We start from the raw sequence: 57,671 nt of genomic DNA, 5'->3' as shown, positions 1-57,671 counted from the left end.
AGCCTTTGCGGTAATAATATACGCTCGACTTGCCGCTTACCGTCTCACGAAGCATCAGTCCGGTCGGTGCTTCCGAGGTCAGCTGGACCCGGGACGTATCAACGCCTTCACCGCGGATTTTCTTCAGAATGAGCTGGCCCAGCGGGTCCTTGCCCAGACGTCCGAACCAGCCTACACGCCGTCCCAGCCGTGCCAAGCCGATCGCTACGTTGCTCTCCGCACCGCCAAACGTGCTGTCAAACCGGCTCGTATATTCAATTCCTTTGGTCCCCGCCGGCATCATCAGCGCCATGGATTCCCCAAAGGTTACGATATCGAGGCCGGAAGGGTGATTTGAGGGTTGAAGCGATTGCATAACATCGTCTCCTTTGACCGAATGACGAATGCAGCACGGGTGGCGGCCGTAAGCCGGCACTTGCTTCATCCGATGACATCCGGAATGGTGTAGTTCTGCGGCAGACCGGAATTAACGGGCCAGCCAGCCGCCATCAACCGCCAGAACATGACCGTTGATATAATCTGCTCCAGAGGACGCCAAGAATACGGCGGCTCCGGCCAAATCCTCCGGAGTTCCCCAGCGGCCCTGCGGAATACGCTCCAGAATGGACTGGCTGCGTGAGGCATCCGCCCGAAGCTGCGCGGTGTTATCGGTGACCATGTAGCCCGGTGCGATTGCGTTGACATTGATCCCTTTGGAAGCCCACTCGTTTGCCAATGCTTTTGTAATTCCTGCGACAGCGTGCTTGCTCGCGGTATACCCCGGAACGTTAATGCCGCCTTGGAACGTCAGCATCGAAGCAATGTTGATGATTTTACCGGAGCCCTGCTTAATCATTTCGCGGCCAACAAGCTGGCACAGGAAGAAAACCGAGTTCAGGTTCAAATCAATCACATCATGCCAATCCTGTGCTGCATGATCAGCTGCAGGAGTGCGGCGGATAATGCCTGCATTGTTTACCAGAATATCAATTTTGCCAAATGTCTCAATCGCCTGAGACACAACGCCAGGCAAGGCAGCCTCATCGCCCAGGTTCGCTGTAATCGGCAGCACGCGGCGGCCCAGCGCCTCGATTTTGGCAATCGTTTCATCCAAAGGGCTGCGGTTTGTCACGACGATGACGTCTGCGCCCGCTTGTGCCAAACCGACGGCGACGCCTTGGCCGAGACCGACAGCCGCGCCTGTAACCAGCGCTACTTTTCCGCTCAAATCAAACATGTGTTTACCCCTGCTTTCTATTAGAAATGGTTCCTCCCCCATTATAGTTGAAGCCCGGACAAACTTCCACAGTAACACAGAATCGACAACACCGGGCGGCACTGTGAGCGCCAGGAGCTTGACCTCGAGCGCCCATGTCCATGCCGCCCGGCAAGCGCCGGTCCTGATTTCAAAAACGGGTGTTCCTGACCGGAATCCCGGCAAAATGGCCAAGCCGATTCAGGGTTCAACCGCCCGCCAAGCAGTGCGTAACGCGCGCTTGAATATGTGGTCGACCGACCGCCGTCATGCAGCCAAACACCGCGCTCTGGGAGCTGCGCGCGGTGCGGAAAGCTTAAAAAAAGACAGACCGGTATTCCCGGACTGTCTTCAAGGATTGTCTTCAAGTATCTAATGGGCATCCGGCCTGCTTCCCTTCAACATCTGCCGTGCTTTACCACTCCGCTACAGTGCCGTCTTCTTGACGCCAGACCGGGTTCTTCCAATCGTGTCCGATGGCAGCCATCGCCCGGACCTTCTCTTCGTCCACCTCAATGCCGAGTCCTGGGCCTGTCAGGTTGCTGACAAAGCCATCCTGATATTCAAATACCGATTTATCCTTCAAGTAATCCAGCAGGTCGCTGCCCTGATTGTAATGGATGCCGAGACTTTGCTCCTGGATAAAGGCGTTGGGCGAGCAGGTGTCGAGCTGCAGACAGGCCGCCAGTGCAATAGGGCCAAGCGGGCAGTGCGGCGCTACGGCGACGTCGTACGCCTCGGCCATCGCAGCGATTTTGCGGGTTTCCAGTATTCCTCCGGCATGGGACAAGTCCGGCTGAATGATATCCACGATGCCCTGCGCCAGCAGCTCCTTAAAGCCCCACCGGGTATACATCCGCTCGCCTGTCGCGATGGGGCAGGAAGTGTAGCGGGCGATTTCCCGCAAAGCTTCGTTGTTCTCCGGCAGCACCGGCTCCTCAATGAACATCGGGCGGTGCGGCTCCAGCTCCTTGGCCAGAACCTTGGCCATCGATTTGTGCACGCGGCCGTGAAAGTCGATGCCGATGCCGACATCGGGCCCGACAGCCTCCCGCACTGCCGCTATCCGCGCGATCGCCGCTTCGATTTTGGAGAAGGAATCGATATAATGCAGCTCCTCGGTGGCGTTCATTTTGACCGCTGTAAAGCCCGCCGCTATTTTCTCCTTCGCGGCCTGCCCTACCTCATTCGGACGGTCGCCCCCAATCCAGCAGTACACCCGCGTCCGATCGCGGCAAGCTCCGCCAAGCAAATCATAGACCGGCGCATGATAAAATTTGCCTTTGATGTCCCACAGCGCCTGCTCGATGCCCGAAATCGCGCTGGATAAAATCGGGCCGCCCCGGTAAAACCCCGCCCGGTACAGCACCTGAAAAATATCCTCAATCCGCATCGGGTCCTTGCCGATAAGATAACCCGCCATCTCGTTCACCGCTGCGCGGACCGTATCGGCTTTCCCTTCGACCACAGGTTCTCCCCAGCCGCAAATCCCCTCATCGGTTTCCACTTTCAGAAACAGCCATCTTGGCGGTACTTTGAACAGCTCCAGCTTTGTAATTTTCATGGTGTGCAGCTCCTTTTGTTATGAGGTGTATGGGTAAGGGCGGCTCTCAATACGTTACGAAAGAATCCGTCTACGAATACCGTTCCCTGTATTCCTGCGGCGTGATGCCAAACTGCTTCTTGAAGGCATGATTAAACGAATGCGGGCGCTGATAGCCGAGCCGGGCCGCGATTTCATAAATTTTGTCCTGGCCGTGCTTCAGCAGATGCTCCGCCCGCTCCATCCGCACCGCGTGCATATAATCGCTGATGTTCTCACCGGTTTCCAGCTTATAAATTTTGGACACATAGACAGGATGGAGATACACATGGTCGGCTATGCTCTGGAGGGAAACATCGTCTGCCAAATGGCTGTCGATAAAGGCGCGAATTTGCTGAATCAGCCAAACGCGCGAATCTTTCGTTTCCTTCTCCATGTCCGTCCGGAGCCGATCCAGCACGCGGTACGACCAGTCACTGAGCTGGTGCACGGAACGGAACAAGCCCCCTTCATTCATCCGGTCATACTCGCTGCTCCCTATCAGCTGGAACAGCTGGCGGCCGTTCTTGTGGGCGATATAGGTAAAAGCCGAAGCCAAGGAAAAAAACACCTCCTGCAGATGCTCCCGGGATTCCGGGTAATCCCGTTCCAGCTCCCCAAAAATCCGCCCCAGCCTCTCCTTAATTCGCGTCCACTCCCCCGCCTCCAGCAGCTGCTGCAGAGACGGCGGCTCGTACAGCGATTTCAGGGCCTGCCATTCGCCCGGCCCCTCGTCCTCGCCCAGCCGCATAAACAGCTCATGCTCGCTGCCAATTCGCCTCCGGAACGCACTGAGCGAGCGGCTGTACAGCGGCGTAATGTCGGCCGGAAATGTCCCCCTTCCGCTGACAAGCACCGAGATTTGCCCTTTTAAATAGTTATGGACGGAAGCCTGCAGCAGTGAGGCCGTACGTTCAATCCAGGCTACATCCTCCTGCGGCGGGCCCGCCTGCTTTTCCTTCAGCACAAATACCAAATAATCATGGGCATCCTTGGTGTACCACGTATCGTATTTATCATCGAACAGCTCGGCGACCATATTGCTGATCGCATACTCCATCAGGGAGAGACGGCGCAAGTCGTATTCGGCAAAATGCCCCTCCAGCCGGACCAGCAGCATCGCGAACGGCTGTCCGTAGAAATCGGGCAGCTCCAGAAGCTGCATTTTATCCCGCAGGAACGCTTCCGAGAAGCCCCGTCCCTGCAGCAGATCCAGCAGCAGATTGCCCCGCAGCAGCGGAAGATTCTCTTTGAGCGCGTAGGTTACCCGGTTGTTGGAAACGACGTCCTCCCATTCCCGGGTCAGCTTCGCCCGCACCTTGCTGACTGCTTCCAGTACTTCCTCATCCGTGGCGGGCTTCAGCAAATAATCCTCCGTCTTCTGCTTTATCGCTTCCTGCGCGTACTCGAAGTCGGAGTGGCCGGACAGCAGAATACATTTGGTCTTGGGCCATTTGCGGTTAATCTCGGCAATCAGCTCCAGCCCCGACATGCCCGGCATTTGAATATCCGTAAGCACAATGTCGATAGAAAATTGCTCCAGAAGCTGGAGCGCCTCCGCCCCGGAGCATGCCTGATACACCTGCTCAATGCCAGCCGACCTCCAATCGATGGTTGTCGAGAAGCGCTCCACCACATGAATTTCATCGTCTACAATCAACAGCTGCAGCATCACGATTTCCCCTATCCGTCCCATGGTTTTCAGGCCGGCCCGTCATCCCGTTGGTGTTCTCCTTCACCAGCCTCTTTGCTGGAGCGCCCCTGAAGCTGAGCAGCTGACCTTCGGCCGATGTCCGTCCGGCTTCCGAAGGATCGACCTGCCGTTCATCGCCGATGTCGCCCGGGCATTCCCGTACTTTTCCTAATTTAATAAAGGCTTTACGACGTCCCTCCGGTTCCAGGTCACAATGGCGCGAAGCCCGCCCTCAGCCCTTCGTTCAAGCTGCAGGCCCGATCCCTCCCCGAACTGATAAAACAGGCGGTGATGCACGTTCCAGGTGCCGCAGCCCATCTCCTCCGTCATCGACTGCTGAAGCTGCAGATGAAGGGAGGTCAGCTGCTCCACGGACAGTCCCGCCCCATTGTCTTCAATAAGGATGCGGTTGTAAACAGCTGTCTGCTCGCCCGTAATATGGATATGGCCGCCTCCTACCCTTCCTTCAATCCCATGGACAATTGCATTCTCCACCAGCGGCTGCAAAATAAGCCGCGGCACCAGCTCGCCCAGCATCGCCTCATCAACCGCGATCGAGAAGGACAAGCGGTGCATGCGCAGGATTTGGATGTTCAAATAATTACGTACAAGATCCAGCTCCTCCTCCAGCCGGACCGTCTGATTCTCCACCCGGGTTGTATACCGGTAAAACTTGGCTAAATTCTCAGCCATGGCCACGACAGCATCATGGTCCTCCAGCTTGGCCGAGTTGACAATAAAAAATAACGAGTTATACAAGAAATGCGGATTAATCTGCGCTTGCAGCTGCTTAAGCGTAGCTTCGCGGGCCCGGATCTTCTCTGCATACACATCCTCCACCAGCACCTGGATTTGTTCCGCCATCTCATTAAAGCGGCGAATCAAATAGTCGAACTCATTTTTGGAGCGGTATTGAATCCGTGCCGATAAATCGCCCCGGCTCATCCGCTGCAGGCTCCGCAGCATTTGAACAATGGGGATCTGGACGTTGCGGTACAAAAGAAACACAGCCAGCACACTCAGCGCAAGCAGCAGCCCGATGGAGATATAGAACAAGTTCCGCGTTTTGGTAATCGGCGACAATATGCTTTGAACCGGAACGTAATCGACCAGAACCCAATCCAGCTGCTCCGATTTCACATAGCTGACCAAATACCGCTCCTCCCGGATAGTCAGCTCCACCTGCCCCGAACGGTCCAATGGGCGCTCACGCAGCATTGCGGCGATCGGCCCGGTTATTTCTCGCGACGAGGTGCTGTTCCAGATCGGATCATACACCTGATGCAGCAGGAACGGGTCGCTGTGCTTGTCCTCTTTGTATTCGTCCAGCCGGTTCATAAGATTGCTCGCGGAGAACCGGACCTGGTACAGCGCAGACGCTTGCGCTGCCGTGCGGGCATTGGCCGGCTCGCTGATTTCCCGGATAAACCCGCCTGTCGTATTCCCGTTCAGCTTTTGCTGCTCATAGGTCCAAACCGAATGCACCGGCTCTTGCCATGCCCAGTCACTGCTGCCATTGAGAAAAATATTGGACGACAGCACCTGCTTTTCTTTGGCGATGACCATGGTAAGGTCGTTAGACCAGGCGTTCGAAACGCTTTGCAGGTTCAGCTTGTGCATGAGGCGGGAATTGGCCCGGAGCGGATCATAGAGCGGGCCGCCTGTCCGGTCAATATATTCCCGGATATGCGGGTCATTGCCCAGAATAATCGGGAACATGGACAGCTGCTCCATATTGGAATCGAGCTGACGCATGAAGAATACAAGCTGGTTCAGGCTTGAGGCGTTGATCTGCTCCTGAACGACCTGATTCGTAATCCGGTTGGAGAAACTATACAGCAGCAAGATCGGAATCAGCAGCAGCACAAGTAAAATCATGATTTTTCCAAAAATCGTAAGTTTGAGCGGCAACGGGTTCCCCCACCTTCCATAAGTTCCCGCTGCCGTCCGTTTCCGTGCATCAGCCCTTGACCGCGCCTCCGGTTAAACCGCTGACAACATACCGCTGCGCAAGCAATGCAATGATCAGCACCGGGAGGGTAATGATGCAGGCCGCAGCCATCAGCGCGCCCCAGTTAATCTCGGAATACGACATGAAGTTAAACACGGCAATCGGCAGCGTCTTTGTTTTGTCGCCCGCCAAAATAATCGAGAACATAAAGTTGTTCCAGGAGAAAATAAACGACAGCAGCGAGGAGGTAATAATCCCCGGCCCGGAAATCGGCAGGATGATCCGCATAAACACCTGGTGCTTCGTACAGCCGTCGATAAGCCCGGATTCCTCGATTTCTGTCGGCAGCGCCTCAAAGAACGAAATCATGATCCAGATAATAAACGGCAGACCGACCAGCATGTGGCTCAAAATAAGCGACGTGTACGTATCGACCAAATTAATTTTGGAGAACAAAATAAACCACGGGATAAGAAACGTAATCCCCGGCACAATCCGCGCGACCAAAATGATAAGCCCCAGCTTCTGAAGGTGATAGCGGGCGACGGCATAAGCAGCCGGCAAGCCAAGCAGAAGGGAGAAGAACGTGGACCCGACGGCCACAATGAAGCTGTTCCAAATAAAACGCAGGAAATCGTATTCCTGAAACACACTGCTGTAATTGCGGGCCTCCGGCGAAAAGGAGAAAAACTGCCCCGTCGACATAATTTGGGCCTGCGTCTTAAAGGAGGCCATGACCATCCAGAGAAACGGGAAAGCGAAAATAAACACCACGAGAAAGGTTAACACCGACTGAAGAACACGGAGTCCTTTTTTGCGCTTCATGCTGCCGCCTCCAATCGCTTACGCATCCAAATCAGGAATAACGTCAGAGCCATAACGAGCAGGAAGAACAGCACCAGCAGCGCTGAAGCCATGCCCAGCTTGAAGTACTGGAACCCGAGCACATAGCCGTACAGGTTGAGCGTCTCGGAAGCAAAGTTTGGCCCGCCTTGGGTTGTTGCATAAATAATATCAAACGTCTTGATAACGTCAATAAGACGCAGCATCGCCGCAACCAGGATCGTCGGACGCAGCAGGGGAAGCGTAATCGACACGAACTTGCGCCATGCCGAAGCCCCGTCCACATCGGCCGCCTCATAAGGATCGGAAGGCAATGTTGCAATACCCGCCATAATAATGAGCGAGATCATCGGCGTCCACTCCCAGACGTCAATAATAATGAGCGACGGCAGCACCTGGCTTTCCGAAGCCAGCCACAGGAGCGGCTTAAAGCCGAACGCTTTCAGCATTTGGTTTGCCACCCCGATCGTCGGCTGGTAAATCAACATCCATACCAAGCCCATCGCCACAGGTGTTGCGACCATCGGCAGCAGGAAAATCGTTTTGACGATATTTTTCCCTTTGAACTCCCGGGCCAGCAGCACGGCAATCAGAACGCCCAAAACCATTTCGGCGGCCAATGCCACAATCGTAAAATAAAAGGTCGATCCGACCGCGTGCCAGAACCGGGTATCGGCAAACAGCGCTTTGTAATTATCAAGACCGACCCAGGCCGGCGGCGTGGTCGCCGACATGCTCCATTCATAGAAGCTGAGACGGAAGGTGTATATAATCGGGAACAGCATCATCAGCAGCACGAAAATAACTGCCGGAAGTGTATAAATCCACTTCAAATTACGGTCAATCCAGCCGGTTGGCATCCTTCTCACCCTTTCTCGAAACCATGGTCCGCCCCGAAGTCAGAATTTACAAAAGGGCCACAATGACATGGCCCTTTCGTTTGGCAGAGCTATTATTTCGTTTTGTCCTTGTCCATAATGGCCTGCAGCGCGTCATTGGCTTTGTTGGCCACATCCTGAATGTTCGGGTCGCCCGACATGACCTTCTGTACAATTTCCCCGACAGCGTCGCGGGCTTCACTCACGCTGATCACGACCGGACGGTCATGATCGATGCCGACAGCAGAGCTTTCCTTAATAATCGGCACCAGCTCAGCCGGGAAGCCTGTGGCGCCTTCCGGTTTATCCCATACCGAGGCACGAGCGCCCGGGTTGCCTTTTTGCTGTGTTTTCAGCACGATGTCCTTGCTGGTCGCCCACTTAATGAACTCCCATGCCGCATCCTTATTGGCAGCCTTCGAGTTCATCGCCAGACCCCAGGAAGTGATGCTGTACGGCTTGGAGCCGGCTTTGCCGCCCGGGAACACCGCGAAGCCGACTTTGTCCGACACCTGCGATTTGGACGGGTCCGTGACGTTGCTGTACAGCGAGTTGGCATCTGTCATGAAGGCAACCTTGCCTTGCGCGAATACGCCGAACGCTTGCGGCCAGGACATGTTCAGCACTCCCGGAGGCCCGAAATCCTTCAGCAGCGTGCCGTAGGTCGTAAACGCCTTCACCGCTTCCGGCGTATTGATTGCCGCCTTGTCTCCATTGGTGAAATCTGCGCCCTCCGAGAACAGGAACGACGATACCTGCGTAACAAGAGGCGAGCGCTGGCCGCGAGCAACGAAGCCGTACTGCTCCTTGGCCGGGTCATGCAGCTTCTTCACCGCGGCGGTCAGCTCATCCAGTGTTTTGGGCACGGCAATACCGGCCTGCTGCAGCAAATCCTTGCGGTAGTACAAAATCTCTTGCTCTGTAATAATCGGAATCCCCGCAAGCTTGCCGTCTACCGTGGTAGAACCAATCGAGGACTTGGAGAAATCGGCGAAATCGTAATTGGCATCCTTGCCGGAGTAATCATCCAGCGCCTGCACCCAGCCGTTTTTGTAGAACAGCTTGCCTTCCTGCAGCGGGCGGTACATGAATACATCCGGTGTGGCCGAACCGGAGGTGAACTGGACCGTCAGCTTCTGTGTCAGCTGGTCCTCGAAGTAGCTCTCTACCTTCACCTTCATCCCGGTGGCCGCTTCAAAATCTGGGATTAGCGGCTTAATCGCTTCCCCCCACGGGTGGTTGGCAGTAACGAGCGTCAAGGTTCTGCCTTCAAACGGCTTGCCTCCGCCCGCTGCCCCCTGTTTCGTTGTATCCGGGGACGGCGTTGCGGTTTTGCCCGCGCAGCCCGCAATCAATCCTACAGCCAGAACAGCGGCAAGCCCTGTTCCAACCATGCGGCTCCATGTTTTTCTCATCTGGTGTGACCTCCCTGAACGAATGAAATGTGGAATGTTATCGGTTACATATTCAGCTTACTAGAAGGTAGTATGTGCTTGATATAACGAAGAATAAACATCGCTAACTACAAATCAAGCATTTCAAAAGCTGGATTGGACAGAAGCACCGTGTGGTCGACCGACCGCCGTCATGCAGCGAAGCGCCGCGCGCTGGGAGCTGCGCGCGGTGCGGATTCTCCCCCTCCGCTACGACAAATAAAGCTCATCCCCTGCCAGCAGCAGGGGATGAGCTTTATTTGCGCATGAGCCTGGAGCAGGCTAAACGCGGACAAGTCCGTAAAACACCTCATAAGTAACTCGAATTCCTTGATCTCCGCCGGAAAAATTGTCCCGGTACGCCTGCTCCATCGCTGTAAGCAGCTTCCTGCTAAGCGGCGGCGAGCCAGCCGCGGCCGGATGATTTGCAGGCTCACCGGCATCCCCCTCCGGCCCCCCGGGCAGGGCAAGCGCATTGCCTGCTCCGGCCCTCTGCACATGCCGCAGAAAGGTGCGGACTGTAGGATAAAACAGGGAGTGCAGCTCCTCCCTCCACTGCAAGCGGCCGGACCAGGAGCCGCTCATAACGGCCCGCTTCCAATCCGCTGCGGACAAATACGCCTGGCCGTGCGGCCTGTACGGCAGGCCCAGCTCCTTCTCCGCAGCGGCAAAAGCATAATGAAGCTCATGAAATGTAGCCGGACCAAACGTTGCAAAGGCCAGGACGCCCGATGGCGCCAGGCGCTTCAGACAGGCCTGCATTGTGGCGAAAGGGTCATTCAGCCACTGGAAGGTTGCACTGGAAGCAATCAGATCGTAGGAAGCGTCCAGCGCTGCGGATACGGAGTCTACTGCTGCTCCCCCCGCTTCACGCTGAGTACCCTCCCGCTCGATGCCAATCTGCCCGTCCGGGCGCTCGTGGTCCCCCTCCTGCTTGCTCCCGGTGCAGCCAGCCCCATGACCCCGCTCCCCTTCCTGCTGCATATCAGTCTTGTCCGGGCGCCCCCGGAGACCCTCCCGCCCCGCGCCGGTCCGACCGTCCGGACAGTCCTCGTGCAACTGACCGTGAGCATGCGCCCCTGATCGGCGCAATGGATGCCCGGTACAGAGGAGCCGCTCCGCATCTCCCGTGACAAACCGGACTCTGTCGGCATGGGGGCCAGCCCTGCGCCGCGTCTCCTCCAGCATCCGTTCCGACAAGTCCAGCACGGTGATACGCGCGTGGGGAAAAGCCTCCAGCAGCTCCGCCGTAAGCCGGCCTGTGCCGCAGCCGATTTCCAGAATGGACATCGGCACAGCGAAGTTGGCCTGATGGCGAACAACCGATTCCGGTGCGCCGCTCCCCCGTCCTTCGTTCGGATACTGCTCCTTCAGCAGCGTCATCAGCCGCCTCACCATCTGCTTCTGCACCACAGTGTAATGGTCATATTCATGGGCATGGCGGTCAAAATGCTTCCGTATCAGCGTCTTATCCATCTTCATTCAAGAAAACTCCTTATTCCTGCATAAAAGCGTTCCGGACTCGTCAAGAAGGGGGCATGTCCCGCATCCGGAAGCAGAAGGGCCTCAGCCGCCGTCTCCGCAGGAATAGCTCCCTGCGGACAAATACTATCGCTCCCGCCGTGAATCCAGTGCACCTGAATCCGGGCGGATAAGGGCCAAATCGGGGTAAGGTCGGTTGCCTCCAAATAGCCCAGTCCATCCAGGAGCAGCTCCGGGTTCATATCGGAGCACCATAACTGAAGCAGGGCCGAAACCACCGGCTGCTGCAGCTCCGCTGCCGTAAACATGGAGCGAGCGAACTGCTCCAGCGTCTCCTGCGGGGAGACCGCCAGCTGCTCGCGCATGCGCGCCAGTACACGGGGCGGCCAGCCACGGCTGCGATCACGGTCTGCGAAGCGCAGCGTACTGTCGACAAGAATCAGCCGGTGTGGACTGCCAGCATGTATCGACTCGCGATCCGCCGTGCGCTGCGCACCGTCCAACGCTACGGGCCGGGCAGCCGGGAATGACTCCGCCGATTCCGTCAGCCGCTCCGCCCTGCACCGGTCCTGATGCAGGGCATCCAATGCCAGCAGGCCGCCCAGCGACCAGCCGACAACCACCCACGGCTGTCCCGGGGCGGCCTGATCTTCGATGGAAGCTTCCCCCTGTCCCCGATTCAGCACCTCAAGAAGCCGGTGTCTGGCCTCGGCTATCGTCCGGCAGCCCTTATAGCTAAAAAACACGTGGCAGTGCTGCGGCAGCTCCCGCTCTACGTCCTGCCGCCATAACTCTGGCGAAGCCCCCCAGCCATGCACCCATAGCATATTCAGCATCGTTCCAGCTCCCTGCTGACCTGAATAATCGTCTCCGCCGCCCGGTCCAAATCCTGCTGCCGCTGAGTCGCCATCAGCGTAAAGCGGATACGCGCCGTGCCCTCCGGAACGGTCGGGGGCCGGATCGCTACTGCGGCCAGCCCGGCCTCCCGCAGCCGGGCACTAAGCTTGACGGCAGCGGAATTATCCCCGGCCAGGACCGGGATAATATGGCTGCTGCTGCCGCAGGTATCCAGCCCGGCCTCCTGCAGCCGGGACCGAAAGCGCGCCGACTTGTCCAGCAGCGCCTGCCGCCGCCAGCCTTCCCGGCGGGCCATACGCCATTGCCGGCTGATACATAGCACCATCAGCGGCGGCAGCGCCGTCGTATAAATAAGCGGACGGGCTTTATTAACCAAATACTCTATCAGCAGCCGATCCCCGGCAGCATAGGCCCCATAGCAGCCGTACGCCTTGCCGAACGTGCCCATTTGAACATCGACGGCAGCGGTCAGGCCCAGCGCATGTACAAGCCCCTGCCCCTCGGCTCCGTAAATCCCTCCGCTATGGGCTTCATCCACCATCAGCATCGCCCCGTAGCGCTGCTTCAACCAGACCAGCTCGGCAAGCGGTGCTATCGTGCCGTCCATACTGAATACAGCATCGGTTACAATGAGCAGCCGCCGGCTTGTTTGCTCCAGCCTCGTTTTGCGGAGCATCGCCTCCAGCTGGTCCAAATCCCGGTGCCGGTAGCGCCTGTGATCGGCGCGGCTGAGCACAATACCGTCGGTAATGCTGGCATGGTTCAGCCGATCACTGAACACCGTGTCCCCGCGCCCTGCAAGGGCCTGAATAATACCGACATTCGCCTGATAGCCGCTGCCGAACAGCAGGCTGCCTTCCGTGCCTTTGAATGCCGCCAATTCCGCTTCAAAGCCGGCAAGCACCGGGTTGCCGCCAGTGATAAGCCTTGAAGCGGTCGAGCCGGTGCCCGTACTGCCGCCCCATGCCGCAGCTTGAACCTGCAGCTCCTCCAGCGCTTCCGCGTCCAAATTGTGCGCTAGCCCCAAATAATGGTTACTCGATAAGTTCAGAAGTCTTCGACCATCCTGTACCAGCCACCCGTCATTTTGTATCAGGGTGGAACGGAGACTGCGAAGCTGTGCCTCCTCCCTAAGCTGCGCCAGCTCCTCTTGCATCCAGTCATGCGTGCTGCCTTGATGCGTGTCTGGCCCGGAGGCTTCCCTGGTCTCCCGCTCCTGTCCGGGCAAGCCCTGAGCTGCTGGAGCGGCCTTGTCCACGGCCCCAGCTCCGATCCGGCAGCTGCCCCCGGAGGCGGACAAGGCTTCCGCCCTGCCCGCAGGCTGTATCAAAGAAGGCTCCTCCCGCAGCTCCCCCCGGAGTGCTTCGGGATGGCCCGTGTTCAAGCGCTGCCTGTCCCCGCTGTCAGCCACTCTTATTTGCCCCTTCCCTGCTCCGCCGGAGGTCTATAACGCGCATCGCTCGATTTCAAAGCCCAGATCCTCGATCATTTGATGATCCGCCGTTGCCGCCTGGCCCTCCGTCGTCAAATAATCTCCGACAAAAATGGAGTTGGCCGCATACAGCCCCAGCGCCTGCAGGGAACGCAGGTTGACCTCGCGACCGCCCGAGACCCGGATTTCCTTGGTCGGACACAGGAAACGAAATAAAGCCAGCACCTTCAGGCATTTGCGGGGGTTCAGCTCGCGGTTGTCAGCCAGCGGGGTGCCGGGGATCGGATTGAGAAAATTGACCGGAATAGAATCCGCGCCCAGTTCCCTCAGCGCATAGCCGATATCTACAATCTCCCGGTTCGTCTCGCCCATCCCGACGATACAGCCTGAGCACGGGGACATGCCGGATGCCTGCGCCTGCTCAACAGTATGCACCCGATCCTCATACGTGTGGGTAGTGGTAATAGCAGCGAAATTGCTTTTACTCGTGTTTAGATTATGGTTGTACCGATCAACCCCGGCCTCCTTCAGCCGTCCAGCCTGTTCGCGGGACAGGATACCCAGACAGGCGCAAATCTTCATCGGCATCGTCGCTTTAATTTCCTTCACGGCTTCAATGACCTGATCCAGCTCCTTGGCGGACGGCCCCCGGCCGCTGGCAACGATACAGTAAGTACCCGCCTGCATGTCCATCGCCTTGCGCGCTCCGTCGACAAGCACGTTCTTGTCGAGCAGCGGATATTTGGATACGGGTGCGGTAGAAATGATCGACTGTGAACAGTAGCCGCAGTCCTCGGGACACAGACCGCTTTTAGCGTTAATAATGAGGTTCAGCTTCACCTTTTTGCCGTAGTAGTGCCTGCGTACCCGGAACGCCGCCTGCAGCAAGGCCAGCAACTCATCATCCTCCGCTTCCAGCACCGACAGTCCTTCCTCAGGCGTCAGCAGCTCGCCCTGCAGCGCTTTCTCCGCATATCCATCCCATTTCGTACGAAATTCAATCATCCATACCCTTCCTTTCTTGAATCAATAACCTTCCAGCAGGCGACCCGGCTTTCTGTGCAATCCGGCCTATCCTTGCCCGTCCGTCTGCGCACAAGCTCACAGCCTATCCAGCAAGCGATCCAGCCTGATACACTTGGCGACCTCGAAGGCCCACTGTTCCCGCCACGCTCGCAGCGCGTCGTCCTCCGAACGGAGAAAATCGGACGATGAAACCGAATCCCGGCCGGATTGCGAAGGAAGCCTTCCGCCAGCGGCCGACTCATACGCTGCAGGTGCAGACGGCTCAGGCAGCCACGGCAGCACGCCAAGCACCGGAATCCCCGGGCAAAAGCGTTCTATCATCCGCACGTTCTCCTGTACGGCCAGCGGATCGTGCTCACCGTCGCGGAAGCCGTTCAGAATAATCCCGGCCACGGACAAGCCCCGCTTGCGGGCATACTCCACAGACAGCACCGTATGATTGACCGTCCCGAGCGCAGGCCGGGCCACGATAACAAGCGCCAGGCCAAGCTGCTGCGCCAAATCGGCAATGAGCCGCTCCCCGGTCAGCGGAACAGCCAAGCCTCCCGCGCCCTCCACTAGCAGACAAGAGCTGATGGCCAGACGGCGCTGTCCCTCACGGACAAGCGCATCGTAATCAATTCGGATGCCGGCCCGCTCTGCGGCCATCCAGGGGGCCAATGGCTCGGGCAGCGACAGTGTGGCGATATCGGCAGCAGATTGGTGCCGCAAGCCGCTTAGCCGCAGCAGCCGGGCACTGTCCGTCTCTCCGGCTGCATAAGCCAAGGCATCCGCCTGGGCTTGCCGCCTGTCGACTCCTCCAGCCGCAGCCTCCAATGCACCGGCCTGAACTTGCAGCCGCTGCCTTCCTTGCGTCCCGGCTGAAGATCCGCTCCGGCGAACCTCATCGGCACGCCTGGACAGAGCAGATGTCACCTGACCGGCCACATTCGCAGGCCCAGGCAGGGCGAACGCCCCCTGCACGGTCCGCTGCAAGGTCCCGGTTTGCACGGGCTTCCACAAGCGCACCGCGCCCGGCTCCCCGGCGAAACGTCCCCGCTGCAGGGCTGCGGCGATTCCGGCCGTAACGACCGTTTTGCCCACGTCTGTATCGGTTCCGGTAATGAATAGTCCCCGGCCAGCCAAGGAACCCTCCATCGCAATCCACCTGCTTTCCTATTGGCGTGTACTTCGTGCCATTTACATTTGAAATAATGATATCGGATGAACTACAATTCATTTCCACTCTTAATTGTAAACATAATTTATTAAATTTTTGGTTTACAATAAAGGTATTGTCATTGTACCCGGAACCTTGCCGCGATGCAATATCCAAAAGACGAAGGAGCTCGCCCACATCGTTCAACTTTAGCTGAAATCCGAACTGAACCAAGAAAAAAATAAAAAAGGAAATAACCCGTTACATGTGCGAGGCAATCACCGCACCGCCGCAATCCATGAAGATCACAATGGAAATGCAAAAAGATGACTCCCGTACACTACACAGTACAGGAATCATCTTTGTTAGCGTCAAGCTGTGACCTCCTTCAAGTGGTCGACCGACCGCCGTCATGCAGTGAAACACCGCGCGCTGGGAGCTGCGCGCGTGCGGAGAAGGGCTTCGGCGTGAAATACTAAGGCTATTGTTATTGTCAGCAGCTTTGTCGCGGGAGCATTGCTTGATGCTTCTTGGGGCTATCGCTCTCCGTATCGGTCGATACAATAAAATCGAAGGCACCCCCTTGGGTGCCTTCTCAGGCTGCCAAGAAAGGCAGCCTTGCATGGTTTAGTTAACGGTCTTGGAAGGCCAGCATTCTCAACAGAACCGCTACCGCTTCTGCTCTTGTGAGGTGGTCGTCAGGAGCGAACGCGTCCGCCTCTTTTCCTTTAAGAACGCCTAGCTCTTTCATGGCCGCCACTGCGCCCTTGGCCCAGCCCGGAATTTGGCTATCGTCCGAGAAGCCCGTCGCGACGCTCGCTTGGGTCGACTGACCCAAAGCTCTGGCGATCATCACCGCCATCTCCGTACGCGTGATTTGCCCGTCCGGGTGGAGCATGTTGTCTTCAAAGCCGTTTATAATGCCCGCTTCTACCGCCTGCTCGAGCGCCTTCCGCGCCCATGCGCCGATTTCCCCGTTATCGCTGAACGTCAGCTGCACGCCGTCTCCTTCCGGCTTGAGCGCATTCATCAACATGACCGCAAATTCCTCGCGCGTCACCACAGCATCCGGTTTAAAGGTGCCGTCTGGAAACCCGTTCACGATGCCGGCAATTGCCGCTTGATCAATGCTGGACTCCGCCCAATGCCCAGCGATGTCCGTGAGACGGACAGTCTGTTGTGTACCTTCGGCAGTTGTCCCGTTTTCGTCTACGGCAAATACTGCATATGGGGTAAAATGGTTCACATTGACGCTGATCGTATCGTCCTTCACGACAGCGCCAGCGACCTCCACCCAAGCCTGAGTGGACGCGTCATAGTAAAATACCCCCGGGCGTTGGCCATCCTGCACAGCGTCCGGATTGAAAGTAAGAATCAGGCTGATATCCTTGCTGAGATTCTCAGGCAAGTTTTTCGAGATTTCGAATACCGCGCTGAGGAGCCTATCCTTGCTCGTTAGCAAATCTTGCGTATCTGCCCATTTTTGAATCGTCATTTCCAATTCCTTCGTCGATGCTCCGGCAGGAATCTGGACCGTAATCTCGCCGTCCAAGCTGACATCTCCGGCTTTACCCACAGGCAGCGTCAATTTCCCATTTGTCGCCGAGGTTGTATCCGATTGCGTAGATGAAGATTTGCCCGATCTGTCCGATTTGCGCGTGGACTGCGTCGTCCACTTGGCGTACAGCGTCGTGTTCACCGTGAGCGGCGTGCTGAAATCAAACGCGCTAGTTAAACCGGTATCGCTGTACCATCCGCTAAAGGTGTATCCGGTTTTGGTCGGATCGGTTGGCCTGGTGACCAGACCGTTCAGACTCAGCGACTGGCTGCTCACCGTGGAGCCGCCGTTGCTGTCAAAGCTCACCGTCACATTCACGGTGACCTTCGCTGCAATGCTCGTGGCTGTAGCTGTCGTTTCCCCGCTGACGCTGTTGTTCGTGTTCGTCACGACAGCGTAGTAATAGGTTGTGCCTGCATTTGTCGTCGGTGCCGCATACGCTGCGCTCGTCGCGCCGTCAATCAGCGTGCCGCCGCCGTTGCTGTTCGCCGCGCTGCTGTACCACTGGTAGCTCAGCTCACCTCCGTCGCTTACTGTCGCGACCACGGATAGCGTCGGGCTGGTATCGCCAACATTCACCGTTTGATCCGCTGGCTGCACGCTAATGCCCGGCGCTTCGGCATTCACCAGCTCGTTTACAATCACCTTCGCTGCACTACTCGTGGCTGTAGCTGTCTTTACCCCGCTGACGCTGTTGTTCGTGTTCGTCACGACAGCGTAGTAATAGGTTGTGCCTGCGCTTGTCGTCGGTGCCGCATACGTCGCGCTCGTCACGTTGTCAAGCAGCGTGCCGCCGCTGTTGCTGTTCGCGGCGCTGCTGTACCACTGGTAGCTCAGCTCCCCTCCGTCGCTTACTGTCGCGACCACGGATAGCACCGGGCCTGTAGCGCCAATGTTCGCCGTTTGATTCGCTGGCTGCACGTTAATGCTCGGCGCTTCAGCATTCACCAGAGCATTCACGCTCACCTTCGCTGCTCTGCTCGTGATTGTGGCTGTCTTTACCCCACTGACGCTGTTGTTCGTATTCGTTACGACAACGTAGTAATAGGCTGTGCCTGCGCTTGTCGTCGGTGCCGCATACGTCGCGCTCGTCACGTTGTCAAGCAGCGTGCCGCCGCTGTTGCTGTTCGCGGCGCTGCTGTACCACTGGTAGCTCAGCTCCCCTCCGTCGCTTACTGTCGCGACCACGGATAGCACCGGGCCTGTAGCGCCAATGTTCGCCGTTTGATTCGCTGGCTGCACGTTAATGCTCGGCGCTTCAGCATTCACCAGAGCATTCACGCTCACCTTCGCTGCTCTGCTCGTGATTGTGGCTGTCTTTACCCCACTGACGCTGTTGTTCGTATTCGTTACGACAACGTAGTAATAGGCTGTGCCTGCGCTTGTCGTCGGCACCGCATACGTCGCGCTCGTCGCCTCATCAAGCAGCGTGCCGCCGCTGTTGCTGTCCGCCGTGCTGCTGTACCACTGGTAGCTACGCTCGCCTCCGTCGCTTACTGTCGCGACCACGGATAGCGCCGGGCTGGTATCGCCAACATTCACCGTTTGATCCGCCGGCTCCGTACCGATGCTCGGCGCTTCGGCATTCACCAGAGCATTCACGGTGACCTTCGCTGCACTACTCGTGGTTGCGGCTGTCTTTACCCCGCTGACGCTGTTGTTCGTATTCGTTACGACAACGTAGTAATAGGTTGTGCCTGCGCTTGCCGTCGGTGCCGCATACGTTGCGCTCGTCGCGTCGTCAATCAGCGTGCCGCCGCTGTTGCTGTCCGCCGTGCTGCTGTACCACTGGTAGCTACGCTCACCTCCGTCGCTTACTGTCGCGACCACGGATAGCGCCGGGCTGGTATCGCCAACATTCACCGTTTGATCCGCCGGCTCCGTACCGATGCTCGGCGCTTCGGCATTCACCAGAGCATTCACGGTGACCTTCGCTGCACTACTCGTGGTTGCGGCTGTCTTTACCCCGCTGACGCTGTTGTTCGTATTCGTTACGACAACGTAGTAATAGGTTGTGCCTGCGCTTGCCGTCGGTGCCGCATACGTTGCGCTCGTCGCGTCGTCAATCAGCGTGCCGCCGCTGTTGCTGTCCGCCGTGCTGCTGTACCACTGGTAGCTACGCTCACCTCCGTCGCTTACTGTCGCGACCACGGATAGCGCCGGGCTGGTATCGCCGACATTCACCGTTTGATCCGCTGGCTCCGTACTAATGCTCGGCGCTTCGGCATTTGTTAATGCCTCCGCTTGCAGAATCTTCCCCTGCCCCGCCGTCAAGAAGTAATAGCCTTGACCATAGCCTATCCCCCAAAACGTGTCCCAAAGACCGGTATTTGCACTCGTCCAATTTATGCCATCGGTAGAGGACGCCAGCTTGCCGGACTGTCCTGACACAATAAATAGGCCGTTGCCAAAAAATGCCCGATAATACATACCTGCCGTCGGAAAAAACGGATTATCAGATGGAATTCTTTGACGCTCCGTCCAGGTTGTGCCGTCCGTCGAAGTCAGAATAAGCTCTTCATACCCCGCAACAACGAATATTCCCTTGCCGTACGTGGCTCCATAAAGCTGATTGGTCGTGCCGGAGGTACTGCTGGACCAGTTCATTCCGTCCGTCGAAGTGACAATCGCGCCATAACTTCCCACCGCCACATACCTTCCATTGCCGTACGTGATACGATTAAGTGCATAGGAGGTGTTCGAATTGCGGCTTGTCCAGGTCTCGCCATCCGGAGACGTCAGAATGTATCCCCCATCCCCAACAACTACGTACAAATTATCCCCGAACACGGCATCTCTAAGCACACTCGCCGTACCGGAAGTCCGTGCCGTCCACGTGGTGCCGTCTGGAGAAGTGAACAAATTGCCTGACCAACCGACCCCGATAAACAAGCCGCCACCGTAGCTGACGCTCGCCAAAAAAGAAAAACCCGGGGGAGAGGCCACGGTGCTCCACGTTTCGCCGTCGGTAGAGGTGACGATTCTGTCTCCTCCTGCCACGAACACGCCATTACCGTAAGCGACTCCATATATGATGTCCGAAGATCCACTTGCTCTCTGCGTCCAGTTGTCCAGCGCAGTGGAGGCATAAGCCGATTCATGCGCAGGCACGAGACCCGCCATCAATAGCACGGCCAACAACAAAGATAAATAACGTTTCATTACAATTTCTCCCTTTCTCCATTCAACGGTTTCAAGCTCCCTTTAAATAATAGCAACGGTTCACTTCACAAAGACTCAACAAATTCTCAACAAAAGTCGAGTACCTTCGACAAAAAAAAGAGCGCACATCCAAATCCCTTGTCGATAAAGGAATCGGATGTGCGTTTGCTGCTTTCGAACGACGATTTGAAACCTACTGGATTTGCAGCAATTGTTTTGCAGCTCTCCCGATCTCTACTCCAAACTCGGTGCGAAGCATGCCATGCAGCCAATCATAATGCTTTTTCGCTGAGACGCGATCGTCAGCAAGCACATAGACGCGAATCAGCATCGTATGCAGGCTTTCGTTAAAAGGATCACATGCAAGCGCCCGTTTCAAGACATCAGCGGCGGCCAGGAATGCCCGCTCCTGTACGTAATGCTCATGGATCTGAAGCAGTAGGCCTACATATTCGCTTTCCAGACGAACCCGCGCCTGTTCAGCCCATGAAAAGGCGACGTCTTCCATGTAGCCCGTCCGATAGACACTCGCCAGCGCTTGTTCATAGGCTCTGACTTCCTCGGTCGCGATCGGAATCCCGCTGGAGACCAGCCGACGAAACGAATCATAATCATTGTCCAGCCGGTTCATGTCCAGCCTATAGTAGCCTTTGGCGTATTGGACGATTCCCTTGATCCCGGCCGTTTCCAGATGCTTCCGAAGATAGTATGCCGTCGTGTTTAACTGCGCGACGGCCCGTTTTGCATCGTAATCGCTCCATAAAGCATCTATGATTCGATACTTGTCGATCGGTTCTCCCCGGTGGTGGATCAGGTAAGCCATAAGCTCCTTGGTTTTGGAGGTGCGCCACTGGATTTCATCCGTATCTGCTTGTCCCGTAAGGACATGGAATCGGCCAAAGCAGCGTATCTGGACACTCGTCGTTTTCGGCAACGGCTCTTTCGTAAATTCCAGAACCTGAAGCAAGCGATTGGCATAATCCTGTAAAACAGAGGGGGCACGCCCGGAACCGCGGTCCGGGTACGTTCCCAGATAGGCGGACAACATCTCCGCCATGACCTGGCCTTCATCCGCGAAGCTGCGCAGGAATCCTTCCGGCTGGGCCAAGCGCAAAGCGGTTTCCAGCCTACGGAGCGCTTCCTGCGTTTGGCTGGCGCGATACAACGTCACGCTTTGCAGGATCACCATTTTGATGCGATCCCGAAGACGATCCTCCTTCCAGAACAACCTTTGCAAGCATTCCGATAACGATAGTGCTTCCTCAGTACGCCCACATGCGGCAAGTACCCTTGCCAATGCCATATACTCTGTCACGCCATTCAGCGATACTTCATCCTCCGATGCTATCTCACACCGTGCCAACCATTGCAGCGCATAGGACATGGAACCTTGCCGTACAGCCAAGCAAGCCTGCTCCGCTTCAATCTTCCGCAAAAACCGTTCATAATCCGGCGATTCGATCCGCAATTTCAGCTCCTCCAGCAGCTCCAGCGCCCGGACCGGATTGCCCAACGCTTGCTGAATTCGCGAAGCGCTGACGTACAGCTGCAGCAGGCTCCGCGGATTGTATTTCTTGCCACTCGGCTTCAACACCCGATCGATAAGAGCTTCGGCTTCCTCCAAACAGTTCCATTCGTACAGCACCATGCTGTAAGAAGCATGAAAAATCACGGCAGACGGATGAGCTGTATGATGTCCCCAATGCTGAATCCACCTGATCATAAATGCGGCGGCCGCATGATAATCGTTAATATAGGACATATGGTCATCGAATTCATCGTAACCGTAATATTTGTTGTCCCCCATGGATTCAAAGAGACGGCCTTCCGGGGCAACGCGCTCCGACAGCTCGAAATATTTCGAGATGCGATCCAAATCCTTTTGAAAATAACTCGCACTCGCACACAAAAAGTACAGGTTGCCCATCATCTGCTTCCATTCCGCGTCGTCCATGCTCCCGCGCATGGCTTCATAGCGGGCTTCAGCCTGCTCTATTTTTTGAATGGCGGCTTCCCATTGCCGAATGCCAATGAGCAGAGAGAAATAGAACATTTCGACCATCGGCCGCTTCGAGAGGAAGCTTTCCGGCACCTGCAAAACCCATTGACTTACTTTTTCAACCTTTTTATGCAAGAAATCCCGAAGATTCTTTTCGATTACTCGCACGACGTCATCGTACTGACGCCCTTTCAAGTAGTGCTCGGCAGCCTCCTCCTCGAAGCCCTGAGACTCCTGCCACCGCGCTGCATGAACATGGGCTTGCACCCATAGCTCCGGAGCCGATCTGGCAAACTGCTCCTGCAAAAAATCGGACAGCAAATGATGATACCGGTACCACTGCCTTTGAGCGTCCAGCGGAATCGTAAACAAATTCAACTGCTCCAGCTTTTCCAAGTACGTCTGACAATACGAATACCCCGTAACGGCTTGACAGAGGGAATCATTCATGCGGCTTAAAATAGAGGTTCGGAGCAAAAAAGCTTTCATTTCTTCCGGTAAATCACGGAATACCTCCTCAAGCAAATAATCGGCAATATGATGCTGATGGCCGTTGAACTGCCTTATGGATTCCGCAATGTTGCCGCTGTCCTTCAGCGTGAGTGCTGCAAGCTGCAATCCGCTAATCCAGCCCTCCGTCTGCTCGAACAGCTCCGCGATTTGCTCCCTGGATAGCGGCAAATCCGTCGTATCGCGGAAGAAGATGACCCCTTCTTCCGGATGAAACCGCAAATCCTGTGCCGTAATTCGCCGCATTTCACCTTTGGCCATCAGCCTGGCGGTAGGAATGGCTAGCTCGTTACGGCTCGCGATATAGAGATGGATGTGAGCAGGCAGATGCTCCAACAAGTAGGCCAACGACTTCTGAATATCGGGATGCTCGATAAGGTGATAGTCGTCTAGAACGATCGCCAGTTCGCCGGCTTGCTCATTCAGGGCATTCAGCATGGCCGAGATTGCAGGCTCCAAGGACACGGAATTCGCCAAGGGCCCTTGTTCCAGAAGCGGCCGAACCGTTTGGGCGAAACCGGGAAGCTCCTCCTGAATCGAAGCGGCTACACAGCTCCAAAACGGAAACCATGCATCGTCCTGCTTATCCAGCGATACCCATGCCACCTGGGCGTCGCTTTGTCTCGCCCATTCGCTTAATGCTGTCGTCTTCCCGTACCCAGCCGAGGCAGTAATCAGCGTCAGCTTGGCTCCCAGCCCCTCGTTGAGTTTGCGTATCAACCTTGGCCGGGGCACTAGAGGGTTACGTACATGGGGAATGTATAGCTTCGTTTGAACAATCAACAGGCAACCCTCCACGATTCATTCTATGTCCACTCGACCGTTTCGAAGACAGCCTTCATTTCCGTGCTGTATCACCCGCTTACACCGGCAGTCGATTTCGATTCATTACTATTTCGACAATATTAGCCATAATCCTACACGCTTGGTGCTGATGCTGCTGTTAAATTCGCAAGCCAACCATTTCGCCCTTCTTGTTACAGCCCGCCTGGCCGCGGCTTTCTGCCCGGCGCACGGAGAATTTAACCAAGCCGTCCCTAAAACAAAAGCAACCGCAACCCGGGAGCAAATCTGTCCGGGAGCGGCTGTTTTTTCCACAAGGGGTAATGATTGACCTCCAGCACGCAGCACTGCGCCGCTCGCTTAGAGCTGCGCATGTGCGATGGATAGGAAGGCGTAGCCGTCAGCTGCTGGGCCGCCCCCCGTCCGGCTGAACCGCTGCGGGAGCAGCATGACGGGGGGCGGTCAAATATGCGCCGAGCCGTATCGACGGCTTTTCAACGAGATGATAGCCAAGAACGGCCGCCAGCACAGACAACAGCAGGGTAAGCAGCAGCAGCGCCGCACCATTCCAGTGCCCCATCCGATTGACCAGAGCTAAGATAATAATCAGATGATACAAATACAAGCTGTACGACAGCTGGCCCGCGAATTGAAGCGGCCGGCAGCGGAGCACGGAGGTGAGAGTCGGACTGGAGAAAATAAACAGCATGAACAGAATGCCGCAGCACGCCACAGCCAAATCCCCGATCCGGGAGCCAAAAATGCCATACGCCGCTGCATATTCGGCACCGTACAAATACATCCCGAACGCCAGTACCAGCAGCACATGCTTCATCCGGCTGCGTTCAAGCAGCTGCAGCAGCACCGGCTTGTATTTGGCTGTCAGCGCCCCCAGGATGAAGATGCCTGCATAATGGAGGGTGTCGAAGTGGTTGGTGAAATAGTCCACCGAGGAATGGTATCGAAGCAGCACCATCCCTGTGAATGAGAGCAGCAGAGTAGCCGGAAGACTGACCTTCCAGCCGAAGCGATTCATTACATACACCAGAACCGGAAACACCAGGGAAATCCGCATTTCATGAACAAGAGACCAGATGACCGGGTCAAAATAGTTCTGATTAAACTCCCCGACCAGCAGCACATGCTGGAGAATGACCTTGCCGTCCACAGGATTGTTCCACAGTCCCGGAACCGCGCCGGCATTAAACAGCGTCCTCGCTGCGAACCCGACGGCCACCGCGACCAGATACGGAATGTATATCCGGCATACACGCTTGAGGACATAAACGCTGTAGCCCGGCTTCTTCTCCCGGTTAAACGGCAGAGACAGCACAAAGCCGCTAAGAAGAAAAAAAAGGATGACGGACTGGTGGCCGGAGATGAGCAGGCGCAGCGGGGTTGCCGCGATAACATTCTTGATGCCCTCTGGAAGACCCAGCAATTGATAGCAATGAAAGAGCAGAACAATGATGGCTGCAATGCCCCGAATCGAATCCAGCTCGTAATATCTGGCTCCTGTAGTTGGGGTCGACATGCTTTACACCTCATTTTAGATACATTTTGTATCAATGGTATCATAAAAAGAACAGGAATAGAAGACTCTTCCTGCTCGAATGAATTGCCGATAACACTCGCACTACGCGCAGCTCCCAGCGTGCGGTGTGGCGTCGCATGAGGTTGGTCAACCACATGCCCCCTGCTTACTACTGGCACGATATGGCTTCTATCGAAGCCAGCACTGATTAAGGCAGGACGGTCAGCCGCTCCGTTATCATTTGATGTGTGCGTCCGGTCGTTACATGAACCAGCACCTCATACGTCCCCGGCACGGTAAATCTATGGGCTGCCGCATAGACGCCCGTCTGCCGCTCCGCAGCCGGTATTGTTTCGTGCTTCCCGCCTTCCGGCCACAGCTCCAGCTCTACCTTGGCGTTTGCAACCCCGCCGCTTCCTTCCTGCACAGACGCGCTTAGCTCTACCGGCTGCCCGCTTCGAATGGTTTGCGGCTCTGTCTGAAGCCCGATCGTCAGTACCTGAAGGGACATCTCCGGAGCCCCGCTTCGCTGGTTTACGGCTGCGCTCGGTGCCAGGAAGGCACCGAACCCGATAATCATCGCGGCCAGCAGAAGCTCCAGCCGGATACTTAGAAACAAGCCGTGCACCACCTGACGGTCAGCCGTACCGCCCCCGGCCTGCAGCCGGAGCAAGCGCGGCATAAGGCTGTAGCGGTGAAACGCACCCAGACCGGCTGCCGCCCCGACCAGCAGCACCTTCCAGAGCAGGAGCTGCCCGTATGTAGACGCTAACAGCTCCCCGTCCGATGCGCGAATACGGACGACCGACAGCAGCAGGCCGCTCAATCCAGCAAGCAGCAGCACAGGCAGGGCCACAGCTGCAAAGCGGCTTAACAGCCGCTGCATCGTCAGCAGTGCAGCCGTACTCTGCACCAATGAATACGACAGCATCGAGATGCCGGTCAGGCCGCCGATCCAGACGGCGGCCGCTCCCAGATGCAGTGTATGGGCCAGCGCTGGCACAAGAGCAGCGCTGGCGCTGGCTGCTGAGGCCGCAGGACCGCTCCAGGCAAAGGTCAACAGCAGGCCGCCGAGCAGCAGCATCCGCGCTGCGGTGAGTATCCGGCCTGCAGCGGCTGCTGCTCCGGCCTGCTGCGCCGCCGGCTCAGGAGCATAGGCAAGCACCAGCAGAAGCGCCGTTATGAACGGCCGGAGCCAGGCAACCGCGCCAGCAAGCGTTCCGCTCAGCAGCTTGAGGGTGTAGTGGCCCGGTCCGGGACTCCCGGCTGAGCCGGCGCTTAATTGACTGCCCAGCAGCCACAGGCTCCCCGCGCCGGTCGCGGCAAACACAAGGATGCCACTCAGCAGCAGACCGCGCTCAGCCTGCCTGGTACTCCAGGAGGGAATCGCCTCCGCTTCCCCGCCCCACATCACATGACGGAACGTAAGCAAGCCCCCTAGTACGATCACCATGACCAGAGCGACCAGGCGAAGCAGCGACTCCGCGCTTGTGCCAGGGGCAGGATCTTCGTGCTGATGTTCCGTTCCTGTTGTTCCTGTTGTTCCTGTTGTTCCTGCAGTTCCTGATATTCCAGACCCTTCAATACCCATGCCGCCCGAAGGGTCTGGATCGCCCACTCCCCCATGATGCTTATGATTCGGTACACTGCTGCCGCTTTGCCCTGCCGCCAGGGGCGTTCCCGCTCCGGCTGCGGGCTCTGTCAGCGCCATCGCCTCCGCCACTCGGACGCCAATATCCCCATCCATCCTTCCGGCCTGTGCCGGGCTGAACGCCTGGACCGGCGGCGCCAGCAGACCGCTGCCGATGCAGACAGCCGCCAGCAGGAAAAAGGCCTGCCGCATGAAGCGTCGTTTATTCAAAGCCCCACATCCTTATCCGCGCCTTCCGGCTGTACTTGTCTATCGTTTACTTATTCGGGGTGTAAATATAGACTGCTGCATTCATATCGCCAACCGGGGCCAAATATTCCACCCTTCCGCCACTGCCCTCCACCGCAGCTCGCAGCCCGACCAGTCCTTTTTCCTTAAACCCGCTATTGACAGCCTCCCGAATAAATGCGCTGTCCACAAGCAGCGTACCGTCCGCAGACCGCTGAAGCCCGCTTGCCCCTACGTCTTTACCGTCCACGCAGGTCACAGGCAGCGCCTCCGGATGCTTGGCCGGGAGCCATTGAATCCCACGCTGCACAGTAAACGTCATCGCCGCATCATAACGGGTTGCCTCATAGCGTCCGTCTTCCTTTTCCCCGGTTTCATATTGGGCATAGAGCAAATAATAATCCGCAGGCCCGGTCATAAATCGGACCACGCCCTGTCCGTCCGTGGTCAGCAGCTGCTCATCCGAGGTGCTGCGCCGGATCAGCTTCACACCGGTATCGGCCAGCGGCTTGTCCTTGACCAGCAGCTGCACCTCGACCGCTTCATTCGGCGTCACTGCGGCCGGATTAAAGAAGGGGATTAGCTCCGCCCGGTCCGCGCTGACGGGACGATTGAATCCGTTCAGGCTCTTCACCCGCTGCCAGGTAGGAATATCCCCTACCGCCGTGAACGACTTGGCGCTGCGAAGCGTACGGACAGCCTGTCCGCCACGCTCCGTGATGCGCTCCTCCTCTGCGCTGATCACATATGCCCCTACCGCAGAGGCATTAAAAGAAGCGATGTATCCGCCGGCGGCAGACGAGCCCCCGAGACTGCCGGAGGAAAACAGCGTATCTGAAATATCCGTTGCTGCCCCTGTCGGATGAAGCACCATCACCTTGCTGCTCCGGGGTTCCCACTCGCCTCCCATTCGATAGCCGGCTGAGGAATCATCGCCAAGCTGCAAATCGACATACGTCACTTCACCAGGAGCCGTAATGGGCGCATTGGTTTGCGACCAGCCAATTTCCGCACGTGCGGGTACAGTCAAGCCGGCTGCCAGGAGACCGATAACGGTCAAACTTACGAGCTTTTTCATCCCATCCGCCTTCCTTTCGCGTCTTGCTTGGTTCTCTGCTGTCCTTGCTGTTATCGCAGCCGCTCCACACCCTCCGCAGCCTTCGCTCCACGCCAACTCCCAATCCAGAAGCCGCTGTTATACCCAGCCCTGCTCATACGCATAACGTGTCAATTGAACACGGTTTTCCAAATGGAGCTTCTGCATAATGTTCTTCAGATGGTTCTTGACCGTATTCTCCGAAATACTCAGCTGCTCCGCCAGCTCCCTGTTGGATTTGCCGCGAGCCACCCACTCCAGAATCTCCTGCTCCCGCGCTGTAAGCGGGCTGGGGCGTGATGGACTCCGCTGCTCGCCATGCTTGAATTCGGTCAAGATGCGGTGTGCCAGCTCGCGCGACATCGGCGCTTCATCCATTGCAATGGCCCGCAGGTATTCATGCCATGCCGACGGGTCCAGGTTTTTCAACAAATAGCCCTGCGCCCCCCGCTTGAGCGCCTCGAACAAATGCATAATGTCATCCGATACGGTGAGCATAACAATCTTGACATACGGATACCGCTCTTTGACACGCCGGGTCGTCTCCAAGCCATCCATCTGAGGCATATTAATATCCATCAAAATCATGTCCGGCATCCACTCCGCCGTCAGCTCAAGTGCCTGTTCGCCGCTTGACGCTTCGCCAATCACCTCAAACATCGCATCACGGCGCAACAGCTGCCGCACGCCTTGTCTGGCATGAGCATGATCATCCACAATTAGCACCCGAATCGGCCGTTCCACTGTCTCGCTCATCTTGGCACCTCCGCATTCTGCCCGGAATCGTCTTGTCCCCATTGTACCATAGGACCGGACCACAGCGAATGGCCCGAATCAGCCATGCAAAAATCGGGTAGCCCTAGCTGTGCCCGTGGTTGGCTGCTGTCACGTATGGCCTCTCTGACTGCGAGTTGAAAATCAATGGACCGTGAGCCGTGCATGGTGTCTCCGGGCCGGAACGTCCCGGCAATCGGAACAACCCGCGTGATACTCTTTCTATTCACACAAAAAAACGTCCGGCCTCCGGGCTTCCCCGTGGCCGGCCGCCTCGTCTGACAACCGTGTTCTAACATAACTTTACAAGTCCGAATACCTCGTATTGCTTGCACTTCAAGGCTTCCTTCATGTGACAGCCTGTTATCGTAATCTCGCCCGTTTCCCGTACATACGCCTCATATGCTTCATCGCTTGCGCTGCCGGGCCTGCGGAAATGAATTTGTACGTGCGTGGTGCCGTCCTCCTGCTGCCTGGACGTGCCAAAGCGTTCATAACTCATCCATTCCCAGCCTTCCCGCTGCCAAATTTCCCGATCCACACGCTGCTCATGCGGCTGCAGCCCGCCCCAGCCGCGGTATTGCCGGTACAGCGCAGCAGCGTCTCCCCGCTGGTTCACAAGCTCATCCAGCGAGTCCAGCTGCAGCGGCCCCCAATAGCGGCCGCTCGGAAAATCAACCAGCGTCGGCGCCAGCCGATGCCCGCCGATATGATTGACCCGCCACACGCGCAGACGCCCTTCGCTGCCGGCTTCGTGCGAAGACCGCAAGGCTTGGTACACCGGGTAGCCAAGCTTGCCGCAGCAGATGTCGTAGGTGCCGTGCGTACAAACGAACAGGTCGCGGATGCCGTCGCTGCTGCAGGCGTAAGCGGCGAAAGGCGCCAGCGACGGCGAAGCTCCCGCAGCCGCCCCGGCTGTACCGGCTTCGCCGTTCTGCTCGCCGCTGCAGCCGGATGCAGCTCCGCCCGCCGGAGCAGCAGCTTCACGGCCGCTTGCGGCTTCTGCGGCTACCGCTTGCGGCTGCAGCCCGAACGCCGCAGCAATCAGCGCGCCCAGCTTCTCCTCCGGCATCACGAACTCTTCCCGGAGATATTCGGCAAACGGCGCCGCAGGCCTAGTGTACAACTGGATCCGCCGCAGGCCCGGCGGACTAGACTGCTCCTTCTCCGGCGCAAAGCCCAGCAGCCGAAACGTAATACCGCGTTCCTTGGCCTGCTGGAGCGCGTCCTTCAGCACAGCCGGGAAGTAACGCGATGCCGTTAAATCGTTTTCCCACGGCAGCGGCACTTCGATCAATACATACCTTTCATGAGCCACTGCCGTTCCACAAGGGTCTTCCTGCGCCGCAAGAGAAACCACGGAGCACAGCTCATCCGGCAATAGGGGTTCCTTCATCAAAGCGGCCTCCTTCATCTTTTTCCAATTCTCCATACATGATAATAATTCTCAAAAAAACTGTCAATTTTTAAATCCGGAATGATACCGCTGCGCGATGGGCCAGTACCTGACAAAGCGCTCAGCCGTCAACGACTGCTCGGCCCCTTGCGGAGCAACCATGCCCTCGACCATCCCCCTTCGTTAGCCGGTTTTTTTGACAATAACAACGCTTGACCAGCCCTCCCGCCGCTCCAGCTGCAGGCTCCAGCCCATCTCGGCGGCCCGCTCCCGCATAATACGCAGCCCATAACGATCCGGGCGCAGTTCCTGCGGATCATACACGGTCCCTGCCGCTTCAGCCCGATTGCCCGGCGGGAATCCAATGCCGTCATCCTCGACCCTGCACTGCCATCCGCCGCCGGAAGCAGCCTCCCCGCTCAGACGAACGTGCCGGGCCTTGGCATGCTTGCGCACATTGACCAGCGCTTCTCTCAGGCAGGCGTACAGCTCTACCTTTTCTTTCGATGACAGCTTATCCTCCGGTAGCTCCCACCGGCACTCCGCCTCGAGTCCCGTCTCGGCGGCAAGATCCTCCACCAGCTGCCGCACCGACTCCGTCCAAGGCAGCCCCTCCGGAACAACCGGCAAACGAAGGCTGGCAATCGCATGGCGCACATAATCATTCACCTCTGTCACGGTCTTGCGCAGCTGCCGCACTTCTCCGGCATCCACATGACCGGCGGCGGCGTCATGCTCCAGCCCATCGGCCTGAACGGATAACAGAAACAACGACTGGGCAATACCGTCGTGCAGCTCCCTGGCCATCCGTTCCCGTTCCATCAGCGCGGCTTTATCGGAGCGCTCCCCGTGCAGCTCCTCCTGAATTTGCTCCAAAATAATGAACAAGGCCCGCAAAAATGTCATCGTAACGACAAACACAATGACAGGCGCCAGCAAATTCCCTGCCTCCATAGACAGCACCGGCAGCAAAAACTGATGCCGCACATATTCCCATAAACCGATTGTCAACGTCGGAATAATTAAAATCAGCCATTTAATTTGCCTGTACGTCACGTTCATGTCTCCTTCGCTGTCCGAATCGCTGACACGGAAGCCCTGATTGCATTTGCATAAAAATATTGTACTGCTTCCGTACCCGGAAAGGAAACAAAAGGACGCACTCCGTTTCTTGAGCACCGAACAAGGCTCCCGGCGTGTTTGGCATCATATAACGGTGGTCAGACTCTCCCATCCTCCGGCCACACTGACGGCTATCGGTACGGCGATTGCGTACACCCTGTTAGAGTGTGCTTGCCGATTGCAGAAATAACAGCTCCGCCGATTTGCTCATCCTTACCAACGGCAGCACGTTGACCGTCGGCACCCAGCCGAGCGACCATGGCAGCAGGAGCAGCAGGTGCCCGACATCAAATGCACATTTGAGGCTTCAAGACATAGTAAACAGAGCCCGCGGCAAAATAAACAAACAAACCGCCCCCGAAGCTCGTCTCGGGCTGAACCGCAGACAGAGGACCCTTTTTTCCAAAAGAGTCCGTCTATGGCAAGCGGTCCACCGATCCTTGGATTCGGGGGCGGTATCATTGAGTGTCGAAGCAGGATGTCTGCTTATTCATTCGGGCAGCCGGCCAGATGGCCGGAGCGATTGATTTTGGTTTGCAAATACCGTTCATTATATTGGGAAACATCCCCCCACAGAGCAATACGCCCGCTCACGTTCATTCCCGCCTGCTGCAGCGCGTCCAGCTTTTTCGGATTATTCGTAATCAGCTTCACCGGATTGGTGCGGAGCGATTGAAGCACCCGAATGGCATCTCCGTAGTTTCGGGCGTCATCCTGGAACCCCAGATTCAGGTTCGCTTCCACCGTATCGTAGCCCTCTTCCTGAAGCAAATAAGCCATCGCTTTGCTGAACAAGCCGATCCCGCGGCCTTCATGGTTCGCCAAATAAAACAGCGCGCCGGAGCCGTGTGAAGCGATCATTTTCATCGATTGGTGGAGCTGGTAGCCGCAATCGCAGCGTTTGCTGCCAAAAATATCGCCTGTGTGGCAGATGCTGTGCATCCGAATCCAGGCTTCGGGACTATCTGCGAAATCCCCGTAGACGAGTACGCTGGATTGCTGCATCTCGGCCAAATTAATGCTTGACAGCTTATCGATCATGCGCTCCAGGCTATCCGTCACTTCCTTGCACCGCAGCCAGCAATACCAGTTAAAGACGATGGTTTCACCGTCCAGCGCGACCGGCAGCTGAATCGGGCCCACCAAATAAAGCGCGCCTTCTTCGGTCTCGATCATCTTTATTTTATCCTGTAAAATAGTTACAATGTTATTCTGCACTAGAGCCATTCTGCTTCCCCCAATTCCGGTACAATGATCGCCATTGATGATTAATGTGCGCAGCAGCCGCAGCACCCATGCAGCGGAAGCGATCCTCCCATTATTTCGTCATAAGCTGACAGCAGGCAGGCCCAATGAACCGGTCAAGCTGCTATCAGCGCGATAAGAGCATTCTATACCGGCCGGAGCCAGGAAAACCTCTACTATCTGACCTAACTAATGGTTGGTGCACGGACTTTAGCTAGCCCTTCCAATACTTACTTTACATAAGTAAATATAATTTCATAATTAAATTACGTCAAGTAATTTTATCTGCACTATGCTATAATACAGTTAATTGGTACGGCTCGCTGCCTGCAGTAACGAATCTGAGGTGAACGTGAATGAACCCCCCATCCCTGTGTCCCAAATTGGAAAAAGCCATGACCCTTCTCAGCAAGCGCTGGGCCGGGCTCATCATCTATCAGCTGCTTCCTGGCCCCCAACGCTTCTGCGCGATCGAGTCCGCCCTCCCGATTAGCGGCAGGCTGCTGTCAGAGAGGCTGAAGGACCTGGAGCACGAAGGCATCGTCAAGCGGGAGGTATTCCCCGAAACCCCGGTCCGAATCGAATATTCCTTAACGGAAAAAGGTCTGGCGCTGGCTCCGGTTGTCCGCGAGATTCAAGCCTGGTCCTCCGTATGGATCCACATAAAAGAACAACCCGAGCCCCATGCATAGCATGTTGTCCGGGTTGTTTTTTTGCAGCTTTGCTTCTACCCCATGAAAAAAATAAAGCGGACTCCTTGCGCCCGCTTTACTCGTGTGGCTCGAACGACCGCCGCGCCGTGCCGCCACGCGCCTTAGGTTCTCGCGCGTTGTTTATACTGCATCCGCCCCTGTGATTAACAGCGTCAGCCCCAAATTTGTCCAGCGTCTGCCCTCCCGCTGGCTACCACGTAATCCATGGCTTCGATCCCGGCACATCCGTCCGAAGCATCTCAATGGTCGGAATCGTGTAGGCAAACAGGATAAGCACAATGACCAGGCCAACCCACAGCTTCCATCTCTCGAAGATAGCCGGTGTCGGTTCCGCTTCCTCCGCCACTTCACCCATCGGGAATTCTTCCTCCCCGCGCTCGGCAAAGAACGTCAGCTCCAGCACGATGTAGACAAGAATCAGAATGCCGATAAACAGGATGAATCCGCCGAACGCCATCATTTTCTCATACGTAATCCAGCCCAGCGCTGTCGCATGATCGTCATAAGTCGTGTAGGCCGTACGACGCGGCGCTCCCGATAACCCAATCCAGTGCATCGCCCCCGACATAAGGAACATCCCGAACGTCCATACCCAGGTCTGAATAATGCCCAGCTTGTTCATGACCTTGGTCAAGGTGCGTCCGGTCAGAACAGGCAGCAGCCAGTAGGCGATCCCGAAGAAGGTCAGCGCCACGCTGGTCGCTACCGTCAGATGGAAGTGGCCTGTAACCCACAGCGTATTATGAATCACCTGGTTCATCTGGTTACTGGCGTTAATAATTCCGCCTGCACCGGCCGGAATGAAAATCAGCATCCCCATAAACGGCGCGAAAAACCGGACATCGCCCCAAGGCAGCTTCTTCAGCCAGCCGAACAGGCTGCGGGCGCCTTGCGCCCTGCCGCTAATCTCAAAGGTAGCGAACAAAGAGAACGCGGTCATCAAGGATGGAATCACGACCATAAAGGTCAGAACGACCTGTACGAATTTCCACACCGGCGAGATGCCCGGCTCCGTCAGCTGATGATGGAAGCCGACCGGAATCGAGAACAGCAGGAACAAAATGAACGATAACCGGGCCAGCGCGTCACTGAATATTTTGCCGCCGATGACCTTCGGGATTATGACATACCAGCACATGTACGCCGGCAGCAGCCAGAAATATACGAGCGGATGCCCAAAGTACCAGAACAGCGTCCGCGACAGCATGACGTTGACCGTCGGCACCCAGCCGAGCGACCATGGCAGCAGGAGCAGCAGAACCTCCGCGGCGACGCCGATTGTCGCAATCAGCCACATCGCCATCGTCACGACCGCCATGAACAGGAAGAGCGGCGACAGCTTACCGCCATGCTCTTTTTTCCAATAGCGATACTGCCCGAACAAGCCGAACCCGCTAATCCAGCTGCCGACCACAACCAGAGTGAGTCCGATGTAAAACAGTGGATGAGCCTTCATCGGGGCATAAAAGGTGTACAGCACCGTCGCTTTGTTCAGCAAAATCATAATGACCGTCAAAATCGTTCCGGCCGCCATCAGAATAAATCCGGCCCACCCGGCCTTCCTGACGCCGCGCAGCAGGGAACCCCCCACGACATAGCTGGAGCCGGCATACATGAAGCCGATAATAAAGAAGGTCGTAAATACAAGTGCCATCAGCACCCCGTGCGCTGTGAGCAGCTGGTAATAGCCGATTCCACCCGGCAGCTGCATCCCCGGTCCCCGTACAAAGCCCTGCAGCATGCCCGCCACAGCCCCGAGCACAAGCGCCCCGAACGCGAACAGAATGTGTACCAGACTGAGCTTGGCATCGCCCGGATGGAGCTTTATGTTTTCCGCAAAGGCGCGGATTGGTTTGGTATTCATCGGGTTAATCCCCTTTCCGGTTCTCTACTTCACGACAATCGTCGTTTTCATAAATTCGTGGCCGATCCCGCAGTATTCATTACAGATGACCAAATACGTGCCGGGCTCATTGAACGTATGCGACAGATGGTTCACTTCCCCCGGAACGACCATCAGATTCACATTCGTTCCCGGAATCGCAAAGCCGTGCACCACATCCGGGCTCGTTACAATGAAGTTGACCTTGGCGCCGACGGGAACCTCCATATTTTCCGGCAAATACCCGAACGCCTGCCCAATCATAACCGCCTCATACTCGTTGTCCCCGAGATGCCGCAAGCCCGGCTTGTCGAAGGGTGCCGTTTCTTTGATTCGTTCCGGGTCAATCGCATGCGTATGGCTGCCTGGAGGCGCCATTCCCATCGTAAAAGCCCCTATGCCGAGCACGACCAGGAAGATGACAATCATCGATCCCCCGAAGGCCAGCCAGCCTTTTTCGTATTTATGCATATGCATCGCCATTCACTCCCTTTTCATTCCCTTTTCATTCCCTCTGTCGGTGGTCCTTTCTCCCGCGGCTTCTCTCTGCCGCTTCGCCAGCCTGCCTGCCCATCTGCGTGGCCTTGTCTCTGTTTGGCCTCTGTTGTCAATGACACGCCCCTATGGCTTGTTAACTGCCCCGGCTGACGAACAACACAAAGACCGCAATCCACGAGCAAGCAATAAACAACCCCAGCAGCATGACCGCAGCAAGCGTGCCCTTCAGGGACGGTTCCGGTGGTTTCTTGTCGGACATGATGAATTCCTCCGTTCTTATTGACCTTAGCGGCATCCCGTGTGAAACCGAAGCTTCTTGCTTCACCGCACTTTCAGGTGTGACTTTCAATACTCTTATAGTAGACAGAAAAAGCGGCCCGGACTGTGACCTAAGTCACTCCGAACCGCTCTGCCCCGCCGGGAAGCCGTTATTGTTCATGGATTTGTAATAAACGCGGAAAACCTGCTTCCCCCCCAAAAAGCCCGTTCAAATAACATACGTCGTGCCCGGCAATTGCCCTTGCAGCGAGCCCGAATCCAGGGCAATGACCGTTTCTTTGCCGCTGCTGCTAAAGGAACGCAAGTGCGGGACGCACTGGCTGTCAATGCTGATTTGGAACTGCCAGGCTTTGTGGGCTCCGTCCAAATGGGATTTGGTCAACACCCGTTTCATCGTACGGTGCGGGACAATAATGAAGGCGTCGGCCTGTTCACCGCCTAGCTTCAAATGAAAATCCAGCTGGTCCTCCAGCGCCTGCTCGCCGGAGCCCTTGCTTAGAGCGAAGCGGTAAACATACGGGTATTTGCGGATAGGCGGGTAGCGCCTGGAAAACATCATGAAGCAGCCTGGCTCCGTTCGTCCTGTTGCAGCACGCTTCGTAATCGCTTTCATTTCTGTATGAAGCTGCTCCTTCCGCTGACGGATGTGATCGAGCGCTTGCTTATGGGCATCCTCCATCGCCTTCACCTTCTGTACGATTCCATCTGTTACGGCAAAGGGCACGGAGGGCTCCACATAATGCTGTTTGAGGTACATCCGGTCAGCGCCGGTCAGCTTGATTCTCACCATAGCCTCTACATTCCCGCTCCCGTCCAGGCACCAGCCGCTTGAGGTGAAATTAGCCGAGCCGGTATAGGCGGCCTTGTCATCCAGCACGTACAGCTTCGTATGCAGCCGATCCAGCGTGCGTATGCTGAAGCCGGCCCGGCGAAGCATAGCCAGAGCCGCAATATCCACCGCGCCTGAGATGTAATCAAAGCCCATAGGAATCGTAATCATGGTGAGGCTTTTGCACGAGTCAGGCAGATTGTCGAGCAGCTGCTGAACCGCCGGATACGTAATATAAGGTGAAACGATCGTTACCGATTGTGTACATTTGGCCAAATCAGCCAGAAAAACAGCGGAAAACGTATCTCCCAGTAATTGTGGCATAACAAAATCCCCCCGTTCTCAGCGTAGCAAAACGAGAGGATTGTTGAAAGGACTATTTTTTTGTCGATTTCGGAATGACGACATGCAGATGAGTGCCTTGTCCGGGCGCAGAATCCAAATGGAAGGTGCCGCCCACGCTTCGTGCCCGCTCCTCCATGCTAAACAGCCCTACGCCTTTCCAGCGCAGCCCGGAATCGAAGCCCGCGCCTTCATCATCAATGAGCACGTGGACCCGGCTGCCGTTCTCGCTAATCGTCACGCTGGCTTCGCCAACCCCCGCATAACGGTGAATGTTCGTCATGGCCTCCTGAATGATCCGGTATATGGTCGTTTCCACTTGAATATCAAGCCGCTCCCGGAGCGTGGAATCCAGCTGAACCCGGATGCCGGTATGCTCCGTGAACGCCTGCAGATAGGAACGAATCGCGGGCACAATGCCCAGATCGTCCAGCACCGATGGCCGCAGCTCCCGGGAAATGGTCCGCACCTCTTCAATGACATGCGACAGCTCCCCGCGAAGAGCCGCGACTCCTTCATGCTGCTCTCGGGTCAGGATACGGTCCATATGAATTAAAAGGCTGAACAGGCTTTGGCCGATTCCATCATGCAGCTCGCGGGAAATCCGCTTCCTCTCTTCCTCCTGAATACGCATCATACGGAGCATCGTCTGCTGAAGCTCTTCCTCCACACGCTTCAGCTCCGTCACCTCATTGCGGATGGCCAAATACTGATACGGCTTGCCCTGCTCGTCCAGAAACGGAACAATGGTCGTGTTAACCCAGTAATACGTCCCGTCCTTGGCTTTATTTTTCAAATCGCCCCGCCATACATAGCCCTCCGAGATGGTCCGCCATAGGCGCCGCATCGTGTCTTTGCTGTGGTAGCCTGAATTGACGATCCGGTGATCGCTGCCGAGCAGCTCTTCACGGGAATAGCCGGAGATGGAGCAAAACTTGTCATTGACATACCGGATCATGCCCCGCTGATCCGTCATCGCCACGATAGACGATTCGTCCAGCGCAAATTTCAAATCCAGCAGCTGCTTGAGCGAGGTTTGCAGCTTCCCGCGCATGGCCTCGTCCAAAGCCCCTTCCTGCCGCAGCACAGCCATAAGCTCAGGCGCATGCTCGCCGATAACCCCCCGCCGGCGGTGGTGGCCTTCCGGCTCCCGATCCGCCGCGGCCTCATCCTGCCCCGCGGGCCGGAGCCATTCCGCACGCTCCGGCTTCAACGGGAATACTGGGCGTTCATCCCATTCTTGTTCCTTCTCCAAATCGCTACTCAAATTGCAGCAGCCCCTTTTTTAACGCATATTTAATCAATTCCGGACGGGATTTCAGGTTTAATTTTTCCATGACATTGCTTTTGTGAGTTTCTACCGTCTTCACGCTAATACAAAGCTGCTCGGCGATTTCCTTGTTGGAATATCCTTTAGCTGTCCAGGCGAGCGTCTCCTTCTCCCGTTCCGACAGCGTCTCATATAAGTCCGTGTTCTCGCCATGGCGGACTCGCTCCGTATATTCACTCATCAGCCGTTTGGTAGCGCTCGGATTCAAATACGCCTGCCCGGACGATACGGTACGGATCGCTGTCAGCAGCTCATCGTGCGGGGCGCTTTTCAGAATATAACCGGACGCTCCCGCCCGGATAGACTGCAGCAAATATTCTTCATCATCGTGCATCGTCAAAACCAGCACCGCTACCTCCGGCATCTGCTTCTTCAGCTCCGCCGTTGTCGTCATACCGTCCTTGCCCTGCGGCATGCTCAGGTCCATCAGCACCACCGACGGCCTCAAATCGGCCGCCTTCAGCAGCGCTTCCCCGCCTTCAGCCGCCTCTCCGATGACCCGCATATCCGGGCGGGCGTCCAGCAGCATCGACAGACCGGAGCGCAGCATCGCATGGTCGTCAACGATCAGAATCGTTATCATCCCATTCCTCCATATGAGGGTCTCATCCTGCTCCTCAGGGTTATCGTTTCATGTCATATCCCTAATGATACATGATGCAGCCCCCTGCTGGCTATGATCGCGATGCTGCGGCCTGTACCTTTATTCGTTCGATGCTTCCCCCTTCTCATGTTCCCCCCGCAAGGAGGCCTCATTCCGGTGTTCATGCTCATGCTCCTGACGGGAGCGGCAGCCGCCACAGCAAGCTTTTCCCGGCCGTTCCGCGTTTTGACTGCTGCAATGCTCGTGCTCATGGGGATGCGCCATCTTCCTCGTCCTCCTGCAGAAACGTTTTCCTTCAGTATGCTCCCCCTTCACAGTCCCGCGCTGTAACAAAAGTCACAGCTTGTGATAAAAAAATATTCCCGGCACCTGCTCGGCCCGGGAATTTGATTTAGACAGGATTATGCTTTCCGCCTGTATGGAACCTAGGATGAAGCCGGGACGATAAAATACGGATCGGTCTCCTGCAAAATGACGCTCAAATCGTCCGCGTTAAACACTTCGTCTCCGTTCCAATCCTGCCTGCTGGAAGGGCTATTCAAAAACTGCATCAGCGCGTCCAGCCGTATTTTGGCACCGGGCTCGCTGCCCGTCGCAGCGCGGATAGCCTGACGTACAGGCGATTCTTGCGCCGTGTCCTCGCGGGTAATGCTCAGCAGGTACACCTTATAATTGGCGGCATTATTCGGATCCTTGACCGTTATCGCGAACAGGTTCAAGCCCGTTTCCAGCTCCAGGGCTTGAGGCGATATGAACGGCTGCTGGTTCATCTCCACCTCAGCCCGCAGATCGTACACTGCGGCAGTTACGGACACGGCACTGATCCCGGCAGGCACACTCAGCGAATAGTACAGCGTATTTTTATCAAAATGAATCGTACCGGGGGTCACCGACAGGCCTGCCAAATCCGTAGACACCGGATCATCTACGCTGAATGCGCGGTATACATAGATTCGATACGTATCGCTACCCGATTCCCCTTCATTAGGACTGGACACGGTTACGGTAATGACGTTCATCCCTTCCGTCAGGTGTACCGTTTTGTGCCCGGTCTGTGTTCCGTTAATGTTCAATACCGCCCGATTATCGCTAGGCGCCGCAGTAACCGTAATGTCGTAAACACTGCCTGTCACCGCTACACTGTATTCCTTTTGGGCCGGATCAAAAGCGACCGAAGCCGCGCTTAGCGACAAGCTGCCCAGCTCCAACGATACTGGAGCCGGCGTGCCTTTCACCACCGTAATGCTGTACTCCGTGTTCTGTCCGGAGGCGGAGTACACATCGACCGGAATTACGGTTACCTGCGATGTCGGATTCAGCAGCACCGTTTTTGATACACCGCTTGAAGCAATAATGCCGTTAATAGATAACGCCGTTGCAGCTTGATTGCCCGCAGCCTGAACCTCCACAGCATCCGCGTAGCTTGGCACAGTTACCGTGTAAGACAGCGTACCTGTGGAGAAGGCCGGGGACATCGTGCCGGGAGTCACGATAAGTGAAGCCAGCCCGCCCCGTTCCTGAATGCCGACCGTTCCCGGCACAGTGCTGGTATACTCGGCCACACGGGTATAAATGCCAATTGTGACAGCCCCGTCCGGCACAGGCGTATGATCCGGTATGCGATACGACACCGTCGGACGCTGCGCGTCGGGAAACACCCACCTGTCATAAAAAATTCGCGCAAGGGAGCCGACCACTTGATTGCTGCTGTCCATAAAATAAATATCAAAGGCCGTCGGCGTGTTATAAATCTCTTCATTGGTCCAGGTCAGAAGCCCTCCGATTTGTCCGTCAACCGGGTCCGTATCCAAAAACGTGACGTTCTGCGGTGCCGCATAGCTGAAGCCCGCTTCCGAATACGGGTTGGGCAGCGGCTCCGGCAAAGCTCCGTCTATAGCCAAACGATCCGCAAGGAGCAGCGGCACTTGCACCGGCCCGAGGGTGCCGTCTTCCAGCTCAACCCCAAGGTAATAGCCCTGGTAAGCTTCCGTGAGGCCGGCCGCTGTAATCTGCGGCAGCCCATAGCTGTATTGATCGGCATTCGCTGCCGGAATACGCGCCACAATTTCAGATTCGGAGCCGTATTGCCCTGCCCTGGAAATCACATAAGCGGCAAACAAGGATTCGGCGCGGGCTTTCGGCCATACCGCCAGCGGGCTAATCACATGGGATGCCGGGCTGTCGTCCTCCAGATGTGCGTCTGGAATAACCGGCACATCCCACAGCTTGACGACCGCAGGCGTTCTCTGCTCGTTCACCCCGTCCCAAATGTAAAGCTGCAGCCATGCCGCGCCTTCGGGCACAATCGCACGCAGCACCTCAATCCAGTAATAGCCGTATTGGTCCAAATTGACCGGCTCGGCCACCAGAGGGACGCTGTCGAGCTTCGCACCGGCGGCATTCTCGAAGTACACACGGTACTCCTGAATGGTATCCTCGTCGATTTGAGGCGCCTCCCAGGATATTTCGCCAGAAATATACCCCGCCTCCAAATCCGTATCCTCAAATTCGAGCTGGGTCGGCAGGTTTTCCGGGGACAGCTCGAAAGAGCTAATGATCAGGTCGTCCGCTTCTTCCGAAATCCGCAATTTTTGTGATTCTTCCCCATATTGAATGCCATCCGCAGCAAAGGCGGGAATGACAATTCTGTAATAACCGGGCGGCAAGCCGCTATACTGCGCTCCGCCTTCAGCAGCCGAGCTCAAGAAACTGGCATAAGAGTAAAAGCCTTCATTGCCGCCCATGACTTCAATTTCAATCGGAATCCCCGCTTGAAGACCGGATTTGCTCCACAACGTAACCGGCACCTGCAGGGTCCTATCCCCCGGGGAAATGATATATCCGCTGCCGTGGTTATCATAGACGGTGACCGCAATATCACCAGGGCTCGCCGGGTTATCAGGGTCTGGAGTAACGAGATTATTGTACGTCGTCACCCTAAGCTTGTAGGCTCCGGGAGAAAGTGGAGTGTACAATCTGCGGGATTGATGGGAGCCGGGCGAGTAGCTGGTGTACGTCTCTGTAAACTGAAGCTCGTCGCCGGTCAGCGAATAAACCTGAACGCGGATTTTATTGGCTGTCGAATCTGCGGGAACCTCATAATCCAACGTGAACAAAAAATAACTGTCAACACCGACCTCAAGCTGGTTCAAATTCGGCGTGCTCGCTCCGGCGGCCGACGGCCGAAGGAACAGGACGGCCATTAGCATTAGAAGCCCGGCAGCAAGCAGCAAGCTGCACCGGCCGCTTCTGTCCGGATATCCCCTCATGGGTTGATTCATGATGTTATTCCCCTCTCTCTGCAGCCCGACGGGCGCATAATCTGGCAGCATTCGGTTTCAAGTTATGTTGATGCCGGAATACGGCGGCATGATGACGGTTCGTGACAAGCTTTGCAGAATGCCTATCTATAACTATAGTGAAAATAAAGAACGGCATGAAGCGAACATTCGTTCTATTTTTGGTAATGTAACCCCTTTCACGCAAGAAAACAACGCCTAATCACATCAACTGTTCAAAAACAACGTCCAATGCCCGCAAAACCTGACGAAATGCGGCAGATTCCGCTGCTGCATACATCGCATTTAAGCGCGCAGCTGTGTTTAACGCGTCCGCTAATGCAGGGGGACCGGCAGACGAACCGGGCTTTCGAAGAACAGCCTCATAATCGGAAAGTGCTGTTAAATTAGCCTTGCCGGTAATTCGAAGACAAGTGGGAAATACTAGAAGCATCTGCGGCAGGCCCGGACTGCTGCTTACCGAGGAGGACGAAATGGATAAGCCCCTTATTGTTCAAAGCGACATGTCGGTTCTGATCGAAACAGGCCATCCCCGGTTCGCCGAAATTCGCAGCCGTCTAAGCGCCTTTGCAGAGCTGGAAAAAAGCCCTCAGCACCTGCATACGTACCGCATGACACCGCTGTCGCTCTGGAACGCCGCTGCCGGAGGCCTGACGGCCGCCCAGACAACGGATGTGCTGCGGCAGTACAGCAAATATCCTGTGCCGGGCACAGTGCTGCGGGAAGTGGATACGCTCCTGGGACGCTTCGGCCTATTGCGGCTGGAGCGCTGCGGCACAGAGCTGCGCCTGTACAGCAGCGATCCCGCCGCGCTGGCCGAGCTGCGGCGTTACCGCAGTCTGCAGCCGTATTTGGCGGGCCGCGACGAAGCTGACGGTGACAAGGGCACCTCCTGCGGCCCGGACTCGCCGGGAGCAGAGCGCTCGCCCGCCGCATACGCCGGCGCAGATTCATACGTCACCGTACACAGCCCGTACCGCGGCCTAATCAAGCAGGAGCTGCTGAAGCTCGGCTTCCCGGTCAGCGATATCGCCGGTTATACCGAGGGCTCGCCCCTGGACATTGCCTGGCGGGAGGAGACTCGGACCGGCGTAGCGTTTCGGCTGCGGGAATACCAGCGCCAGGCTGCGGACAGCTTCTACGCCGGAGGCTCGGACTTCGGCGGCAGCGGCGTGCTGGTCCTGCCCTGCGGCGCCGGCAAAACCGTCATCGGCATTGCCGCAGCCATCGATGTGCAGGCCGAGGTGCTTGTGCTGACATCAAGCGTTACCGCTGCCAGACAGTGGATTCAGGAATTTCTGGACAAAACAACGCTCGAAGAGCGCCAAATCGGGGAATATTCGGGTGAACACAAAGAGATTCGCCCGGTGACAGTAGCGACTTATCATATTGTGAGCCACCGGCCGGCTCGGCACAGCAGCTTTCCCCATCTCGATTTGTTCTCGCTGCGCAACTGGGGGCTCATCATTTATGACGAGGTGCATCTGCTGCCTGCGCCGGTCTTTCGCATCACTGCGGATATTCAAGCCAAACGAAGACTCGGGCTTACAGCAACACTGGTCCGGGAGGACGGCATGGAGCAGGACGTTTTCTCCCTCATCGGCCCCAAAAAATATGATTTGCCGTGGAAGGAGCTCGAACAGCAGGGCTGGATCGCCACAGCGGCTTGTACGGAAATCCGGCTTGATTTAACCCCGGAGGAGCGGAGCCGGTATACCGAGGCGGGCAAGCGGAGCCGGGCCCGGATCGCCGCTGAAGCCGAGCGCAAGCTGGATGCGGCGCAGCGGCTGCTGGAGCGGCATACCGGGGAGCCGGCCCTTGTCATCGGGCAATATCTGGAGCAGCTTCAGAGGCTTGCCGGCCGTCTGAATGCGCCGCTGATTAGCGGCAGGATGCCTGCCGGAGAACGGGAGCAGTGGTTCAGCCGGTTCAGAAGCGGCGAAATCAAGGTGCTTCTCGTCTCCAAGGTCGCGAATTTCGCCATTAATCTGCCCGATGCAAGCATCGCTATAGAGCTGTCCGGCCAGTTCGGCTCCCGGCAGGAGGAAGCCCAGCGGCTGGGTCGGCTGCTGCGGCCGAAGCCCGACGGGCGTACCGCCCGCTTCTACACCTTGGTGACACGCGGGACAAGGGATGCCGAGGATGCGCAGAAGCGCCAGCGCTTTTTGGCGGAACAGGGCTACACCTACGAGATTGAAGAATGGGCGCGGGTCAAAACGACGCCGTCCCGCCTGGAGCGGCCGTTACCGGTTTGACCCGTCAATACGTGTTGCTTGTCCCGCCGTAAGCAAAACCAGAACAGCCCGGTGCCCGGGCACGCCTTCATTGGCGGTTGTCCGGGCACCGGGCTGTTATTTTGACCGAATCGCTGACCGCGGTAAGCCGCTGCCGCAAATGGCAGCCGCACGGCGCAGCGGGATTTGAAATGAAATGGCTTACTTGCCTTTTCCCGCATCGAACGAGCTTTTTAGCGATACGATCCGGTTGAAGACCGGCTTGCCAGCCGTAGTATATTTCGAGTCGACATTGAAGTAGCCATGCCGGAAAAATTGAAACTTATCCTGCGGCTTCGCGCTGCCGAGCTGAGGCTCAACAAAGCCCTGCAGCACCTCCAGCGAATTCGGGTTAATATGCTCCAGGAATGACCCTTCGCCGTCATCCTCGGCATCATCGTTCAAAATCGGCTCAAACAGCCGGAATTCAGCCGGTGCAGCCTGTGTGGCCTCGATCCAGTGAATGGTTCCTTTCACCTTGCGGCCTGTGAAGCCGCTGCCGCTCTTCGTCTCCGGATCGTAGGTGCAGCGCAGCTCGATCACGTTGCCGTCCGCATCCTTAATCACTTCTTGGCACTTGATGAAGTATGCATGCTTCAGCCGAACCTCGTTGCCCGGATACAGACGGTGGTAGCCCTTCGGCGGCTCCTCCATGAAATCATCCTGCTCGATGTAGATCTCCCGGGAGAACGGGATATGGCGGTTGCCCATTTCCGGCGCTTCGGTGTTATTTTCCGCTTCAAGCTGTTCGATTTGCCCTTCCGGGTAATTCGTAATGACCACCTTGAGCGGCTGCAGCACCGCCATCGTCCGCGGCGCCTTCAGCTTCAGATCCTCCCGGATGAAAAAGTCCAGGTTGCGCGAATCCACCAGACTGTTGCTGCGGGAAACGCCAATCTCCCGGCAGAAGGCGCGAATCGCCTCCGGTGTAAAGCCCTTGCGCCGGAGCCCGCTAATTGTCGGCATCCGCGGGTCGTCCCAGCCATCGACGACGCTCTCATCTACAAGCAGCTTCAGCTTCCGCTTGCTCATTACCGTGTTGGTAATATTCAAACGGGCGAACTCGTACTGTTTCGGCTGGCTCTCCATTTCGCATTCCGCAATGACCCAGTCGTAGAACGGGCGCTGATCCTCAAACTCCAGTGTACAAATGGAATGCGTCACGCCTTCAATGGCATCCTCCAGCGGGTGGGCAAAAGCGTACATCGGATAAATGCACCATTTATCGCCGGTGTTATGGTGAATCGCATGTGCAATACGGTACAGCACCGGATCACGCAGGTTGATGTTCGGGGAGGCCATATCGATTTTGGCGCGCAGCACCTTCTGGCCGTCCTTGAATTCTCCGGCGCGCATACGTGCAAACAAATCGAGGTTCTCCTCCACGCTGCGTCCGCGGTGCGGGCTGTCCTGGCCCGGCTGGGTCAGCGTACCGCGCGTTTCGCGGATTTCATCGGCTGACAAATCACAGACGTAGGCTGCGCCTTTCCGGATCAGGCGGACTGCACGCTCGTACATTTCCTCGAAATAATCCGATGCAAAGAACAGCCCGTCCCACTCAAAGCCAAGCCATTTGACATCTTCCTTGATGGCTTGTACATACTCGGCGTCTTCCTTGAGCGGATTCGTATCGTCCAGGCGCAGGTTGGTGCGGCCCTTAAATTCGTCAGCCAGCTCAAAATTCAGGCAAATGGACTTTGCATGGCCGATATGCAAATACCCGTTCGGCTCCGGCGGGAAACGGGTTACAATTTCCTTCACCTTGCCCGTATTCAAATCCTCCGTCACGATGTGCTTGATAAAATTAGACGAAGTGGCTGCAGCCGTGTTCTCCATCCCCATCAACAACCTTTCTTTACGTTGGATAGCAAAAAAATAATTACTTTCTATCATACACAAAATGGATAGCAGTTATAAAGCCGGAAATGAAACATTTTTTCACATGCGAATCGGTTTGCAGCAAAAAGCCCTGATTTCTCAGAGGAAGCCATGCATTCCCCTGAAAATCAAGGCCGGATTCAGCTTGATGCTTATTGATGCTTTGATGCGTAAGCGATTGAATCAAAAGGCTGCCGCCAGCTGCTTCGCCTTGGCAATCGCTTCTTCCTTGATGCTTTCCGCCCGGTCCGGGAACTGATTATGTCCTTCTACGAACAGCCCTTCCAAGGTCGGTATGCCAAAAAATTGCATAATGACGCCAATATACCGGTGGCCCATCTCCATTGCGGCTGCGGGGCCTTCGGAATAAATGCCGCCGCGGGCTTGAATGTGAAGCGCTTTTTTGTTGGGAAGCAGCCCTACCGGTCCTTCTGCGGTGTATTTGAAGGTTTTGCCGGCCATACATACGGAATCCAGGTACGCCTTCATCACAGGCGGGAACGAGAAGTTCCACATCGGTGTCACAAAAACATATTTATCCGCCGCTACGAATTGGTCTGTCAGCTCGCCTAACCGGCCCACCTTGGCCTTCTCCGCAGCAGACAGCTGATCGAAGGAGCCTCCGGACCGCAGCTTGCCCCAGCCGCTGAACACATCGGCATCGATAGCGGGAATATCGGCGCGGTATAAATCCAGGTGAACCACCTGATCTCCGCTGTGAGACGACTGATAGGCATCTATAAACGCCTTGCCGACAGCCATACTGTAGGACTGCGTATGATCGTGAGGATGCGCGGTAATGTACAATAAGGTTGCCATATGGACCGATACCTGCCTTTTCATAAAGTCAAAGTCCCTATTAGCCTGCGCTGTCCTGGCCGCGCTATACATCCGCAGCCTCCTCCAAATCGGTCCAATCACGTGGTCGACCGACCGCCGTCATACAGCAAAACACCGCGCGCCGGGAGCTGCGCGCGGTGCGGAACTTCCTTTAAGCCTGGTCCCGTCGGGAGAAATCGAGCATGACGGTCAAGCTGAGCAGCGTCACAAGAATCGTTGCGCCCATATCGGACAAAATGGCGATCCACAGTGTAAGCCACCCCGGAATCGTTAAGAGCAGCGCGATAATCTTCAAGCCAAGGGCAATTCCGATATTCCACTTGATGATCCGGTTGACCCTTCGCGCAATCATAATCGCGTCAGGCAATCGTCCGAGGTGATCCTGCATAAGCACCACATCGGCTGTTTCCAGCGCGCTGTCAGTCCCTTTGCCCATCGCAATTCCGAGATTGGCGGAGGCCAGCGCCGGGGCGTCATTCATGCCGTCCCCCACCATCGCGACGCGCCCTGCGGCCGCCAATTTCTTCACCTGCTCCACCTTATGCTCCGGGAGCAGGCCGCCCTGCCAGTCCGTCACGCCGACCGCGCGGGCCACCCGCTCCGCTGTCCGGGGATGATCGCCTGTGAGCATGACGGTATGACGCACCCCGCGGCGGTGCAGTGCGGCGATAACCCCGCGGCTTTCCTCGCGGATTTCGTCCTCGATGCCGAGCAGGCCGAGCACTTGTCCGCCGCAGGCCGCCGCCACCAGCGTCATGCCCTGCTCCTTCAGGCGGGCAATATCGTCCCGGACCTCTTGAGGGAGCTGCAAGCCGGCGGCACTCTGCTCATTGCCGACAGTCACCGTCACCCCGTTCCAGAAGCCGATCATGCCCTGCCCCGGTACCGCACGAATATCGGTAAATGCCGAGGTATCGGCACAATCAGCCGAAGCCTTGCCGGCGGCCTGCTCCTCCACATAACGCAGCACCGCTTTGGCCAGCGGATGAGAAGAGCCCTCTTCCAGCGCGCGAAGCACGGTGTAGAACCGGCTCTCATCATAAACAATCGCCGCTTCAACCTTGGGCTCCCCTTTGGTCAAGGTTCCTGTTTTATCAAACGCAAGCGTATCGATATGGCCGAGCTGCTCCAGATGCACGCCGCCTTTAATCAGAATCCCCATCCGGGCGCTGCGGGTAATGCCCGATATAATGGCAATCGGCGAAGATAGAATAAGAGCGCAGGGGCAGCCGACAATCAGAACAGCCAGCCCCTGATACAGCCAGGTGTCCCACGAGCCGCCCAGCACAAGCGGCGGAACGACCATCACAAGCACAGCGATCACCATAATAACCGGCGTGTAATAACGGGAAAAGCGGTTAATAAACAGCTCCGTCGGTGTTTTCGTATCCTGGGCTTCTTCGACCAGATGCAGAATTTTCGCCAAGGAGGAATCCTCGAACGCCTTGGTCATCCGCAGCTGCAGCACCCCTTCATTATTCAAGCTGCCGCCGTACACCGCATCTCCGGTCACCTTATCCACCGGCAGCGGCTCTCCCGTAATAGCCGCCTCGCTTACCGAGCTGCGGCCGCTGATCACGACGCCGTCGGACGGAATTTGCCCGCCGGGGCGCACCAGCACAATATCGCCTGCCTGCAGCTGCGCAACCGGCACAACCTCCTCCCGGCCGTGAGCAAGGCGAATCGCTTCTTTCGGAGCAGCCTGAAGCAGTGCTTCCATCGAGCGCCGGGCGCGTTCCATGCCCATGCCTTCCAGCCACTCATTGACCCCGAACAAAATCGCAACCAGGGTAGCCTCCTTCCATTCCCCCAAGCCGATGGCGCCTATCAGAGCGATGGTCATCAAGGTATCCATATTAAATCGAAGCTTCATCAGGTTGCGAATACCTTTGAAGAAGGTCGTATAACCGCTACTAGCGATAGCCGCCAAATAGAGCGGAATGACGAGCGCCCCGGAGGCATTGTCCTGCAGCAGGATCGCCGCCAAATACAGAACAGCGGCTGTTCCGAGCAAGGCCTTCATCAATACGCCGCTGTTATGCTCGTGGTCGTGATCGTGGCCGTGTTCATCGTAGGAATGCGCATGAGCATGGCCGTGAAGCGCTTCAGAACGATCTTCAGCTGCCCGGTACCCCGCACTGCCCTGACGGAGTTGATGATCATGGCTGCTGTCTGCTCCGCCATGATCATCATGGCCGCAGCAGTCCGCTTCGGAAGGCTCATGACTGCCATGAACACCAGCCATAGCCAGCGGACGGACCATAGCTCGCGGTTCCTGCTGTTCTTGCCCGGCAGCGGCTTCACAAGCTGCAGAGCCCGCTGAAGTCCGGCCTTCCGGCTTCACCAGGCGCGCGCCCTCCCTGCGCAAAATGTGCTCCACCTCGTCCAGCTGTACCCGCTCATCAACCAGAAGCTTGCTGCTGTTATACTGCAAACGAGCCGTATCGCCATAGGCCAGCTTTTGAATTTGTTCTTCCATTTGAGCGGCGCAATGGCCGCAGGACAAGCCTTTTACCCGGTATTGCATCATGGCCGTTCACCTCTTTGCCTTTCAAATCGTAATCATTACATCAAAATGAATATATGAGTAATTATTCATATGTTAATCTTATTGTACCCTTATTATGTTTTCCCGCGCAAGAGCAACTTACAATTTGTTATACTAATGAAAAACGACCCTGAAAGGTGACTGCCATGGAATCCATCATTTCCGATACATGCGAAGACGGGTGCGGCGGAACAAACACCCTCGAAACCGAGCGCACCGAGCGCCTGCTCCCCGGGCATTCCGCGGCAGCGCTTGCGGATTTGTTCAAAGCGTTAGGCGACCCGACCCGCATCAAAATGATTCACGCCCTGCTGCCCGGAGAGCTCTGTGTGCACGATTTGGCCGTCCTGCTGGACATGGGCCAATCCGCCATCTCCCACCAGCTGCGTTATTTGCGCAACCTGCGTATCGTCAAACGCCGCAAAGCAGGCAAAACCGTCTATTACTCAGTAGATGACGAGCATATCGAACAAATTCTTGTTCAAACGCTGCAGCACCTGGGACATGAGTAGCTTTTTCCGGCTTACCAGGGCTGTAGCCTCGTTCCCGGTAGTATCTCAGTAAATCCACGCGAAGCTTCCGCTTCATCCGGCATCGGGACGGGGCACGAATACGCCAGACCCTGCAGCTTTTGCTCTGACAGTATATTTCGCTGCGCCTCCTTGTGTTCCATTTTTCCGGTGAATCCGTCTGTACGGATGTGGGGAACCGAATTTTCCCGCCGATGGCTGCCAGACGTACCATATCACCGAAAAAGAGCATCGTTTTGTTATGACGGACCATGGTGTTTTCCGGAAAAATGAGCTATGGCGGCAAACCATTGATAAGCAAACCGGAAATATGCTGGACGAACGCCTGCTAAAACGGAGCTTCTGCGAGGTGTAATACAACGTGAATATAGACTCGCAGACCTCGCAGGGAGCTGACAGCAGGACAGCAGGTTTCTAGATGGCTGGGGCCGGAGCAGCATATATTTCCCGAAAAATGATATTCCAAATGCCCGGCGTGTAAAGGAACGGCAAGCCAGCCAGCATAAAAAAACGATCCGCCGGGAGCAGATCGTTTTGTTTAGGTATTAGGTATAACAGTCGCTTTAAATGGGGAGCAGCCGGATCGCCAGCTTTTTCTCCAGCCGCTCCACCATCTCATTCCACTCCTGCGGCTTATTGGACAGGACGGAATAATACCAGCGGAGAAATCTCGCCACCAGGTCCGCCGGCACCTCATGCACATTTTTTTCAATCGGCATGAAGCAGAAGTCCAGTCCCGTTACAGCTTGACCATCATTCTCCCAGGAAGGATGCACATAATCGAAATCCAGCTTTTGATATCCCAGATGACTCAGCACCTCCCGGCGCACATAAGGATCCATCGGCTTTACACCGCCAAAGTCATGGTCCTTTTGCCGGTACGGATTATAAATTTCCGCAAACATGCCGTACAGATTTTTTCCGTTGGCCTCCGCCAAAGCGATAAGATCCTCCTGCCGCTTCACAAATAAAAACCGGCCGATGCCCAGCTCCGGCTGCCCAATAATCGTAAAGTCCGTCATCGCAACATTCAGATCCTGAACGTAACGGTATTCCGTCGCCCCGACCACCTTGCCTTCATGGACGGCAACAAACACACGGATGTCCGGGTCCTCCAGCGGCTCCTTCCACAAATCGAACGCCAGCACCTCTTCCGGCGGAAATACCTCCTGCATCAGCTGATGCATACTTGCAAACAACGGGTCCTGTATACTTGTTATCCGTTGGTATTTCATCATTATGCATTCCTCCCCAATTCCTAGCTTTCGGGCGTGTTCCCGTCCCTAGCCTACCATTCCGTATTGTAAACCATTCCCAGATGAGATACAAATATTTGAGCGATTTTCACCCGAATTTTGGCGTTTTGGTTTAAAAAAGGTTCATTATTGAAACAAATCTCCGTTTTGCTGCGTCTGCTATGTATAACGAAGGAGGACATCCCGCTTGAAACCTGTTATTTTGCTGTGCGGTCTGATGCTGCTGATCTCCTGCGGCTCCCATATGCAGGCCCCGTCCTGGGTTACAGGCTCCAAAGCCTGTCCCCCGTATGCCACAATAGAATACGTTGATGCCCTGAAGATCAATGACATCCGATATACGCGCAATTTTCACGAGAGTGACCTGGCTTCGCTGAAGCCTTCCGGACAGGCCGGTGAAGTCGGTTATATGCTTTCCGGTCATGCCTGCTCCGATTATGAGCTGCAAAATGGCGATGCTGCCCTGCTCCCGGAAGGAACGGTGATCTATGCGGTAGAAGGCTACAACCCGGAATTCCGGCTTCTGGCCAATGGCGAGCTGTATGAGTCGGCAAACCATTCGAAGGCCAAGGTTCTCTCTGACCTCATGGATATTCAGGGGAAAATCACCGGGATCCGCTTTGAAGGCACGGACGATGGCGCCCCCCTGTCCGGCTTCTCTCCGGAGGCCGTCCGCCGGTTTGAGGAGGAATTCCTCAAGCTCCCCTACATCGGCTTCGGTGCCATGTATAAGCAGACCGGCGACCTGAACAGGGACAACTATTTTTTGCGCGTTCATCTGCAGGACGGCTCCTCCTTCCGCATCAGTTACTGGCCCGGGCACCGCGCTATCACTCCGGGAGCGTTCGTCACTGAAACGCTGGATACCCTCATCCAAACACAAAAAAAGGCAGCCCCCTAAGCTGCCCGAAACCTGATACGATAGCCTATCGTCTCCCGCAGGGCCGCCCGGCCGGATCAATAAACGATACGCTGATTTCTACAACGTCCTGCATTACGCTAGGATCACTCACTGTATGGGGCTGGGGCTCACCAGCCGAAATCCAGTGATTTGCCCGTTTCCACCCAAGTTTTGATATGGCTCAAAATCATCCACCAATGCTTCTCTGCATTGCCGTACGAAGGATGGTTGTCCGAAAAGCGATCATTCACCAGCTTCAGCTTGGTGCAGCCTCCAGTCTGCTCCAGTGTGAAGGTCACTCTTGATTCCAGCTCCGCGTGGTTTGCATAATACGAAGGTCCCGGATGCTCGATATAGCTTAACATCTGGTTCGGCACGCAGGCCAGAATGGTTCCGTAAACATGAACCGTTGCCTCCCCATCCTTGCCGGGGCCTATATATTCAAACGCGTCCCCTTCCCGGAAGGTCGAACGGATAACACATCCGAAGAAGGTTTGACGGGTGCCCTCCGGTGAAACAAGGGCGGCCCACACTTGCTCCGGCTCTGCGCCGATATAGAATTCATAGTTCAGACTCATGATTTTCTCTCTCCTTATAGATTCGTCGATTTACCGGATCAGCCGCTGCTGTCATTCAGTATAAACCGGGAAGCGATAGACGTATTGTAAAAACACGACACCTGCAGACAGGAGTGACAACCATGAAACCAACTGTTCCCACGCCCAGTATGGGTATCCTTCAACTCCACGAAGCCGGGGAAAAATTCCATCTGTCCCGATATGCGCCCTCCGCACAGCTGAGCCCGTTCGTTAAGCATTATTGGATCGTCAGCTGGGATTTATCCGGGGAAGAGCCCCACGCCCAAGACGTTGTCCCGAACCCGTGCGTAAATCTGGTCATTGAGGCTCAACGAAGCGGCATTTACGGCGCCGCCAGCAGCAAATATACAAAGATTCTTGAGGGAACAGGACACGCCTTCGGCGTCAAATTCCGCCCCGGCGGATTTTATCCGTTTCTCCAGTCACCGCTCTCCAGACTTACAGATCAATCGCTGGCGCTTTCGGATATATTCGGCCCCGGAGCCGAAGCTGAGGCGCAGCAAATCAGATCCGCACCATCACCGGACGCCATGATCGCCCTCGCCGAAGCCCTGCTTCAGAGCAAGCTGCCGGAGCCGGATGAAACCGTTCAGTACATCAATACCATGATCGATCGGATACAGGAAGACCGTCATATTACGAGAGTGGAGCACATCTGCCAGCAATTCAGCCTGAATATCCGGCGGCTGCAGCGGCTGTTCAACCAGTATGTCGGAGTCAGCCCCAAATGGGTCATTCAGCTGTACCGGCTGCAGAATGCCGCGGAAGCGCTCGATCTGGATCGCGTTCATGCGGGCCCCGGCCTCTCCGCCGATTTGGGCTATTATGACCAATCGCATTTTATCCGGGACTTCAAAACCGTCATTGGCAAAACACCGGAGGAATACGGCCGCAGATAAGCAGCCGGGAATTTTCGGTATAACGGCTGATACAGCTGTACTGCCGAATCGGAACTTGCCTTCAGCATCACCCGCATGATTTGCCGGGCTATCTAACGGCATGGGAGTATTGGAAGAAGCAGGTTGAATGACCTCAGCAGAACGTCCCCTGAAGCTATGCTCAGGGGACGTTCTATATCAAGAACGCTTGCCCGATCATCATCACAGCGGGCAAGCGACACAAGCGCCGACATACAGTGAAGCACCGCTTGCGGGGAGCTGCGCGCAGCGCAGTCCTCTGTCGCTCAACTGAAATAAGCCTCCGCCAGCTTTCGAGCCATACGAGTAGCCAGCGCCTGTGTGGTCAGTGTCGGATTCGGCCCCCCGATGCCGTTAAAATGCACACTGTTGTCGGCGATAAACAGCCGCTTGACCTGGTACGCCTCGCAATGAGTATCCACGACAAAGCCCATCCGCATGGTGCTTTCCAAATGGAGCATCCAGCCCGCCGGGGAATCCGACCGGATGATGGTTTGGGCACCGGCCTGCCGCAGCGTTTCACATGCATACCGGGCCAATTGATCCCGCCGCTGAAGCGTTCTCCGGTTCGGCGTGTAATGGATGACAGGCACGGGGCCATGCTCATCCCTCCACAGCGGATCCACCTCTACCCGGTTGCTGTATAGGGTATCGTCATCCGTGAGCAGCAGCATCGTCATCGTACGGCTGTAATTCGCCATCAGCTCCTTGAGCTTCGGACCGACAACCCGGCCCCGAATATCCCACGGCTCTCCGGGCTCCGGCGGATTGAGCATATCATAGCCCGCCTCACTAAATCCGTAGGTCAGATTCGCCATAATTCCGGGGCTAAGACAAGAAACCTGAAATATTCCGGTACCGGGAATATCCACCCTCGCACCGGAGGTATGGCCGACATAGGGGTACACGGACGGAACACCCAGAATCGACATCAGGTCTTTCTCATCAAACACGCCGCCCACCCAGTCAAAATAATGATTGGTCAGCCCCCTCCCTACCCAGGCATTATGGGGCAGACCGGAGTTGAACCAAAGCCGGGGCGATTCGATACAGCCAGCAGCCATAACGACTGTTCTGGCGGTCAGCTCGCCGATTTCGCCTGTCCAGGTGTCACGGAACTGCACGCCGGAGGCGCGCAGCCCCCCTTTCGGGTCACTTTCTGTCAAGATTTGGACCGCAAATGAATTGGGCCGGATCGCCACCCGGCCTGTTTGGAGCGCCAGCGGAATATAACTGACCAGCGTGCTTCGCTTGGCAATTTTATCCATAGACGGACCCGCCGTACAGCCGTTCATACATTGTCCCTTGAGGGTACACCCTTCCATATGATCGAATTGATCCATAGAGTACGCCGGGTCCATCAGATGCGGATTTGGCGGCAGTATTGCATTGGGGTTCGGCCTATATCCCGGCGTGACAACATTCAGCGTCGGATTGAGTGTCCAGCCAGCTTTGCGGGCCCCATAGTAAAATAGCTCCTCCTTGGGCGTCGTCGGCGAAAATTGCACAGGCAGTGTAGCTTCCACCTGTTCATAATATGGAATCAGCTCCCGGTAGCTAATCGGCCAAACATCGTCAATCGCCGCAGGAAAGGCACGCGGTGATTGGGTCCAGTAATGCTGCGTAGTCCCGCCAACCCCGGATGCCTGCCAAATCGCCCCTTTCTGCCGCATGATCCGGTACCAGGGATCCCGGTGCCGATCCGCCGGACCGAACCGGATTACACCCGAAACCTTATCATTCATATTGTTCTCATAGGCGTTGTATATTTTTTTGTAAATCCCTACGTCCAAATCGGCATGACTGGAGCTCCACTGGCCTCCCCTCTCCCGGTTAGGGTCCGGCCATTTGCTGTTTCCATACCACGGCCCCGCCTCCAGCACCAGCACGCTCAGACCCAGCTCACCAAGCTCCTTGGCCGCCACTGCGCCGCCTCCGCCCGATCCAATCACAATGACATCTGCATCAAGCATCAGAAGCTTCCCCCCCCTTCCCGTTGAATCGTCAGCAAGAAGCCGCGCAAGGCCCGGTAACCCTTGGCTACCCCGGGGTAGCCAGCCTGACGCCAGCCGGTGGGAAAGCACTCCAGCACCCGTTCTGTCGGCGTTCTCAGACGGGTTGTTCCGTACGCAGACCATTCTGAATAAAAGCCGAACATGGTCGCCCAATTCAAATAATCCGCCATAAATCGTATCAGCCCGCCATCGTGCCGGTACGGAAGGGGAAAAGGCCCTATATCCATATCCAGCTGCTCCAGCATCGCCAGCACCCGAATCCGGTCGCAAGGCGATAGGCTGGCAAACGGCCAGCCGCCACTGCTAGTATAGCAAGGGGGGATTAGCGCCTTGCCGGCCGCAATATACTGGGCAGCCCCTTCATTAAGCATTGTGGCGGTTGGCGCAGCGAGTGGAATATTCGCCAAGCCGAGGCAGCAGGCCAGCGCCAGACTGTGGTCCAGTTCCCATATTAAATATTCATGAATCCCCAAATCTGCCGCACCGGCCCAGTACTCCGCTCCAGGTCCCCCGGCGCCCGGCGGCATACCCGGCACGATCGCCTCAACCAGCGCTCTGAACGTCAGCCAAGCTTCGGAAACAGCGCCTGGCCAGCCGTTTGCCGCATCCATTTGAATCCCCCCTTTGCGTATATCTCATGATGAATCTATCCCCGGTAATGCTAATCGAAAACGTCCCTCTTGCCGTCAAAAAAAGTGTTCCATCTCAATATTCGATGAAGAATGCCCCATCTAATCTATACATACGGGATTCAGCGGATTATATGCGCCGTGCGGATAAATGGACGAAATCCAATGACCTTTTGGCACAATTTCACCTCAGCACTTCAATCCGGATGATGGTAGACTTATACTTAGTGATACTGCCAGGAAGTCGTCGTACCGGATAAACCGAAGGAGGTCGCCACCTATGCTGCGACAAGCTGAAGAATCGGATTTGCCTGAAATTCTGGAGATTTACAATGAGGCTATCATACATTCAACCGCCGTCTACACCTACGAGCCGCAAACACTAGAAAACCGGCTGCACTGGTTTCGTGACAAACAGGAAAACGGTTATCCCATTCTGGTTATAGAGGAGGCGGGGCATGTAATGGGATTCGCCACTTACGGCCCGTTCCGGGCATGGCCCGCATATAAATATACCGTGGAGCACTCTGTCTACGTGCACAAGGATTATCGCGGACGGGGAGCTGGGAAGCTGCTCATGCTCGAGATCATAAGCCTCGCTGAAAAGAACGGATATGCCACGCTAATTGCCGGGATTGACGCCTCGAACCATGAAAGTATCGCATTACATCAGAAGCTGGATTTTACCTGCTCCGGTACGATACGAAGGGCAGGCTATAAATTTGGAAAATGGCTCGATTTGACATTTTACCAGCTTGATTTGACCGGACCTTCCGAACCGACGGAGGGATAGCGATCCCACCCGAATACAAACCGCCTTGTAACTAGTGCTATATTCCGCAAATAGGCCAACGTTTAAACGCTCAGGGCTTTACCCTTGTATGCCCATTTGAAAGGCTTG

Annotated in this window: 43 protein-coding genes (1 of these 43 running past the window's edge); 6 read left to right on the top strand and 37 right to left on the bottom strand. The window is 56.2% G+C overall.

The window, feature by feature from the left end; genetic code table 11:
* The 22 genes from WBG83_RS14925 to WBG83_RS14820 form a co-directional block, all read right to left on the bottom strand.
* On the bottom strand, positions 1–355 hold the 5' end (the start) of the coding sequence (locus tag WBG83_RS14925; protein WP_336745938.1) for a sugar kinase. Its footprint begins 620 nt before the window's first position; only the first 355 of its 975 coding nucleotides appear in the window; it begins with the start codon at positions 353–355; its stop codon lies beyond the left edge, outside the window.
* 111 nt (positions 356–466) lie between these two features.
* The gene (kduD, locus tag WBG83_RS14920) at positions 467–1,216 is read right to left on the bottom strand and encodes a 2-dehydro-3-deoxy-D-gluconate 5-dehydrogenase KduD (protein WP_336745936.1); all 750 of its coding nucleotides are present in this window, start codon (positions 1,214–1,216) and stop codon (positions 467–469) included.
* Between the two features lie 433 nt (positions 1,217–1,649).
* On the bottom strand, positions 1,650–2,798 hold the full coding sequence (gene dgoD / locus WBG83_RS14915; protein WP_336745935.1) for a galactonate dehydratase: 1,149 nt from the start codon (positions 2,796–2,798) through the stop codon (positions 1,650–1,652).
* A 70-nt stretch (positions 2,799–2,868) separates the two neighbouring features.
* Complete coding sequence (locus WBG83_RS14910; RefSeq protein WP_336745933.1) at positions 2,869–4,488, bottom strand: response regulator transcription factor; 1,620 nt, start codon at positions 4,486–4,488, stop codon at positions 2,869–2,871.
* Between the two features lie 189 nt (positions 4,489–4,677).
* A complete protein-coding gene (locus tag WBG83_RS14905) occupies positions 4,678–6,420 on the bottom strand; it encodes a sensor histidine kinase (RefSeq protein ID WP_336745931.1) in 1,743 nt (580 codons plus the stop codon).
* Between the two features lie 49 nt (positions 6,421–6,469).
* A complete protein-coding gene (locus WBG83_RS14900) occupies positions 6,470–7,285 on the bottom strand; it encodes a carbohydrate ABC transporter permease (protein ID WP_336745929.1) in 816 nt (271 codons plus the stop codon).
* Positions 7,282–8,163, bottom strand: coding sequence for a carbohydrate ABC transporter permease (locus WBG83_RS14895; protein ID WP_336745927.1), 882 nt, complete (start codon positions 8,161–8,163; stop codon positions 7,282–7,284). Before WBG83_RS14895 ends, WBG83_RS14900 begins: the two co-directional genes overlap by 4 nt.
* 92 nt (positions 8,164–8,255) lie before the next feature.
* Positions 8,256–9,596 (bottom strand): ABC transporter substrate-binding protein, encoded by a 1,341-nt coding sequence (locus WBG83_RS14890; protein WP_336745925.1) that lies wholly within the window; start codon positions 9,594–9,596, stop codon positions 8,256–8,258.
* Positions 9,597–9,896: 300 nt separating this feature from the next.
* Entirely contained in the window at positions 9,897–11,096 is a 1,200-nt protein-coding gene (locus tag WBG83_RS14885; RefSeq protein WP_336745923.1) for a methyltransferase, read from the bottom strand.
* The gene (locus WBG83_RS14880) at positions 11,093–11,932 is read right to left on the bottom strand and encodes an alpha/beta fold hydrolase (RefSeq protein WP_336745921.1); all 840 of its coding nucleotides are present in this window, start codon (positions 11,930–11,932) and stop codon (positions 11,093–11,095) included. The genes WBG83_RS14885 and WBG83_RS14880 overlap by 4 nt, the downstream gene beginning before the upstream one ends.
* Complete coding sequence (gene bioF / locus WBG83_RS14875; RefSeq protein WP_336745919.1) at positions 11,926–13,365, bottom strand: 8-amino-7-oxononanoate synthase; 1,440 nt, start codon at positions 13,363–13,365, stop codon at positions 11,926–11,928. The genes WBG83_RS14880 and bioF overlap by 7 nt, the downstream gene beginning before the upstream one ends.
* A gap of 33 nt (positions 13,366–13,398) precedes the next feature.
* Positions 13,399–14,391: a biotin synthase BioB gene (gene bioB, locus WBG83_RS14870; protein ID WP_336745918.1), complete on the bottom strand. Its 993-nt coding sequence runs from the start codon at positions 14,389–14,391 to the stop codon at positions 13,399–13,401.
* Between the two features lie 96 nt (positions 14,392–14,487).
* On the bottom strand, positions 14,488–15,549 hold the full coding sequence (gene bioD, locus WBG83_RS14865; RefSeq protein ID WP_336745917.1) for a dethiobiotin synthase: 1,062 nt from the start codon (positions 15,547–15,549) through the stop codon (positions 14,488–14,490).
* A 632-nt stretch (positions 15,550–16,181) separates the two neighbouring features.
* A complete protein-coding gene (locus WBG83_RS14860; RefSeq protein ID WP_336745916.1) occupies positions 16,182–20,270 on the bottom strand; it encodes an S-layer homology domain-containing protein in 4,089 nt (1,362 codons plus the stop codon).
* 193 nt (positions 20,271–20,463) lie between these two features.
* Positions 20,464–23,562: a BTAD domain-containing putative transcriptional regulator gene (locus WBG83_RS14855; RefSeq protein WP_336745915.1), complete on the bottom strand. Its 3,099-nt coding sequence runs from the start codon at positions 23,560–23,562 to the stop codon at positions 20,464–20,466.
* A gap of 400 nt (positions 23,563–23,962) precedes the next feature.
* Entirely contained in the window at positions 23,963–25,096 is a 1,134-nt protein-coding gene (locus tag WBG83_RS14850) for an acyltransferase family protein (RefSeq protein WP_336745913.1), read from the bottom strand.
* Positions 25,097–25,304: 208 nt separating this feature from the next.
* A complete protein-coding gene (locus WBG83_RS14845; RefSeq protein WP_336745912.1) occupies positions 25,305–26,957 on the bottom strand; it encodes a CopD family protein in 1,653 nt (550 codons plus the stop codon).
* 46 nt (positions 26,958–27,003) lie between these two features.
* A complete protein-coding gene (locus tag WBG83_RS14840; protein ID WP_336745911.1) occupies positions 27,004–28,053 on the bottom strand; it encodes a DUF4198 domain-containing protein in 1,050 nt (349 codons plus the stop codon).
* 117 nt (positions 28,054–28,170) lie between these two features.
* Entirely contained in the window at positions 28,171–28,827 is a 657-nt protein-coding gene (locus WBG83_RS14835) for a response regulator transcription factor (RefSeq protein WP_336745910.1), read from the bottom strand.
* Between the two features lie 310 nt (positions 28,828–29,137).
* Positions 29,138–30,241, bottom strand: coding sequence for a sucrase ferredoxin (locus WBG83_RS14830; RefSeq protein WP_336745909.1), 1,104 nt, complete (start codon positions 30,239–30,241; stop codon positions 29,138–29,140).
* A 183-nt stretch (positions 30,242–30,424) separates the two neighbouring features.
* Positions 30,425–31,303, bottom strand: coding sequence for a sensor histidine kinase (locus WBG83_RS14825; RefSeq protein ID WP_336745908.1), 879 nt, complete (start codon positions 31,301–31,303; stop codon positions 30,425–30,427).
* A gap of 546 nt (positions 31,304–31,849) precedes the next feature.
* Positions 31,850–32,590, bottom strand: coding sequence for a GTP cyclohydrolase II (locus WBG83_RS14820; RefSeq protein ID WP_336745907.1), 741 nt, complete (start codon positions 32,588–32,590; stop codon positions 31,850–31,852).
* 374 nt (positions 32,591–32,964) lie between these two features.
* Between WBG83_RS14820 and WBG83_RS14815 the strand changes: the two genes are divergently transcribed.
* Entirely contained in the window at positions 32,965–33,300 is a 336-nt protein-coding gene (locus WBG83_RS14815) for a winged helix-turn-helix transcriptional regulator (protein ID WP_336745906.1), read from the top strand.
* Between the two features lie 211 nt (positions 33,301–33,511).
* Here WBG83_RS14815 and WBG83_RS14810 read toward each other — a convergent pair whose 3' ends face one another.
* The 8 genes from WBG83_RS14810 to WBG83_RS14775 form a co-directional block, all read right to left on the bottom strand.
* Positions 33,512–35,185: a b(o/a)3-type cytochrome-c oxidase subunit 1 gene (locus WBG83_RS14810; protein WP_336745905.1), complete on the bottom strand. Its 1,674-nt coding sequence runs from the start codon at positions 35,183–35,185 to the stop codon at positions 33,512–33,514.
* A gap of 24 nt (positions 35,186–35,209) precedes the next feature.
* The gene (locus WBG83_RS14805; RefSeq protein WP_336745904.1) at positions 35,210–35,680 is read right to left on the bottom strand and encodes a cytochrome c oxidase subunit II; all 471 of its coding nucleotides are present in this window, start codon (positions 35,678–35,680) and stop codon (positions 35,210–35,212) included.
* 154 nt (positions 35,681–35,834) lie between these two features.
* Positions 35,835–35,960 carry a cytochrome c oxidase subunit 2A gene (locus WBG83_RS14800; protein WP_336745903.1) on the bottom strand — a complete coding sequence of 42 codons (126 nt, stop codon included), beginning with the start codon at positions 35,958–35,960 and terminating at the stop codon, positions 35,835–35,837.
* 228 nt (positions 35,961–36,188) lie between these two features.
* A complete protein-coding gene (locus tag WBG83_RS14795; protein WP_336745901.1) occupies positions 36,189–37,133 on the bottom strand; it encodes a phospholipase D-like domain-containing protein in 945 nt (314 codons plus the stop codon).
* A gap of 52 nt (positions 37,134–37,185) precedes the next feature.
* Positions 37,186–38,244: a PAS domain-containing sensor histidine kinase gene (locus tag WBG83_RS14790; RefSeq protein ID WP_336745983.1), complete on the bottom strand. Its 1,059-nt coding sequence runs from the start codon at positions 38,242–38,244 to the stop codon at positions 37,186–37,188.
* A gap of 166 nt (positions 38,245–38,410) precedes the next feature.
* Positions 38,411–39,064 carry a response regulator transcription factor gene (locus WBG83_RS14785; RefSeq protein WP_336745900.1) on the bottom strand — a complete coding sequence of 218 codons (654 nt, stop codon included), beginning with the start codon at positions 39,062–39,064 and terminating at the stop codon, positions 38,411–38,413.
* Between the two features lie 120 nt (positions 39,065–39,184).
* Complete coding sequence (locus tag WBG83_RS14780; RefSeq protein ID WP_336745899.1) at positions 39,185–39,349, bottom strand: hypothetical protein; 165 nt, start codon at positions 39,347–39,349, stop codon at positions 39,185–39,187.
* Between the two features lie 161 nt (positions 39,350–39,510).
* A complete protein-coding gene (locus WBG83_RS14775; protein WP_336745898.1) occupies positions 39,511–42,366 on the bottom strand; it encodes a cadherin-like beta sandwich domain-containing protein in 2,856 nt (951 codons plus the stop codon).
* A gap of 491 nt (positions 42,367–42,857) precedes the next feature.
* Here WBG83_RS14775 and WBG83_RS14770 point away from each other — a divergent pair, with 491 nt between their 5' ends.
* A complete protein-coding gene (locus tag WBG83_RS14770; protein WP_336745896.1) occupies positions 42,858–44,639 on the top strand; it encodes a DNA repair helicase XPB in 1,782 nt (593 codons plus the stop codon).
* Between the two features lie 180 nt (positions 44,640–44,819).
* Here the strand turns inward: WBG83_RS14770 and WBG83_RS14765 are convergent, their stop codons facing one another.
* The 3 genes from WBG83_RS14765 to WBG83_RS14755 form a co-directional block, all read right to left on the bottom strand.
* Positions 44,820–46,493, bottom strand: a complete 1,674-nt coding sequence (locus WBG83_RS14765; RefSeq protein ID WP_336745982.1) for a glutamine--tRNA ligase/YqeY domain fusion protein — start codon at positions 46,491–46,493, stop codon at positions 44,820–44,822.
* Positions 46,494–46,718: 225 nt separating this feature from the next.
* Complete coding sequence (locus tag WBG83_RS14760) at positions 46,719–47,354, bottom strand: FMN-dependent NADH-azoreductase (RefSeq protein WP_336745895.1); 636 nt, start codon at positions 47,352–47,354, stop codon at positions 46,719–46,721.
* A gap of 172 nt (positions 47,355–47,526) precedes the next feature.
* Positions 47,527–49,905 carry a heavy metal translocating P-type ATPase gene (locus WBG83_RS14755; RefSeq protein WP_336745894.1) on the bottom strand — a complete coding sequence of 793 codons (2,379 nt, stop codon included), beginning with the start codon at positions 49,903–49,905 and terminating at the stop codon, positions 47,527–47,529.
* Positions 49,906–50,069: 164 nt separating this feature from the next.
* Between WBG83_RS14755 and WBG83_RS14750 the strand changes: the two genes are divergently transcribed.
* The gene (locus WBG83_RS14750) at positions 50,070–50,435 is read left to right on the top strand and encodes an ArsR/SmtB family transcription factor (RefSeq protein ID WP_336745893.1); all 366 of its coding nucleotides are present in this window, start codon (positions 50,070–50,072) and stop codon (positions 50,433–50,435) included.
* A gap of 581 nt (positions 50,436–51,016) precedes the next feature.
* Here the strand turns inward: WBG83_RS14750 and WBG83_RS14745 are convergent.
* Positions 51,017–51,688 carry a GNAT family N-acetyltransferase gene (locus WBG83_RS14745; RefSeq protein ID WP_336745981.1) on the bottom strand — a complete coding sequence of 224 codons (672 nt, stop codon included), beginning with the start codon at positions 51,686–51,688 and terminating at the stop codon, positions 51,017–51,019.
* 208 nt (positions 51,689–51,896) lie between these two features.
* Here WBG83_RS14745 and WBG83_RS14740 point away from each other — a divergent pair, with 208 nt between their 5' ends.
* Complete coding sequence (locus WBG83_RS14740) at positions 51,897–52,610, top strand: hypothetical protein (RefSeq protein ID WP_336745892.1); 714 nt, start codon at positions 51,897–51,899, stop codon at positions 52,608–52,610.
* Positions 52,611–52,738: 128 nt separating this feature from the next.
* Here WBG83_RS14740 and WBG83_RS14735 read toward each other — a convergent pair whose 3' ends face one another.
* On the bottom strand, positions 52,739–53,188 hold the full coding sequence (locus tag WBG83_RS14735; protein WP_336745891.1) for an SRPBCC family protein: 450 nt from the start codon (positions 53,186–53,188) through the stop codon (positions 52,739–52,741).
* Between the two features lie 122 nt (positions 53,189–53,310).
* Here WBG83_RS14735 and WBG83_RS14730 point away from each other — a divergent pair, with 122 nt between their 5' ends.
* Positions 53,311–54,108, top strand: a complete 798-nt coding sequence (locus WBG83_RS14730) for an AraC family transcriptional regulator (RefSeq protein ID WP_336745890.1) — start codon at positions 53,311–53,313, stop codon at positions 54,106–54,108.
* A gap of 284 nt (positions 54,109–54,392) precedes the next feature.
* Here the strand turns inward: WBG83_RS14730 and WBG83_RS14720 are convergent, their stop codons facing one another.
* Positions 54,393–56,099, bottom strand: a complete 1,707-nt coding sequence (locus tag WBG83_RS14720; protein WP_336745889.1) for a GMC family oxidoreductase N-terminal domain-containing protein — start codon at positions 56,097–56,099, stop codon at positions 54,393–54,395.
* Positions 56,099–56,752 (bottom strand): hypothetical protein, encoded by a 654-nt coding sequence (locus tag WBG83_RS14715; RefSeq protein ID WP_336745888.1) that lies wholly within the window; start codon positions 56,750–56,752, stop codon positions 56,099–56,101. The genes WBG83_RS14720 and WBG83_RS14715 overlap by 1 nt, the downstream gene beginning before the upstream one ends.
* Positions 56,753–57,050: 298 nt before the next feature.
* On the opposite strand from WBG83_RS14715, the gene WBG83_RS14710 reads away from it, so the two are divergent.
* Positions 57,051–57,563, top strand: coding sequence for a GNAT family N-acetyltransferase (locus WBG83_RS14710; protein WP_336745887.1), 513 nt, complete (start codon positions 57,051–57,053; stop codon positions 57,561–57,563).
* The last annotated feature ends 108 nt before the right edge of the window (positions 57,564–57,671 follow it).

This window comes from Paenibacillus sp. y28 (assembly GCF_037137075.1).
Lineage (GTDB): Bacteria > Bacillota > Bacilli > Paenibacillales > NBRC-103111 > JBBBNV01.
The sequence above is the reverse complement of the archived record's forward strand: the minus strand, read 5'-3'. Positions and strand labels throughout refer to the sequence as shown.

What these genes read in the sequence shown, in the direction of transcription:
- kduD (WP_336745936.1), bottom strand. Translation starts at nt 1,216, where the DNA reads ATGTTTGATTTGAGCGGAAAAGTAGCGCTGGTTACAGGCGCGGCTGTC.
- dgoD (WP_336745935.1), bottom strand. Translation starts at nt 2,798, where the DNA reads ATGAAAATTACAAAGCTGGAGCTGTTCAAAGTACCGCCAAGATGGCTG.
- WBG83_RS14910 (WP_336745933.1), bottom strand. Translation starts at nt 4,488, where the DNA reads ATGCTGCAGCTGTTGATTGTAGACGATGAAATTCATGTGGTGGAGCGC.
- WBG83_RS14900 (WP_336745929.1), bottom strand. Translation starts at nt 7,285, where the DNA reads ATGAAGCGCAAAAAAGGACTCCGTGTTCTTCAGTCGGTGTTAACCTTT.
- WBG83_RS14895 (WP_336745927.1), bottom strand. Translation starts at nt 8,163, where the DNA reads ATGCCAACCGGCTGGATTGACCGTAATTTGAAGTGGATTTATACACTT.
- WBG83_RS14890 (WP_336745925.1), bottom strand. Translation starts at nt 9,596, where the DNA reads ATGAGAAAAACATGGAGCCGCATGGTTGGAACAGGGCTTGCCGCTGTT.
- WBG83_RS14885 (WP_336745923.1), bottom strand. Translation starts at nt 11,096, where the DNA reads ATGAAGATGGATAAGACGCTGATACGGAAGCATTTTGACCGCCATGCC.
- WBG83_RS14880 (WP_336745921.1), bottom strand. Translation starts at nt 11,932, where the DNA reads ATGCTGAATATGCTATGGGTGCATGGCTGGGGGGCTTCGCCAGAGTTA.
- bioB (WP_336745918.1), bottom strand. Translation starts at nt 14,391, where the DNA reads ATGATTGAATTTCGTACGAAATGGGATGGATATGCGGAGAAAGCGCTG.
- bioD (WP_336745917.1), bottom strand. Translation starts at nt 15,549, where the DNA reads ATGGAGGGTTCCTTGGCTGGCCGGGGACTATTCATTACCGGAACCGAT.
- WBG83_RS14860 (WP_336745916.1), bottom strand. Translation starts at nt 20,270, where the DNA reads ATGAAACGTTATTTATCTTTGTTGTTGGCCGTGCTATTGATGGCGGGT.
- WBG83_RS14850 (WP_336745913.1), bottom strand. Translation starts at nt 25,096, where the DNA reads ATGTCGACCCCAACTACAGGAGCCAGATATTACGAGCTGGATTCGATT.
- WBG83_RS14840 (WP_336745911.1), bottom strand. Translation starts at nt 28,053, where the DNA reads ATGAAAAAGCTCGTAAGTTTGACCGTTATCGGTCTCCTGGCAGCCGGC.
- WBG83_RS14835 (WP_336745910.1), bottom strand. Translation starts at nt 28,827, where the DNA reads ATGAGCGAGACAGTGGAACGGCCGATTCGGGTGCTAATTGTGGATGAT.
- WBG83_RS14830 (WP_336745909.1), bottom strand. Translation starts at nt 30,241, where the DNA reads ATGAAGGAACCCCTATTGCCGGATGAGCTGTGCTCCGTGGTTTCTCTT.
- WBG83_RS14825 (WP_336745908.1), bottom strand. Translation starts at nt 31,303, where the DNA reads ATGAACGTGACGTACAGGCAAATTAAATGGCTGATTTTAATTATTCCG.
- WBG83_RS14820 (WP_336745907.1), bottom strand. Translation starts at nt 32,590, where the DNA reads ATGGCTCTAGTGCAGAATAACATTGTAACTATTTTACAGGATAAAATA.
- WBG83_RS14815 (WP_336745906.1), top strand. Translation starts at nt 32,965, where the DNA reads ATGAACCCCCCATCCCTGTGTCCCAAATTGGAAAAAGCCATGACCCTT.
- WBG83_RS14810 (WP_336745905.1), bottom strand. Translation starts at nt 35,185, where the DNA reads ATGAATACCAAACCAATCCGCGCCTTTGCGGAAAACATAAAGCTCCAT.
- WBG83_RS14805 (WP_336745904.1), bottom strand. Translation starts at nt 35,680, where the DNA reads ATGCATATGCATAAATACGAAAAAGGCTGGCTGGCCTTCGGGGGATCG.
- WBG83_RS14800 (WP_336745903.1), bottom strand. Translation starts at nt 35,960, where the DNA reads ATGTCCGACAAGAAACCACCGGAACCGTCCCTGAAGGGCACGCTTGCT.
- WBG83_RS14795 (WP_336745901.1), bottom strand. Translation starts at nt 37,133, where the DNA reads ATGCCACAATTACTGGGAGATACGTTTTCCGCTGTTTTTCTGGCTGAT.
- WBG83_RS14790 (WP_336745983.1), bottom strand. Translation starts at nt 38,244, where the DNA reads ATGGCTGTGCTGCGGCAGGAAGGGGCTTTGGACGAGGCCATGCGCGGG.
- WBG83_RS14785 (WP_336745900.1), bottom strand. Translation starts at nt 39,064, where the DNA reads ATGATAACGATTCTGATCGTTGACGACCATGCGATGCTGCGCTCCGGT.
- WBG83_RS14780 (WP_336745899.1), bottom strand. Translation starts at nt 39,349, where the DNA reads ATGGCGCATCCCCATGAGCACGAGCATTGCAGCAGTCAAAACGCGGAA.
- WBG83_RS14775 (WP_336745898.1), bottom strand. Translation starts at nt 42,366, where the DNA reads ATGAATCAACCCATGAGGGGATATCCGGACAGAAGCGGCCGGTGCAGC.
- WBG83_RS14770 (WP_336745896.1), top strand. Translation starts at nt 42,858, where the DNA reads ATGGATAAGCCCCTTATTGTTCAAAGCGACATGTCGGTTCTGATCGAA.
- WBG83_RS14765 (WP_336745982.1), bottom strand. Translation starts at nt 46,493, where the DNA reads ATGGAGAACACGGCTGCAGCCACTTCGTCTAATTTTATCAAGCACATC.
- WBG83_RS14760 (WP_336745895.1), bottom strand. Translation starts at nt 47,354, where the DNA reads ATGGCAACCTTATTGTACATTACCGCGCATCCTCACGATCATACGCAG.
- WBG83_RS14755 (WP_336745894.1), bottom strand. Translation starts at nt 49,905, where the DNA reads ATGATGCAATACCGGGTAAAAGGCTTGTCCTGCGGCCATTGCGCCGCT.
- WBG83_RS14750 (WP_336745893.1), top strand. Translation starts at nt 50,070, where the DNA reads ATGGAATCCATCATTTCCGATACATGCGAAGACGGGTGCGGCGGAACA.
- WBG83_RS14745 (WP_336745981.1), bottom strand. Translation starts at nt 51,688, where the DNA reads ATGAAATACCAACGGATAACAAGTATACAGGACCCGTTGTTTGCAAGT.
- WBG83_RS14735 (WP_336745891.1), bottom strand. Translation starts at nt 53,188, where the DNA reads ATGAGTCTGAACTATGAATTCTATATCGGCGCAGAGCCGGAGCAAGTG.
- WBG83_RS14730 (WP_336745890.1), top strand. Translation starts at nt 53,311, where the DNA reads ATGAAACCAACTGTTCCCACGCCCAGTATGGGTATCCTTCAACTCCAC.
- WBG83_RS14720 (WP_336745889.1), bottom strand. Translation starts at nt 56,099, where the DNA reads ATGCTTGATGCAGATGTCATTGTGATTGGATCGGGCGGAGGCGGCGCA.
- WBG83_RS14715 (WP_336745888.1), bottom strand. Translation starts at nt 56,752, where the DNA reads ATGGATGCGGCAAACGGCTGGCCAGGCGCTGTTTCCGAAGCTTGGCTG.
- WBG83_RS14710 (WP_336745887.1), top strand. Translation starts at nt 57,051, where the DNA reads ATGCTGCGACAAGCTGAAGAATCGGATTTGCCTGAAATTCTGGAGATT.